The sequence below is a fragment of the Gilliamella sp. Gris3-2 genome, from assembly GCF_001690345.1.
GTDB classification, from domain to species: domain Bacteria; phylum Pseudomonadota; class Gammaproteobacteria; order Enterobacterales; family Orbaceae; genus Gilliamella; species Gilliamella bombi.
In genome coordinates this window covers 57,672-112,831 of record NZ_LZHB01000072.1, presented here as the reverse complement: position 1 = coordinate 112,831, position 55,160 = coordinate 57,672, and the positions used below count along the sequence as shown (strand labels likewise).

General features: G+C 34.5%; 47 protein-coding genes, 10 tRNA genes and 1 other RNA gene (1 of these 58 only partly in view). 16 read left to right on the top strand and 42 right to left on the bottom strand.

Going from position 1 to position 55,160, the window contains the following annotated elements:
* From A9G32_RS10905 to A9G32_RS10885, 5 genes are all read right to left on the bottom strand, one after another.
* Positions 1-1,097 (bottom strand): hypothetical protein (locus A9G32_RS10905; protein WP_141672905.1); only part of this gene is annotated, 1,097 nt, incomplete at its 3' end.
* Between the two features lie 759 nt (positions 1,098-1,856).
* Positions 1,857-1,932: transfer RNA gene (locus A9G32_RS10900), tRNA-Gly, on the bottom strand.
* 72 nt (positions 1,933-2,004) lie between these two features.
* Complete coding sequence (locus A9G32_RS10895; protein WP_065589576.1) at positions 2,005-2,274, bottom strand: DUF1145 domain-containing protein; 270 nt, start codon at positions 2,272-2,274, stop codon at positions 2,005-2,007.
* Positions 2,274-2,837: a 16S rRNA (guanine(966)-N(2))-methyltransferase RsmD gene (gene rsmD / locus A9G32_RS10890; RefSeq protein WP_065589575.1), complete on the bottom strand. Its 564-nt coding sequence runs from the start codon at positions 2,835-2,837 to the stop codon at positions 2,274-2,276. Before rsmD ends, A9G32_RS10895 begins: the two co-directional genes overlap by 1 nt.
* 13 nt (positions 2,838-2,850) lie before the next feature.
* Positions 2,851-5,391 (bottom strand): penicillin-binding protein 1A, encoded by a 2,541-nt coding sequence (locus tag A9G32_RS10885; protein WP_218055893.1) that lies wholly within the window; start codon positions 5,389-5,391, stop codon positions 2,851-2,853.
* Positions 5,392-5,635: 244 nt separating this feature from the next.
* Between A9G32_RS10885 and A9G32_RS13720 the strand changes: the two genes are divergently transcribed.
* Complete coding sequence (locus tag A9G32_RS13720; RefSeq protein ID WP_065589574.1) at positions 5,636-6,040, top strand: protein YgfX; 405 nt, start codon at positions 5,636-5,638, stop codon at positions 6,038-6,040.
* 47 nt (positions 6,041-6,087) lie between these two features.
* Here A9G32_RS13720 and tusA read toward each other — a convergent pair whose 3' ends face one another.
* The 6 genes from tusA to A9G32_RS10850 form a co-directional block, all read right to left on the bottom strand.
* Positions 6,088-6,324 carry a sulfurtransferase TusA gene (tusA, locus tag A9G32_RS10875; protein WP_065589573.1) on the bottom strand — a complete coding sequence of 79 codons (237 nt, stop codon included), beginning with the start codon at positions 6,322-6,324 and terminating at the stop codon, positions 6,088-6,090.
* Positions 6,325-6,333: 9 nt separating this feature from the next.
* Positions 6,334-7,140 carry a Cof-type HAD-IIB family hydrolase gene (locus tag A9G32_RS10870; RefSeq protein ID WP_065589572.1) on the bottom strand — a complete coding sequence of 269 codons (807 nt, stop codon included), beginning with the start codon at positions 7,138-7,140 and terminating at the stop codon, positions 6,334-6,336.
* A 108-nt stretch (positions 7,141-7,248) separates the two neighbouring features.
* Positions 7,249-8,445, bottom strand: a complete 1,197-nt coding sequence (locus A9G32_RS10865) for a secretin N-terminal domain-containing protein (protein ID WP_081296831.1) — start codon at positions 8,443-8,445, stop codon at positions 7,249-7,251.
* A 133-nt stretch (positions 8,446-8,578) separates the two neighbouring features.
* On the bottom strand, positions 8,579-8,950 hold the full coding sequence (locus A9G32_RS10860; protein ID WP_065589571.1) for a hypothetical protein: 372 nt from the start codon (positions 8,948-8,950) through the stop codon (positions 8,579-8,581).
* A gap of 1 nt (position 8,951) precedes the next feature.
* Positions 8,952-9,419, bottom strand: coding sequence for a hypothetical protein (locus tag A9G32_RS10855; RefSeq protein WP_065589570.1), 468 nt, complete (start codon positions 9,417-9,419; stop codon positions 8,952-8,954).
* On the bottom strand, positions 9,409-10,359 hold the full coding sequence (locus A9G32_RS10850) for a PilN domain-containing protein (RefSeq protein ID WP_065589569.1): 951 nt from the start codon (positions 10,357-10,359) through the stop codon (positions 9,409-9,411). The genes A9G32_RS10855 and A9G32_RS10850 overlap by 11 nt, the downstream gene beginning before the upstream one ends.
* 203 nt (positions 10,360-10,562) lie before the next feature.
* Here A9G32_RS10850 and A9G32_RS10845 point away from each other — a divergent pair.
* The 5 genes from A9G32_RS10845 to A9G32_RS10825 all read left to right on the top strand — a co-directional run bounded on the left by A9G32_RS10845 (position 10,563) and on the right by A9G32_RS10825 (position 12,829).
* Positions 10,563-10,638: transfer RNA gene (locus tag A9G32_RS10845), tRNA-Val, on the top strand.
* 35 nt (positions 10,639-10,673) lie between these two features.
* Positions 10,674-10,749 (top strand) — tRNA-Val (locus A9G32_RS10840).
* A gap of 10 nt (positions 10,750-10,759) precedes the next feature.
* A tRNA-Lys gene (locus A9G32_RS10835) sits at positions 10,760-10,835 on the top strand.
* 274 nt (positions 10,836-11,109) lie between these two features.
* Complete coding sequence (locus tag A9G32_RS10830; protein ID WP_065589568.1) at positions 11,110-11,715, top strand: tetratricopeptide repeat protein; 606 nt, start codon at positions 11,110-11,112, stop codon at positions 11,713-11,715.
* A gap of 160 nt (positions 11,716-11,875) precedes the next feature.
* Positions 11,876-12,829 carry a tetratricopeptide repeat protein gene (locus A9G32_RS10825; protein WP_065589567.1) on the top strand — a complete coding sequence of 318 codons (954 nt, stop codon included), beginning with the start codon at positions 11,876-11,878 and terminating at the stop codon, positions 12,827-12,829.
* Positions 12,830-13,006: 177 nt separating this feature from the next.
* Here the strand turns inward: A9G32_RS10825 and A9G32_RS10820 are convergent, their stop codons facing one another.
* The 5 genes from A9G32_RS10820 to A9G32_RS10800 all read right to left on the bottom strand — a co-directional run bounded on the left by A9G32_RS10820 (position 13,007) and on the right by A9G32_RS10800 (position 18,291).
* On the bottom strand, positions 13,007-13,633 hold the full coding sequence (locus A9G32_RS10820) for a LysE/ArgO family amino acid transporter (protein ID WP_065589566.1): 627 nt from the start codon (positions 13,631-13,633) through the stop codon (positions 13,007-13,009).
* A gap of 83 nt (positions 13,634-13,716) precedes the next feature.
* A complete protein-coding gene (locus tag A9G32_RS10815; RefSeq protein WP_065589565.1) occupies positions 13,717-15,045 on the bottom strand; it encodes an APC family permease in 1,329 nt (442 codons plus the stop codon).
* A gap of 132 nt (positions 15,046-15,177) precedes the next feature.
* Complete coding sequence (locus tag A9G32_RS10810; RefSeq protein ID WP_065589564.1) at positions 15,178-15,597, bottom strand: OsmC family protein; 420 nt, start codon at positions 15,595-15,597, stop codon at positions 15,178-15,180.
* A 575-nt stretch (positions 15,598-16,172) separates the two neighbouring features.
* Positions 16,173-17,246 (bottom strand): lytic murein transglycosylase B, encoded by a 1,074-nt coding sequence (gene mltB / locus A9G32_RS10805; protein ID WP_065589563.1) that lies wholly within the window; start codon positions 17,244-17,246, stop codon positions 16,173-16,175.
* A 55-nt stretch (positions 17,247-17,301) separates the two neighbouring features.
* Positions 17,302-18,291: a 2-hydroxyacid dehydrogenase gene (locus tag A9G32_RS10800; RefSeq protein ID WP_065589583.1), complete on the bottom strand. Its 990-nt coding sequence runs from the start codon at positions 18,289-18,291 to the stop codon at positions 17,302-17,304.
* Between the two features lie 282 nt (positions 18,292-18,573).
* On the opposite strand from A9G32_RS10800, the gene A9G32_RS10795 reads away from it, so the two are divergent.
* Together A9G32_RS10795 and A9G32_RS10790 are read left to right on the top strand one after the other, a co-directional pair.
* Positions 18,574-19,836 (top strand): AmpG family muropeptide MFS transporter, encoded by a 1,263-nt coding sequence (locus tag A9G32_RS10795; protein ID WP_065589562.1) that lies wholly within the window; start codon positions 18,574-18,576, stop codon positions 19,834-19,836.
* Between the two features lie 8 nt (positions 19,837-19,844).
* On the top strand, positions 19,845-20,516 hold the full coding sequence (locus A9G32_RS10790; protein ID WP_065589561.1) for an NAD(P)H-dependent oxidoreductase: 672 nt from the start codon (positions 19,845-19,847) through the stop codon (positions 20,514-20,516).
* 64 nt (positions 20,517-20,580) lie between these two features.
* Here the strand turns inward: A9G32_RS10790 and A9G32_RS10785 are convergent, their stop codons facing one another.
* A complete protein-coding gene (locus tag A9G32_RS10785) occupies positions 20,581-20,766 on the bottom strand; it encodes a hypothetical protein (protein ID WP_065589560.1) in 186 nt (61 codons plus the stop codon).
* Positions 20,767-21,121: 355 nt separating this feature from the next.
* On the opposite strand from A9G32_RS10785, the gene trxB reads away from it, so the two are divergent.
* From trxB to cydC, 3 genes are read left to right on the top strand one after another with little or no spacing between them, the layout of a single operon-like run.
* Positions 21,122-22,075 (top strand): thioredoxin-disulfide reductase, encoded by a 954-nt coding sequence (gene trxB / locus A9G32_RS10780; RefSeq protein ID WP_065589559.1) that lies wholly within the window; start codon positions 21,122-21,124, stop codon positions 22,073-22,075.
* A 15-nt stretch (positions 22,076-22,090) separates the two neighbouring features.
* On the top strand, positions 22,091-23,806 hold the full coding sequence (gene cydD, locus A9G32_RS10775; protein WP_065589558.1) for a heme ABC transporter permease/ATP-binding protein CydD: 1,716 nt from the start codon (positions 22,091-22,093) through the stop codon (positions 23,804-23,806).
* Positions 23,800-25,431, top strand: a complete 1,632-nt coding sequence (cydC, locus tag A9G32_RS10770; RefSeq protein WP_218055892.1) for a heme ABC transporter ATP-binding protein/permease CydC — start codon at positions 23,800-23,802, stop codon at positions 25,429-25,431. The genes cydD and cydC overlap by 7 nt, the downstream gene beginning before the upstream one ends.
* A 473-nt stretch (positions 25,432-25,904) precedes the next feature.
* Here the strand turns inward: cydC and A9G32_RS10765 are convergent.
* The 7 genes from A9G32_RS10765 to A9G32_RS10740 all read right to left on the bottom strand — a co-directional run bounded on the left by A9G32_RS10765 (position 25,905) and on the right by A9G32_RS10740 (position 28,292).
* Positions 25,905-25,979: transfer RNA gene (locus A9G32_RS10765), tRNA-Gln, on the bottom strand.
* Positions 25,980-26,005: 26 nt separating this feature from the next.
* Positions 26,006-26,087 (bottom strand) — tRNA-Leu (locus A9G32_RS13100).
* A gap of 77 nt (positions 26,088-26,164) precedes the next feature.
* Positions 26,165-26,239, bottom strand: a tRNA-Gln gene (locus tag A9G32_RS10760).
* A 25-nt stretch (positions 26,240-26,264) separates the two neighbouring features.
* Positions 26,265-26,349, bottom strand: a tRNA-Leu gene (locus A9G32_RS10755).
* A 37-nt stretch (positions 26,350-26,386) separates the two neighbouring features.
* Positions 26,387-26,463: transfer RNA gene (locus A9G32_RS10750), tRNA-Met, on the bottom strand.
* A 116-nt stretch (positions 26,464-26,579) separates the two neighbouring features.
* A complete protein-coding gene (locus A9G32_RS10745; protein WP_065589557.1) occupies positions 26,580-27,677 on the bottom strand; it encodes a multifunctional CCA addition/repair protein in 1,098 nt (365 codons plus the stop codon).
* On the bottom strand, positions 27,678-28,292 hold the full coding sequence (locus A9G32_RS10740; protein ID WP_065589556.1) for a TIGR04211 family SH3 domain-containing protein: 615 nt from the start codon (positions 28,290-28,292) through the stop codon (positions 27,678-27,680). It abuts the gene before it with no gap.
* 230 nt (positions 28,293-28,522) lie between these two features.
* Between A9G32_RS10740 and A9G32_RS10735 the strand changes: the two genes are divergently transcribed.
* Together A9G32_RS10735 and A9G32_RS10730 are read left to right on the top strand one after the other, a co-directional pair.
* The gene (locus A9G32_RS10735) at positions 28,523-30,640 is read left to right on the top strand and encodes an alpha-galactosidase (protein ID WP_065589555.1); all 2,118 of its coding nucleotides are present in this window, start codon (positions 28,523-28,525) and stop codon (positions 30,638-30,640) included.
* Between the two features lie 339 nt (positions 30,641-30,979).
* Positions 30,980-31,987, top strand: coding sequence for a substrate-binding domain-containing protein (locus A9G32_RS10730; RefSeq protein ID WP_065589554.1), 1,008 nt, complete (start codon positions 30,980-30,982; stop codon positions 31,985-31,987).
* 99 nt (positions 31,988-32,086) lie between these two features.
* Here A9G32_RS10730 and A9G32_RS10725 read toward each other — a convergent pair whose 3' ends face one another.
* Positions 32,087-33,805, bottom strand: a complete 1,719-nt coding sequence (locus tag A9G32_RS10725) for a carbohydrate porin (RefSeq protein WP_218055891.1) — start codon at positions 33,803-33,805, stop codon at positions 32,087-32,089.
* Between the two features lie 198 nt (positions 33,806-34,003).
* On the opposite strand from A9G32_RS10725, the gene A9G32_RS10720 reads away from it, so the two are divergent.
* The gene (locus A9G32_RS10720; RefSeq protein ID WP_065589553.1) at positions 34,004-34,477 is read left to right on the top strand and encodes a hypothetical protein; all 474 of its coding nucleotides are present in this window, start codon (positions 34,004-34,006) and stop codon (positions 34,475-34,477) included.
* An 86-nt stretch (positions 34,478-34,563) separates the two neighbouring features.
* Here the strand turns inward: A9G32_RS10720 and recB are convergent, their stop codons facing one another.
* The 15 genes from recB to proQ form a co-directional block, all read right to left on the bottom strand.
* Positions 34,564-38,040 (bottom strand): exodeoxyribonuclease V subunit beta, encoded by a 3,477-nt coding sequence (gene recB / locus A9G32_RS10715; RefSeq protein ID WP_065589552.1) that lies wholly within the window; start codon positions 38,038-38,040, stop codon positions 34,564-34,566.
* The gene (gene sixA, locus A9G32_RS10710; protein ID WP_065589551.1) at positions 38,019-38,477 is read right to left on the bottom strand and encodes a phosphohistidine phosphatase SixA; all 459 of its coding nucleotides are present in this window, start codon (positions 38,475-38,477) and stop codon (positions 38,019-38,021) included. Before sixA ends, recB begins: the two co-directional genes overlap by 22 nt.
* Before the next feature lie 10 nt (positions 38,478-38,487).
* Positions 38,488-38,784 (bottom strand): YfcZ/YiiS family protein, encoded by a 297-nt coding sequence (locus A9G32_RS10705; protein WP_034909671.1) that lies wholly within the window; start codon positions 38,782-38,784, stop codon positions 38,488-38,490.
* A 181-nt stretch (positions 38,785-38,965) separates the two neighbouring features.
* Complete coding sequence (locus A9G32_RS10700) at positions 38,966-40,732, bottom strand: DEAD/DEAH family ATP-dependent RNA helicase (RefSeq protein WP_081296828.1); 1,767 nt, start codon at positions 40,730-40,732, stop codon at positions 38,966-38,968.
* Positions 40,733-41,078: 346 nt separating this feature from the next.
* Positions 41,079-41,939 (bottom strand): lipoprotein NlpI, encoded by an 861-nt coding sequence (nlpI, locus tag A9G32_RS10695; RefSeq protein WP_065589550.1) that lies wholly within the window; start codon positions 41,937-41,939, stop codon positions 41,079-41,081.
* Positions 41,940-41,964: 25 nt separating this feature from the next.
* On the bottom strand, positions 41,965-44,079 hold the full coding sequence (gene pnp, locus A9G32_RS10690) for a polyribonucleotide nucleotidyltransferase (protein ID WP_065589549.1): 2,115 nt from the start codon (positions 44,077-44,079) through the stop codon (positions 41,965-41,967).
* A 307-nt stretch (positions 44,080-44,386) separates the two neighbouring features.
* Positions 44,387-44,656, bottom strand: a complete 270-nt coding sequence (gene rpsO, locus A9G32_RS10685; protein ID WP_034909676.1) for a 30S ribosomal protein S15 — start codon at positions 44,654-44,656, stop codon at positions 44,387-44,389.
* Between the two features lie 149 nt (positions 44,657-44,805).
* Positions 44,806-45,729: a LysR family transcriptional regulator gene (locus tag A9G32_RS10680; protein ID WP_065589548.1), complete on the bottom strand. Its 924-nt coding sequence runs from the start codon at positions 45,727-45,729 to the stop codon at positions 44,806-44,808.
* A gap of 243 nt (positions 45,730-45,972) precedes the next feature.
* Positions 45,973-46,725 (bottom strand): TSUP family transporter, encoded by a 753-nt coding sequence (locus A9G32_RS10675; RefSeq protein WP_065589547.1) that lies wholly within the window; start codon positions 46,723-46,725, stop codon positions 45,973-45,975.
* On the bottom strand, positions 46,722-47,795 hold the full coding sequence (gene aroC / locus A9G32_RS10670) for a chorismate synthase (RefSeq protein ID WP_065589546.1): 1,074 nt from the start codon (positions 47,793-47,795) through the stop codon (positions 46,722-46,724). Before aroC ends, A9G32_RS10675 begins: the two co-directional genes overlap by 4 nt.
* Before the next feature lie 30 nt (positions 47,796-47,825).
* On the bottom strand, positions 47,826-48,719 hold the full coding sequence (prmB, locus tag A9G32_RS10665; protein WP_065589545.1) for a 50S ribosomal protein L3 N(5)-glutamine methyltransferase: 894 nt from the start codon (positions 48,717-48,719) through the stop codon (positions 47,826-47,828).
* 141 nt (positions 48,720-48,860) lie between these two features.
* A tRNA-Ser gene (locus tag A9G32_RS10660) sits at positions 48,861-48,948 on the bottom strand.
* 68 nt (positions 48,949-49,016) lie between these two features.
* Positions 49,017-49,106, bottom strand: a complete 90-nt coding sequence (cydH, locus tag A9G32_RS12860) for a cytochrome bd-I oxidase subunit CydH (protein WP_141672672.1) — start codon at positions 49,104-49,106, stop codon at positions 49,017-49,019.
* 14 nt (positions 49,107-49,120) lie between these two features.
* Positions 49,121-51,205 carry a carboxy terminal-processing peptidase gene (gene prc, locus A9G32_RS10655; protein WP_065589544.1) on the bottom strand — a complete coding sequence of 695 codons (2,085 nt, stop codon included), beginning with the start codon at positions 51,203-51,205 and terminating at the stop codon, positions 49,121-49,123.
* A gap of 9 nt (positions 51,206-51,214) precedes the next feature.
* Positions 51,215-51,763, bottom strand: coding sequence for an RNA chaperone ProQ (gene proQ, locus A9G32_RS10650; protein ID WP_065589543.1), 549 nt, complete (start codon positions 51,761-51,763; stop codon positions 51,215-51,217).
* Positions 51,764-52,242: 479 nt separating this feature from the next.
* On the opposite strand from proQ, the gene bamE reads away from it, so the two are divergent.
* Both bamE and rnpB read left to right on the top strand, forming a co-directional pair.
* Positions 52,243-52,605: an outer membrane protein assembly factor BamE domain-containing protein gene (gene bamE / locus A9G32_RS10645; RefSeq protein ID WP_065589542.1), complete on the top strand. Its 363-nt coding sequence runs from the start codon at positions 52,243-52,245 to the stop codon at positions 52,603-52,605.
* 162 nt (positions 52,606-52,767) lie between these two features.
* Positions 52,768-53,150: RNase P RNA component class A (rnpB, locus tag A9G32_RS10640), an RNA gene on the top strand.
* 1 nt (position 53,151) lies between these two features.
* Here the strand turns inward: rnpB and A9G32_RS10635 are convergent.
* A complete protein-coding gene (locus A9G32_RS10635) occupies positions 53,152-53,847 on the bottom strand; it encodes a DedA family protein (RefSeq protein ID WP_034909688.1) in 696 nt (231 codons plus the stop codon).
* A 30-nt stretch (positions 53,848-53,877) separates the two neighbouring features.
* Positions 53,878-55,160 carry the 3' portion of a metalloprotease TldD gene (gene tldD, locus A9G32_RS10630; RefSeq protein WP_065589541.1) on the bottom strand. It continues 175 nt past the right edge of the window, so only the last 1,283 of its 1,458 coding nucleotides appear in the window; its start codon lies beyond the right edge, outside the window — the gene reads right to left on this strand; its stop codon occupies positions 53,878-53,880.

Here is a 55,160-nt window from a genome sequence, read left to right as displayed (position 1 = left end):
TCTAACACAAATATCTGAGGTAAATTAGGTTTAGCTATTTGACTAGGATTAGAATTTTCCAATTGGTTTTTTGCTTCTGGGCCAGTTAGAGTAACCCGTACACTAGTACTAGTTACATTACTCATCGTAGCAGTTATACCCTCATGAGTAACTGAGGGCCAAGTAAGCGATTGGTCACTTCCACTTATCTCCAAATCAAAATATAAGTTATTGGCCGCTGTGGTCGGAAAATTTAAACCGTAAGATTCGGGTATAATTGATTGAGTAAGAAAACCTTTTTTAGCTTTCCACATGGAATCAGAACTTTCACCAGAGTCATAGCTCAAATTAGGCTTTGCGAATTCTACTTTTACGCAAACATTGTTACTTGATGAGTTAGGATTAAGGTAATATATTTCACTACCTGCTTCAAATGTACTACTACTAGGTAAGCCATAACGAGTACTTATACTACCTCCTGTAGTACTTAATTCCACTTTATAAGGCGCATTACATTTCGTCAATACATCATTACGGCTTACCTTTTGACCATACTTATCCGTAATTTTCAGCAAAATATTTCCTGTAGCCGTTACTTCATTCGACCTCTGTCCATCTCCATCATCATCGCCCCAATTTCCTAGTGCCACTAACTCACTAAAATTCACTGAATTAAATGATGCCGGTACCATCAAGTTAATATCAATAAAACTTTGACCTACCACTGGCAACTCAATCGGACTTGTCAATGATGAAGAGTTGCTTTGAGGTGTGAATATTCGACCGTCCGATAACTTAATACCTAATAAGTCCTCTGTTTTAGTCACTTTAGTGACACCATCATCAAAGGTTAAATACGGTGCAGAGCCTCGAATAGCGTTGATCGTCGTAGCTGTTAATGCCTGCGATTCTAATGAATACGATAAAAACAGCACCAATACCAATTGTATTTTTGGAAATAAATTTGTAGATAATTTCGATGATAATTCGAAAGATAATTTTGAAGGTATAAATGAGGTTCGTGTAAAAACTCGTCGAATAGAATTAATTGATAAATTTAAGACATAGGTTTGCCAGTGCCTTGTGCCTTGTGCCTTGTGCCTTAAATGATAATGCATCACGCTCCCCGTGTCAAGTAATATTTTGTTTTATTTGAATTTTTATAATCAATTGCTCATTTAATGAGCTTTTATTTGAAGATCGATGAAATTATAACTGTTTTAAAAATAATTGGCTAGTTTTTTGGCGGACTTTTTTGTAAAGAAATGTAAAGATAAAACAATTCGACTTTATAGATAGGTTAATTTTATAATTAAAATATGCTGTTAGCTTTATAGCTTTTGAATTTTGTCGGAATAACTGATATTGGTGATAACGTTTAATTTAAGAATTTTGAGCGTAACATCTTACAACTCACATGAGATACAAAATATGAACTACGGTACCCAACGCTCTCGCTCTTAACCATCGGTATGATTTACTCGAATCATTATGATATTCGCCTTTTTTAAGCCTATTTGCTTTGCTAAAAAGTGCCAAGTTGTTCCTGATAAATTGGCATCCCTAACAAAGCACAAACACACCAAACAGTCCTATTTGGCGTGCTGCCCTCAGTCTATCAGCAAAGCACTCCGACACAGTTAAAAGATAGGTAGATTAACCTTGCCGTGTTGTGTGTTTTCTCTAAAATAGCTCAGGTGGACTATTGATTTTATTGAAGTTTTTTATTTTACTTAATTTAAGTAATTATTAGCTAATTTCTGTTTTTATTACAATGTTTTTGCTGTGTTTTTTGTGCCTTGAACACAACTAATCACTTTCGTTAGTTAACACACTATGGGATATAAATTTACTTTTATGCTAAATAGATGTTTTATTGGAGCGGGAAACGAGGTTCGAACTCGCGACCCCGACCTTGGCAAGGTCGTGCTCTACCAACTGAGCTATTCCCGCTTATTGAGGTGCTTCGTAAGAAGTGGTGAGCATTATACAAAAATTTTTGTATCTCGCAACCTCTTTTTATTATTATTTTTTGTCTTTCAAACTATCTTTCCAACTAAGTGATTCAAAAACACCAAATAAAAATAGCCGTAACACTTTAAATTTGTCTTGTTGTTTTTCTTGTTTGGTCATGGTTGAGTTTAACATCCATGCTTGTAAACCATGAGTAACAGTAAAGGCGATTAAGCCAATATTGGCAACAACATTTGCCGGTTTTGGATATGGGTAGATTAAGTTAAATAATAAAAATAACCACATTAATGAATATAAGGTTTTACCAATAAAAATGAACATTAATTATCTTCTCGTATAAATAGATAGCTGTGAACTTGCCCTGCAATTTTTTCACGATGTAGGCGCCAGTTAGTTGGAATATAAGTTGTTAGATCATGCTGTATTTCTATTTCAATATAAATATAAGCTGACGGCTTTAGCCAATTATTATTTTCAAGCTCGCTAACCGTTTTTTCGACTAATGATTGATGAAATGGCGGATCGATAAATACAATATCAAACTGTTTTACTGCTGGCCTGTTTAGCCATTGTAAAGTATCAGTATGATAAATGTCGATTGCGTTGCTAGCAATAATCTGTTTATTTTTGCTAAGTAGCTGTGCTACTTGTTTATCTTTTTCGAGCAAAGTAACACTTTGGGCTCCTCTTGATACTGCTTCAAAACCTAATGAGCCACTACCCGAAAAGCAGTCCAAACAATCACTATCATGTATAACTGGCATTAACCAGTTATATAGAGTTTCTTTGATTCGATCGGTGGTTGGGCGTAATCCTTGTTTGTCTAGTACCGACAATTTACGCCCACGCCATTTTCCGCCAATAATTCTTATTGAACCATTCATGCTAAATCCTTTATTAGAATAGTTCTGAAGTATTACCTTCTGAATCTGTTACTTTCGTGCCTACCTCTTGGGTCGCATAAGTCGTTGGTTCGGTACCTTTTATAAAGTACTCTGACATTGTTTTAGATCCAGATTGAGGTAATAGACCTGTTTTTTGATCAATAGTAACAGAAATAACATTTGCAGGTTTTACATCTTCTATTACTGGTACATCTTTTAGGGCAACTTTCATATAATCAACCCATATTGGATTTGCGGTTACTGCCCCTGCTTCAGCCCGGACTGTTCGCCCCAAGTCACGGCGATGATCATCAAATCCCATCCAAACAGTAGTTACAATATTGCCACCAAATCCAGAAAACCAAACGTCTTTAGATGAGTTAGTTGTCCCAGTTTTACCACCGACATCTTTTCTACCCAATGCTTTTACACGCCATGCAGTACCTTGCCAATCTGAACCACCAAATACGATGGATCGAAGACCATCTTTCATAATAAATGCAATACCACTATTTACCGTATGCGGTGCGTATTTTGGTGTTACATCAGTGACTTTATTTTCAGTATCAATATCAGGTAAAATTATATTATCATCTGCTTTTAGATTTTCTTGCTCTGGCTCTTCATTACCTAATTCGGTTGATTCATTTTCAACATTATCAAGTGATACTGGTGTGGCCCCTACAATGACGTCATCGTCAGTACAATTGTGACAAGCAATTAAAGGTTGATGCTGATAAATTAGACCTTTACCATCATTTTCCTCAATTTTTTCAATTAAATATGGTGATATTAAATAACCGCCATTAGTGATCACCGAATAAGCTCTTGCCACTTGCAATGGCGTAAATGATGCCGAACCTAAAGCTAACGATTCATTATAAGAAATATTTTCTTTAGGAAATCCAAAACGCTCTAAATAAGTCGCAGCATAATCTATACCAACTGCACGCAATGCTCTTACCATCATTACATTTTTAGACATTCCTAAGCCAATTCTTAAACGTAAAGGTCCTGCATAGGTAGGTGGTGAATTTTTAGGACGCCATGTAGCACTACCCGCAGAACGAACAATTGGTGCATCATTAAGAAGCGTAGCCATTGTTAAACCTTGCTCTAATGTTGAGGTATAAATAAATGGTTTAATATTCGATCCTAATTGCCTTAGTGCTTGTGTTGCTCGATTAAATTTACTCAAATTAAAATCATAACCACCAACAATCGCTTTGATTGCACCATTGTCTGAATCAAGTGATACTAGCGCAGCGTTAACAGCAGGAATTTGTGATAATTCCCAATTATCATCAGTTTTTTTGACCCAAATTAACTGTCCTGCCTTGATGGTGTCAGAGACTTTTCTTGGGTAAGCGCCTTGTCTTGTATCGCTAATAAATGGACGCGCCCATTTCATGTTTTGATATGCAATAGTAATATTACTTTTATCAGATAATACCGCTGTTGCTTCTTTATCTGAAGATGTCATGACCACCGCTGGGCATATTCCGCCATAGCACATGTATTTATTAAGAGTTTGCTGGATTTGTTCAGAATTCCATGGTGCTTCGTCTGGTTGCCATAATACTTTTTCAGCACCACGATAACCATGTCTGGTATCATACTCAATAATATGCTTTTGCACTGTTTCTGTTGCAGCTATTTGATCGGTTTTTGAGATAGTTGTATAGACTTTATAGCCATCTGTGTAGGCATTTTCGCCAAATTTGTCGTACATAAATTGACGTGCCATTTCGGCAACATAAGGCGCCGAAAACTCAATTTGTGGTGAGTGGTAGCTAGCGCCTAACGGTTTTTTAATCGCTTCGTCATATTCTGCTTGAGTAATATAGGATTGATCTAGCATTCGTCCTAGTACCCAATTGCGTCTAGTCAATGCTCGTTCTGGATGTGAAATTGGGTTGTAAGCTGATGGTGCATTTGGTAAACCAGCTAATAAAGCCGCTTCATCAACAGTTAACTGTTCAGGTGTTTTACCAAAAAAAGTATAAGATGCAGCAGCAACACCATATGCCCTCGATCCGAAGTTAATCATGTTAAGGTATAGTGCCATGATTTCTTCTTTTGATAACTCTTTTTCCATACGGATAGCCAAAATCATTTCTTTGACTTTACGCGCTATACTTTTTTCAGGTGTTAAGAAAAAGTTCTTAGCGACTTGTTGCGTAATTGTACTGCCACCTTGAGAAAATCCTTTCTGCTTTAAACCAATATACATCGCTCGAGCAATACCAACTGGATCGATGCCAAAATGTTCATAAAAACGAGCATCTTCAGTTGCAATGACCGCATTAATAACTATTGGAGGAATTTCATCGTATTTCAAAGGGGTTCTATGACGCTCACCAAAAATGGCAATTAACTCACCATCTTTACTCAATACTTGCATTGGTGTTTGCAATTTAACATTTTTTAATGTTGCAACGTCGGGAAGATCTTTCGAATAATGAGCATAACCTGCAATACCAATAACCAAGCCGCAAAGAAATAAGCCAATGAATAATTTTAGAATAATTTTTAACACTCTAATTAATATCACAAATCTTTCCTATCTGAATTTTACGGCAAAAAATGATACCAATACTATTGCTGCACCAAATTGAGTAAACCTGTCTTAAGTGAGGATCCTCACTTTGACATTAAAAGGGAAATGCTAATAGTCGATCACTTTATTAAAATAAGTCAAAATTATGCGCATTATCTCCCATATTTATCTTTATTTTAAGTAATTTTTTACAAAATGATGAAAATAATTCTAATTTAACTAAAGTAAAGAAGGAATTATGTGGAGCATAAAACTTAGCATATCAAAAATACAATTACTGATTTCAACTCTTTTCTATTCACTGCTAATTGCGCTTTGTTTGGTTATGTTTGCTAACACATCCTTAAATTGTTATACCTTTGTTATTGTTCTATTATTAATAATAGAATGGTGGCGCAGTCTGTGTTATTTAAAAACCATTAAAGACGAATTTGCGTTATTTCACTGTATCAATCAAATATACTGGCACAAGCAACGTTGGCACTTAATACATAACCCTTTGATATTTCGTTATATCATTATTTTGAATTTAAAATCCCGACATAATGGCAAACGCTGTACGCTATTATTAATGGTTGATAATCTTCAACCTAATGATTGGCGTACATTACGTTTTTACTTAAAGCAAATCGAATTAAATTGACACAAACACCTACTTTCCTGAAACTTTTTGCCATAAAAATCGTTACACTAATGGGATTTTTTGATCCAATACTGATAAGGTTGAGATTCTATTTGCAATGACAGTAATTGATGATCCATATGGCGACAAAAGCTAGGTACATCACGAGTAGTTGCAAAATCATCAGCGATCACATAAAGAACTTGTCCTATAGATAGTTCTCGGATCGCTTTTCTAATTAACATAATAGGTTCAGGACAACGCAATCCAAGCGTGTTGAGTTCTTTATCAATAGTTATATTCATATTTAATAATTATAAAAACAGTTTACTTAGATAATGTGGTACAGCATCTTGAGCGTTAGAGCCAATAACCTCTAACTCAGGCAATAATGATTTTAATTCCGAGCTTCCGTTTTGCATTATACAACCTTTACCTGCGGCTTTTAACATTTCGTAGTCATTCATGCCATCACCAAAAGCGATACTATCTTTTAAACTGTAACCTAATTTTTCTACCACTTTTTTTAGTGCACTACCCTTAGACACATTTTCGGCCATCACTTCAAGGCAATTTAAGGTTGAAAAAGCAATGCTAAGTTTGTCACCAAATTTTGCATCAAGTCGATTCTTTAATTGGACTAAATGCGGGTAAAGTGCATTATCCGTTGTCGTAAAATAAATTTTAGCAACATCGCTAGTGTCAAAATTAAGTGGATTAAATAATTGATAAGTAAAATCTGTGTCTCGAAAGAATTCTAATGAATATGTATCTTCCTTATTAATTAACCAATGATCACCACGATATACATGAGTATAAATTAAAGGATCATCCATACTCATTTTAGCTATTTCACTAGCAAGCGATGGGGAAATACTTTGGCTAAAAACTAGATTACCTTCGCTATCATGCACCCTAGCACCATTTGCTGTTATCATAAAGGCGTCAATTTCCATGTTTTCACGCATTTGAGCGACATCAATGTGGTGTCTGCCAGTTGCAAAAACAAAGTGAATGCCTTTTTTACGTAACGCTTGAAGGACTTGCTTGGTATAAGGTGATAAGCTATGTTCAGGAGTTAATAAAGTACCGTCTAAATCAGAAGCAACAACATGCATAATATTCTCTACTTTTATAATTAATGGTAATAATAATATACTTTAAAACAATATTTACTTATCAAAGCAACTGCTAAAACAAGTTAAAGTATGATACAACTCCGTTAACATTTACTCAACCAATTGCGGTGTAATAAAAATAACCAACTCTCGTTTTTGCTGTTTTTTTCTATTATATTTAAATATATTTCCAATAATGGGCACATCGCCCGCACCAGGTACTTTTTGTTGCCCATTGGTGTTAAGCTGTTGAAAAATACCACCTAAAACTACTGTTTCGCCATTTTTTATTTGAACTTGTGTTTTGATCTCTTGTGTATCAATAGCTATTGCCTCACCACCATCACTACGTTTTATTGAGCGACCAGCCGTATTTTGCGTAATGTATAAGTCTAAAATCATCCTATCATCTGTTAGTACTTTCGGTGTGACCTCTAGCCCTAACACCGCAGGCTTAAATTCAATAGATGTTGCACCATTACTACCACTAGAAACCTCGTAAGGAATTTCAGTACCTTGTTTTATCGACGCCATATTTTGATTGGCTGTTAACAAATTTGGGCTGGCTATAATTTCAAGTTGATTTTCAGATTCGAGCGCTGATAACTCTAAATTAAGTAAATGACCAGATATTTTAGCCAAATTAAAACCTACAGTTGTGGTGGGATAACTAGCTCCAAGCCCCACATCGAACTTATCTAATAATTGCGATGATTTTCCTGAATATCCCCATTTTATACCCAGCTCTGACATGCTCTCCTCATTCATAGTAACAATATGCGCTGAAATATGAACTTGAGGCATTGGTTTATCCAGTGTTTTAACTAATTTTTGGATATTAGCAAATTGTTTAGCTAAATCGGTAATGATAAGCGAATTTGTCCGCTTATCGAGCGTAATCTTGCCCCGTTCTGATAATAATCCTTGTTGTTGAATTGTTTCAATTAAGGTGGCTGGGTCTGCATGATTAACAGCTATAGGCAAAGAATTAAGTGGTTGGTTTAATTCTTTTTCTCTTTGTTCAGATTGCTGTTTTTTCAATAAAACTTCTGGTTCTATCGCTTTAGATACGAACAAAATATTATCGTCAATTTCGGCTTGTAAATTTGCCGAATCTAATATGATCTTTAGCGCTTTGTGCCAATCAACGTTGTTGAGTTTAATGGTTTGCTTAATTGGTATATCTTCGGTCATGACTAAATTCATCTGCTGATTATCGGCTAAAGCTTGTAAGATAATTGCAATGTCGGTTTGGTAGAATGTCATTGAGATATTTTGTTGCGAATCGACATTTACTGATTGCTTCATATTTGCGTAAGTTGTATTTATGATCATTGTTACAAATATAAAAATTATTACAGCTAACAAACTTATTATTGCTTTAATCAATCTGCAAATACATTGTTCTAGCCATTGATGCTTTTGATTCTTACTATTGTTATTATTCATTTAGCGACATTGTCCATGATACAGTACTATGGCAATAATCAGGCAAATCGGCCTGCCACGTTATTTTATCGTTTAATAAAGATTGCAAACGCCAAGGAAACAAAACGTTAGGCACCACATCATCGGTTATTGCTAACCATTGATTTTCAGATGTTAACCAAATTTGCTGATAATTCTGTTCAATTTGATTCATGCTTCCCCTAAAATGCCAAACTTGAATTTGTTCAAGCAGTAACGCCGTTTGCTCACTACAAGAAACTGAGTAATTTTGTTGAAAAGGATCTCGTTCTAAAGACACATCGGCCTTTAGTTCAAAACAGATAACAATTAATAAACTAATAAATTGATAGATATAACGTTTCACTTTATGACTTTTTAAATAAGAGCGTAAACATGATCTGTAACTGCTGTTCTTGCTTGCTGATTTTTAGATTCTGAAAATCAAGATAATAAAAATCATCCGTTAATGATGAAATTAAAGCCATAAAATCAAAAAATTGCCCTTCTAATTCAATATCCCAATTAACCGTATTGTCAGTTTGATAATGTTTAAAGGAACTTAGTGTTAGATGATTTTGTTCAATAGCCAACGCTAATTCTTTTTCAGATATCAAACTATATAAACTATTTTTACTTGCCTGATAACGCCTTACTTTTGCCTGTAACAATTCAATTTCAGTAATCTTTTGCTGATATAACTCGGCCTTTAGCTCAGCTTGTTGCTGGCCTTCTTTAATAAAAAGTTGATAAACAATAACAAAATATGCTAAACAACATAAAATACACAATGCGTACTGTTGCCAAACTGGGCGATAGAAAAAATCACTGTTCATTAAGTTCCATTTCCATTTCAAAAAATAAATTATTCTTATTGGTCGATACGGTCTTTATTTGACTTTTAGCGATATTTTTTAGCATTAACAAATTTTGGTTAAAATGAGTAAGTTCGACATAACTAAAGCTTTGCCCTTCTATCGCTACTTTTTTAGGTTCATAATAGAAAGAATCAAGCCAAATTACTGAAGGTAACTGCGCTGAAAGCAATAATAAGGATTGCTGAATTTGTTTTTGACTTAATGATGGATTAGGCAAATAATTAACTAATTCTTCAGTTAATTTTTGTACTATCTTTTGCTGGTGTAGTAATTTTTCATCATAAGTTTGTAAATCATTTTTAGCGTGTACCCACAAATAACAGAGCAAACAACTTATTATGCCCATAAATCCAACAACCACGCCTGTCAATTGTCGTTGATGTTTTGTTTGTTTCTCTTGCCGCCAAGGTAAAAAATTAACTTTATTATTTTCAAATCGACAACCTACAAAAGTTAATAGTCGTTGATGCTTTTTAAAAAGATTGATCCAATTTTCAATATAATGACGTTCAACTATCATCACTGTAATTTGTTTTGTATGTTCAGTTGAATAAACAAAATCAAAAAATACACTTTTAGCCGACACTTGGAATAATTTATAAATGTTAGCTTCAACATATAAACTCAATTCATTTAAATTTAGCTTTACATCAGGTAAGGTTAATTGTTGTATTTGAATTAAATTGATATCCAAATTAAGTTCAAATACCGCACGCTCAGAAATTTTTTTTAGTAACTCATCAATAAAAATATCTATATCATTTTCATTTTGATAATTAAATACAATCAGATCTTCGCTAGTGGCTGTTGTAGCATTTCGCTTAACTGAATTTTCAATCCTATAGCGTAAAATTGTAGGTTCGACATAAATAATGACGCTACTTTTATTAAAAATCATGATGGATTATCTTCTTGTTTCTGATAATAGCATCACTTAATCATAATCATCTTTTCCTAAATAAAAACTGACAAAAGCGATTTTTGCGAACTATCACCCAAAAAATGTTTAAAATTAAATCGAACGAAGTAGATTTTAGAGAATTTTAAAAAAAAAGGTTGACTGAAATAAGTCGTGCCTTATAATGCACATCCACACGGTAAGGGTGATTAGCTCAGTTGGGAGAGCACCTCCCTTACAAGGAGGGGGTCACTGGTTCGAACCCGGTATCACCCACCAATCTTTACCGTGATGTTTCAGTAATGAAACACTTGGGGTGATTAGCTCAGTTGGGAGAGCACCTCCCTTACAAGGAGGGGGTCACTGGTTCGAACCCGGTATCACCCACCATCTTTAAGATGGGTCGTTAGCTCAGTCGGTAGAGCAGCGGACTTTTAATCCGTTGGTCGAGCGTTCGAATCGCTCACGACCCACCATTTTATTGAATAATTCCTAAATAAATCCAATCAATCTAATTAAGTAAAAAAAGCAATGAGAACGATAGCGTTCGACAAATTTGTCTGGAACAAATTTGAACAACACGCAGTGTTGGCCCCGAAGGGGTGAGGCACACGATGTGCCGAATAATCGCTCACGACCCACCATTTCATGACATCAATATTTAATTAATAAACAACTTATTTAATTACGCTATACTAAACAGATAAATACGATAGAATAATTAAGTTATTTAATTTATAAGGAAGTTGTATGCTAAAGTTTTTTGCAAAACTATCATTAGTTTTATGTTTTAGTATTGCTGTTAATGCTGATCAACAAACATTATTTGATTTTAATGAAGAATATCAAAAAGCAACAGAACAAAAAGATGCAGAGGCGCAATACCATGTAGGTCTTATGTACGCTGATGGCTCATATACTAAAAAACGGCAATTTAAAGGTTTCGAATATGGTTTTGATGAGCAATTAAAAGCACAACCTGATTATATTAAAGCAAAAGAGTGGTTTGAAAAGGCTGCCAATCAAGGTCATATCGCAGCTCAACACAGTTTAGCCTTATTGTATTATAATGGACAAGGAACAAAACAAAACTATTCTAAGGGAATTGAGTGGGATACAAAAGCAGCTAAAAAAGGAGATGCCGTTGCTCAATATACATTAGCAACACTCTATTACAATGGTACAGGGGTTAAAAAGAACTATTTTAAAGCTAAACAATGGTTTGCTAAGGCCGCTGAACAAAACTATTCCGATGCTAAAGATCATTTAAATGTTGTAACAAAAAAGGTTAATGCCATTGTAGCCAAACAACAGGCCAAGAAAAAGCAAGCTAGTAATAACGATTGCGGTTGTTAATAATTAATCTGTTACACCAAAATGGAAAAATATCAAAAGATATCTATACATTAAATCATTGCTTTCAATAGACTTATCAAAATAAGCACAAATAGGTTTGCAAACAAGTTAAAAACATTCTTTAATAAGAAATTTGGGCCCAAAATAAAGAGGCAGTTAAATGAAAAAAATACTATTAATAATATACTTATTTGTAAATACGCCTATTTTTGCAACACAAAATATAGAATATAACTTTGATGTTGAATATAAAAAAGCAACAGAACAAAATAGTGCCGAAGCACAAAACCGGTTAGGTTATATGTACCAGTACGGTCTTAACGTTAAACAAGATTATGCTAAAGCTATTGAATGGTACCAAAAATCGGCTAATCAAAATTACGCCGATGCACAAGTAAGTTTAGGCTACATGTACAATTATGGTCTCGGCGTGAAGAAAAATTTGCTTAAAGCAAAGCAGTTTTATGCAAAAGCAGCCTCAAGCGGTTATGCTTTAGGTCTATTTAATCTAGGGGCACTTTACGAATTTGCAGAAAAAAAACATTATCTAAAAGGAATTGAACAAAATTCAGATAATAATACTATTAGCCAAAACTATGTTAAGGCAAAATATTTTTACGAAAAAGCTGTACAACTAGGCAACAAAGAGGCTCAAAACAATCTGGGTAGATTTTATTATATTGGAATTGTTGTCAAAAAAAACTATACCAAAGCTAGAGAACTATATGAACAAGCAGCTAAGCAAGGCAATATATATGCTCTGCATAATTTAGCAAATATGTATTACAATGGATTAGGTGGATTAAAAAAAGATTTTGCCAAAGGTGTAGAATTAGACACTCAATCTGCACAAAGAGGAAATCCTGAAGCACAATATAGCTTAGGTTGGTTATATTATAATGGCTCATGGTTTGAAAAAAATTATACAGAAGCTAGAAGATGGTTTCAGTTTGCCGCTGAACAAAATCATGCCGATGCACAATACAATTTAGGTATTATCTATCAACAAGGATTGGGAGTGGCAATAAATACCTATACTGCAAAATATTACTTTCAACAAGCTTGCCAAAACAACCATCAAGAAGCATGTAAACATGTCAAGAAACTTCTTTAATAAAAATATAATATTGGCAATGGGAAATAACTAAATGGCACTATAAAAGGTATTCAAACTGCTAAGCATTACTTTTAAACAATATTGTAAAAATAATATATATCAAGCTTGTCAAGAATAACCTAACACAATTCCCAAATAATAATTATTAGTTCAACGTTTTGGTTATGTATGTGCTTAATGCATATCAAATACATACATAACTAAACAATAGGCAATATAGAACATTACAGCACCAACTATACAGTCCAATATTACCCACATTCTTTTCTTTCTAAATAGCGGTATGAGTAATTTTGCTCCGTAACCAAGACTAAAAAACCATATGAATGAAACACTGACGGCACCAACCAAAAATGCAAATTTTTGTTCATTAGTTAACGTGCCAGCAATTCCACCCACAATAACAACAGTATCCAAATAGACATGAGGATTGAGTAGTGTAACAGCCAAAGTTGCCAATACAACTTTTAATGAGTTGTTATTGTTAAGAGATTGAGATTCTATTTGCATGCTACTTGTGCCTTTAATTGCACTTTTAAACGCACAAAAACCATACCAAATTAAAAAAATCGCCCCAGAGATTGCTAAAATATTAGTAATTAAAGAATTGCTACGAATAAAAGTACCTACCCCAAAAATCCCTATTGACATTAAAGCAAAATCACAAATAAAACAAATTGCCGACACATAAAAGATATGATTTTTTAATAATCCTTGCTTGAGTACAAATAAATTTTGAGCACCAATAGCAATAATTAGACTAGCCGAAATGAAAGCACCACGTAATATTTCTAATAGCATTTAGTTATAACACCAGAATAAAGATAAGAAAATTTATTATATAATCTAAATGCTACAAGTTTATAACAAACGTATTGAATTTGTTATTTGTTATTTTTCTCTAACCACAATAGTTTGGTTTTATTTTTGTTTAAATAGAGAATGATCATTCCAATAGCTAACCAAATAATACCGACCATTTTTGCATCGTTATCAATATGTAATAATACAGGTAATAGCACTACAATACCTATAATAGGCATAAAGACGTCTAGAAACCACGAAAACCATCCTTTTGAGCCTTTTTTAAACTTAAAATAGCCAATTACAGATAAATGTAACATGATAAATGCAGTTAATGCTCCAATATCAACAAATGAAACTAAAGTTGGCAACCCTTTAGCATTATTAGCAGCAATAACAACTAAACATAAATTAAATAGCGCTGCAAATATAATAGCCATTGTCGGTACACCACTTTTTTTTCCTACTTTTGCAAAAAATGAAGGTAAACGTTTGTCACGCCCCATACTGAATAAAAGACGACTTGCTGCGGCTTGTCCAACCATTGCTGCAAATGATGCACCAATAGCTTTCATTAAACCTAGTGCCCACCCTAACCACAGATTAATTTCTTGATTAACAATATGATAGTAAACTTTACCTTGTAGTTCTGGATGACTACGCAAATATTCAGGGTTATAAGGGTTAAGTAAGCTACCGACATAAATTTGTAGCACAAATAAACACCCAGCTAAAATTAAACAACATATAATCGCTTTACTAACTAAATTATGAGGTCCGCCATTTTCTTCTGAAAAAGTAGCAATAGCGTCAAATCCCAAATAAGATAGTACAGCAATAGACACTGCATTAAATAGATTACTCCAACTGAATAAATCACCACCAATAAAAGGTTGTAACCAATCTCTGTTACTACCATTAGTGGCTATTATCCAAATACCAACAGATAACACAGCAAGTAATATAATAATTTCAAATATCAAGATGATTAACGTAATTTTAGTCGATTTTCTAACACCAACTAAATTCAGCGTAGTAGTTAATATAACAGCTAAACATGTCCATACCCATATTGGTACTTCGGGAATCAATGCATTGAACGATATACCGCTAAATAAGTACGCAACCGCAGGGATAAACATATAATCAAGTAACAACAACCAGCCTACTAAAAATCCAGCACTAGGATGAATGCCAATAGAACAATAAGCATAAACAGCTCCCGCATGCGGTAAAGCGTTTGCCATTCTGGCATAAGAAAGCGCGGTAAATGCCATTACAAAAGTTGCTATGATATAAACCAAAGCAACTGCACCATCACTTATCGCATCTAAAACACCAAATAATCCTACAGGTGCTGCTGGACCAATAAAAAGCAATCCCAGAATAACCAAATCCCGGAATCGCATATTTTTATTTAACTATTGCATAATCATTCTCTAGCGCAATTATCAGTAATGATGAAATATTAAATGATTAATGCGCAGCATGCTAAGATCAGCTTGTTATTAGGTTATAATTATTTGTTATAAGAACATACTTTAGTGATATTCTTTAACCTCATAGGTATAAGACATTTTCGCTGTTTTACCAAGCATGATAGAGGCACTGCAATATTTTTCTGATGCAAGTTTTACTGCCGTTTCGACTGCTTCGTTATCGATATTAATACCCGTAATGACAATATGAAAATTAATTGACGTATACACTTTAGGGGAGGATTCTGCTTGAGTTTTATCAATATCTATCCAAAGATCACGAACATCTTTTTTTTTATTTTTTAAAATTGCAATAATATCATAAGCCATACAACCAGCTGCACCATGCAACAAAAGCTCCATAGGACGAGCTCCACGATTACGCCCGCCATGTTCAATACCGCCATCCATCACTAGCGAATGCCCACTTGCAGTTTCACCTAAAAAACCAAATTCATCAATCCACTTTAAACGATCTTTCATAATTATCTCCTTTAAATTTATCTTTAACCTTCTTATTAGTTACAAATTTATTAAATAACATAATCGTTTTTAACCACGCTGTCATCATTTTGATTATTACTTTATTGATCAAATATGACAATGTTAGTAAACTTTTTACTAAGAGAATCATTAAGATCTTTTAAATTATTCAGGTAAAATCACTGTATTATTTGCAATAAAATATTAGCAATATGTAATTAAAATCAATGTTTTCATTTTAATTTTTGCTTAACAAATAATTATATAGATTGGGTTACCCTACTCTAATGATTGAATATGATTTTTAAGTTTATTATCTTCCTTTTGATAGGATCCTTGGCTAGATTATTAGCTAGTATTTTGGTGGTGACGTATTAGTTATTATGCTAGCAAGCATCTCGATGGCTAAAGTAGGTGCACAACTTGCACAAAAATTATCGATTAAAAAATTAATTAAATTCTTTGGTATATTTTATTATTGTTTGCAACGAAATTAATCATTTTTTAAACATCATTAATAAATAAAAAGGCCGCAAAAGCGACCTTATCAGTTTTGATGCAATACCATTAAATGACTATCTTGCTTCTTTAACTGCAAGTCCTAATTGCCAAACGGCCATTGCATAATGAGTGCTGTGGTTATAACGGGTGATAGTATAAAAGTTTGGTAATCCATACCAGTATTGGTAACGATCGCCCATATCAAGACGCAATAAACTTACCTGCGTATGTCCTTCTAATGAGCTTTGTGGTTTTAATCCAGCTTTTGCCAATGTTTCAATTGAATATTTAGTACTAAAACCAGTATCAAGTGATAGTGCTTGGCCATCAGCCATTACAGCCACTTTTTTACCTCGTTGCCAACCGTATGATTTAAAATAGCTTGCCACACTACCAATAGCATCAACAGGATCCCATAAATCAATATGCCCATCATGATTAAAATCAACAGCGTGACGTCTAAATGCTGATGGCATAAATTGACCATATCCCATAGCACCAGCAAATGATCCACTCAAATCAAAGGGATCAACACCCTCATCTCGGCACATAACTAAAAAATCTTCTAATTCGTCAGAAAAATATTTCGCACGTCTTGGATAGTAAAAGGCAAGAGTTGACAAGGCATCAATGATTTTAGTTTTTCCCATCACTCTACCCCAACCTGTTTCGACGCCAATAATGCCAACAATAATTTCGGGTGGCACACCATATTCATTATAAGCACGCTGTAATTCTTTTTGGTATTGATTCCAAAATTCAACACCACGAGGAAGGTTACTTGGTGTAATAAATTTATTTTTATATCGAATCCAAGCACCATTTGGTGCCGTTGGCGAGGTTGCTTTTGGTGCTTGTTTATCCATTAAATTAATTACCCAATCGAGCTTATTAGCTTGAGCAAGCACATTACGGAGTTGTTGACGATTAAAACCATGCTTACTGACCATTCTATCAATAAATTTTTCTTTATCTATGTCTAGTGACGCACTAGCGGTTTTAGATTGATTGTGCTCTTTTTCGAGATAGACACCGCCTTTAACATTTGCATGTCCACGGTGTTCTTTCATGGGAGATGTTGAAGATTTATTACTACTACAAGCTACAAGCAATAAAATTGTACTAATAAAAATGGCAATACGCTGCATAAAAAATCCATATTTTAAGTAATTAAAAATCGACAACATCATAAAATATTTATTGTTATTTAACAATATTTGGGCATGATTCTCCTGCCGAAACTTGTTTAATATTGTTTAACGTCGTATCAGAAATATTTAACAATGCTTCTTGTGTTAAAAAGGCTTGGTGCCCCGTAAAAATAACATTATGGCAGGAAGATAAACGACGGAACACATCATCTAAAATAACATCATTAGATTTGTCTTCAAAAAAGAGATCACGTTCGTTTTCATAAACATCCATGCCTAAAGCACCAATTTTTGTTTTCTTTAATGCATCAATAGCTGCGGTTGCATCAAGTAATGCGCCACGACTTGTATTGATAATCATCACGCCGTCTTTCATTTTTTGGAAAGAATCTTTATTCAATAAATGATAATTTTCAGGGGTCATAGGGCAATGTAACGTAATCACATCAGATTTTGCATATAACTCATCTAACTCAACATATTGCGCTCCTAATTCAACTGCAACATCATTAGGATAAGGATCATAGGCAAGAATATGCATACCAAAACCTTTCAAAATGCGGATAATCGCTTGACCAATTTTGCCCGTACCAATAACACCAGCAGTACGATTGTGCATATTAAATCCAGTTAATCCATCTAACGAAAAGTTAGCATCACGAGTACGCTGATAGGCTTTATGCGTTCTTCTATTTAACGTCATCATTAAAGCCACTGCATGTTCTGCAACTGCTTCTGGTGAATAAGCTGGCACACGAACCACCGTGATACCTAACTTTTCAGCTTCAGTTAAATCAACATTATCAAACCCAGCGCAACGAAGCGCTAAAATCTTAATGCCATAACTTGCTAATTTTTTTAGTACTTTTCTATCTACTTCGTCATTAACAAATGCACAAACTGCGTCATAACCTTGGGCGGTAACCACTGTTTTACAGCTAAGTTTATGTTCATAATATTCGATATCAAAGCCATATTTTTTATTAGCGATTTCTAAATGTTCTTTATCATAATGTTTACTACTAAAAACAGCCACTTTAATTGAACTTTTCATATTACTACACCCCTTTTAAATGGTAGTTTGTTAATCTCTTAATTAATTATTGACATTAATTTTATACTGAAACACATAGTTACCTGAAACTTTTTAACAAAAAATAGCTAAAATAATGAATCTCTAACTTTCAAAAAGTCATTGCGCATAACTTTCTTATATTGAAAACATGACTTTGGATAAAACGGTCAATCTTGGCTTGCTGAATTATTTTTTATATGTTGTGTGCTATGATAACACTTTGCCAAAAACTAACAATAAAGTTAAATAATGAATAGCTCGCAGAATTCACTTTTAAAAACCATTTTTACGACCAAGATGCTAATCTGCATTTTTACAGGTTTTGCTTCTGGTCTTCCTTTTTATTTATTATTACAACTGTTACCTGCATGGTTAGAAAGTGATGGTATTAATATCAAAACAATTGGAGCCTTTTCATTAACGCAAATTCCCTATATTTTTAAATTTATCTGGTCACCATTGATGGATAACATTTCGCTCTTTAATTTAGGGAGACGACGTGGTTGGATGCTTGGGTCCCAAATAATACTTATATTTTCTATCGCAATATTAGGATTTTTTTCACCTTCATTGAATATTTGGTTAATAGCAACCATTTGCTTTATTATTGCACTATTTTCAGCTACACAAGATATTGCTCTTGATGCCTTTAGACAAGAGTTATTGCTTGATAAAGAATTAGGACTTGGTAATAGTATTCATACCAATGCTTATCGCATTGCAGGTTTAGTGCCAGGTTCATTATCACTAATATTATCAAATACCTTGCCTTGGAATAGTGTTTTTATCATCACTGCATTATTTATGCTGCCTGCTATCATTATGACGTTACTAGTAAAAGAACCAATTAACCAATCGCCCCAAAATCATACTTTTGAAGATATCATCATTAAGCCATTTAGTGAATTTATTACTCGAAATGGACTTAAAACAGCCATATGGGTTTTAACATTTATCTTTTTATATAAATTAGGCGATAGCATGGCTACATCCTTAGCCACGCCTTTCTACTTACAAATGGGCTATAGTCGCCCCGACATTGGTTGGATTGCCAAAAATGCTTCTTTATGGCCAAGTGTGTTTGGAGCATTAATGGGTGGCATTTTGATGATCAAAATAGGCATAAACCGAGCATTATGGTCTTTTGGTGTTGTCCAAGTTATATCAATTTTAGGATTTATTTGGCTTTCGATAGAAGGACCTTTTACTACAATAGGAATATTTCAAAAAACGTTATTAGCCATAGTGATAGGGATTGAATCACTTGGTGTCGGTCTTGGTTCGGCTGCTTTTGTAGCGTTTATTGCTAAAACAACCAATCCACTTTATACCGCTACACAATTTGCTTTATTTACCAGCATTGCTTCAGTGCCAAGAACTCTAATTAATGCATCTACCGGTTTTATGGTTGAACACTTAGGATGGACAAACTTTTTTTGGTTATGTTTTATTCTTGCTTTTCCTGGTATGTTATTATTGTTAAAAGTTGCCCCGTGGAATAGCCAATCTTAGGAGAAAATATGGACAAACTAACCCAAGCATTCGACTTTAGACATGCATGTAAAAAATTTGATAATACCAAAAAAATCAGTGATGATGATATTAAATACATTTTAGAAGCGGGTCGTCAATCTCCTTCATCATTTGGCATGGAGCCATGGCATTTTGTGGTTGTTGATAGTCACAAGATAAAAGTTGAATTACGTAATGTTTGCTATAACCAAGAACAAGTTACCAGCTGTTCACATTTTGTCATTGTACTTTACCGCAAAGCCAATAATTTTACGTTGCAAAGTGATTATTTACGACGATCAATTGCACGCACTTTACCTGATCCAAATAATCAAACTTCTATTGACATAGCCTGCCAAGCATTTATCAATTTTTGTGAACAAGGACTCGCTGACGGTTTAACAATTAATCATTGGGCAGAAATGCAAGATTATATTGCTTGCGCCAACATGATGACTGCAGCGGCATTTCGTGATATTGATTCATGTGCTATTGGAGGATTCGATCATGATAAAGTCATCAAGATTCTAGAAAAATATATTCCACAATTTGGTGGCGACTCATTCGGGATAGGACTTTGCTTAGCTTTTGGTTATCGAATTAATGAACCAACAGCGCATATTCGTTGGCCACTTTCAGACTTAACTACATATCTAACTGATAGCAGCGAAACGAATTAAACAATAGTCACCTTCAATCACAAAATGGTAATTGAAGGTGTTGATAAAAATAGATAACTTATTATTATTCAATTAATTGATAAAGCGCTTCGGCTTCAGATGAAGCTGAATCCATAATAAAGGCAATTCCAGATAAAATATTACCAATCTGAGGATCGGTAATATTTTGTTGTACTGAATTTAAAATCTCTTGAGCCCAATTAATTTTTGTAAGTACAGCTTCGACACTTTCTTTTGAAGGATTACTCATCTTCTCTCCTACTGTTAGGATGTTAACTAAACCAATAATCAAAAATATCTTATTAAATAATAAAAAATTTGAGATAACGGATATAAGAATAAGAAAATCGCATATTCTAAACAGTAAAAACAAAAACAAAAATTAATGTAGTTTAAATAAAGAATAAATGTATTTAAAATAATTGAAAATAAAAAGATAAACTTTTAGTTTAATAAAAATTGGCGCAATACAAAAAAGCCTATTATGATTACCTATTGCTATAATAAACAATTCTTTTACATTATAACGATTGATAATGTTAGACTTATTAGCAATAAATTGCGTTAATTTTGCCCAAAATTTTAAAATTAAGTAAGGATTTAAAATGAAAACCAAACATGCTCGTTTATTAATACTTGGCTCTGGTCCTGCCGGTTACACTGCTGCTGTTTATGCCGCACGAGCTAACCTTTCCCCCGTGTTAATTACAGGGATGCAAGAAGGTGGGCAACTAACTACCACAACCGATATTGAAAACTGGCCAGCCGGTGCTCCTGATTTAACAGGACCAGAATTAATGGTTAAGATGAAAGAACATGCAGAAAGGTTTAATACTGAAATTATTTTAGATCAAATTGATCGCGTTGATTTTAGCACAAAGCCATTTAAGCTTTATGGTAGCGAAACGCAATACAGTTGTGATGCGCTTATTATTGCAACTGGCGCATCAGCGCAATACCTTGGTTTACCGTCAGAAGAAGCATTCAAAAGTAAAGGTGTGTCGGCTTGTGCTACCTGTGATGGATTTTTCTATCGCAACCAAAAAGTTGCCGTAGTGGGTGGTGGCAATACCGCAGTTGAAGAAACGCTTTATTTAGCCAATATCGCAAGTGAAGTACATTTAATTCACCGTCGAGATACCTTTAGAGCAGAAAAAATCTTAATGGATCGTTTAGATCAAAAAATTAAAGAAGGCAAAGTTATCTTACATACTCATCGTGTAGTTGATGAAATTTTAGGGGATAACATGGGAGTAACTGGAGTTAGAATCCGTAGCTCACAAGATCCTAATATTACCGAAGAATTATCGGTTTTAGGGGTGTTTATCGCTATTGGCCACAAACCAAACACCGCTATATTTGAAGGTCAACTTGAACTAAATGGCGGTTATATCAAAGTACAATCAGGCACGCAAGGCAACGCTACTCAAACCAGTGTCGAAGGTATTTTTGCTGCTGGTGATGTAATGGATCATGTCTATCGTCAAGCAATTACTTCAGCAGGTACAGGCTGTATGGCTGCTTTAGATGCAGAACATTATTTGGATAATTTAAAATAAGCAGTAAAGATCTTTATGTCATTAGATAAAAAACGCCAGACCTATCTACTTGGCTGGTTAAAACAGCAAGCAAAAATGCATAAAACTAATTTGCGTGCTTCAATTTTAACCGGCTTGGTTTTAACTATATTAGTTATTATTCAATCTGCATTACTCGCTGTAATTTTGCAAAAAATTATTATTGAACAACACTATTTTGTGGATATTCTGCCTTTTTTTGGCGCACTAATTGCAGTGTTACTTGGTCGAGCAGGCTTAATTTATCTACGCGAAAAGATCAACTTTGCCATAGGCAAAAAAGTTCGTCAGCAAATTCGACAGCAATTAATTGTTCAACTTGAGTTGCATGGGCCTGCTTATTTAAATCAAAGCACGATCGGCGCATGGAGTACGTTGCTTATTGAACAAGTTGATAAATTGCATGACTTTTTTGCCCGTTATCTTCCTCAAATGAGATTGGCAGGCATGGCACCGATTTTAATTTGTATTGCTATCTTCCCATTTAACTGGGCTGCTGCTACAATTTTGCTTTGCACCGCCCCCCTGATTCCTATTTTTATGATTTTAGTGGGAATGGGAGCCGCTGATATTAATCGTCGTCATTTTAAAGCGCTCGCATATTTAAGCGGTCATTTTTTAGATCGTTTAAAAGGACTCAATACCATTCGATTATTCAACCAAGGCGAAAAACAAACTAACGAAATAGCCATTGCCTCTGAAGATTTTCGTATTAAAACTATGCAAGTGCTCAAAATAGCCTTTTTATCTTCAGCCGTATTGGAGTTTTTTACTTCTATTTCAATCGCCATTGTGGCGGTTTATTTTGGATTTTCGTATTTAGGCGAATTCGATTTTGGTGCATATAATGGAACTGTTACTTTATTTGCTGGTTTTTTTGCGCTAATGCTAGCCCCTGAATACTTTCAACCTTTACGTGATTTGGGCACTTACTATCATGCCAAAGCTGAAGCAATCGCAGCAGCAGATAATATCGAAAGTTTTTTAAGTAAAAAAATCGCACCAAAACAATACAATGATAATATAACAAACATAAAATTGACTGAACCATTAAAAACAATTGAAGCAGATAATTTAATTGTATTATCTAACGAACAACAACCTATCGTTGGTCCATTATCGTTTAGTTTGCAAGCACCATTTAAATTAGCTCTAATAGGAACTAGTGGCGAGGGTAAAACTTCGTTAATGCAAGTACTACTCGGTTTTTTACCTTATCAAGGCTCACTAAAGATTAATGGTATTGAATTTAATCAATTAGATATTAATGATTGGCAACTGCAAGTAAGCTGGATTGGTCAAAATCCTTACTTGATTAATGGTACTATCCGTGAAAATATTTTATTGGGTAAACAAAATGCAACCAACCATGAACTGGATAACGTGATAGCCAAAACCCAATTGACCGAAGTTATTGCTAAATTACCACAAGGCATTAAAACCCAAGTTGGCGAAGATGCGGTACGTTTATCAGTTGGACAAGCACAGCGGATCGCCTTAGCCAGAGCAATGCTAAAACCCTGTCAATTATTGATTCTTGATGAACCAACTGCTAGTTTAGATAAACAAACCATCCAAAATTTGGATCAGCAGCACATTGCCCCGAATAGCATTACAATTACTCATCAAACAGATGACATGGAAGATTTTAAACAAATCTGGCAATTGGCTAATGGTAAGCTACACTGTGATATCAAGGGGGATTTATGCTAGCTATATTACGCCCTTATATCGCACTATATAAACACTATTTTGGGCAAATTTTATTGGGATTATTTTTGTCAATTCTTACCCTATTTGCCAGCGTATTTTTGCTATCATTATCAGGGTGGTTTTTGGCTTCTACCGCTTTTGTTGGCGTTGCAGGTTTGTATACTTTCAATTATATGTTGCCTGCTGCTGGTGTTCGTGCTGCGGCAATTATTCGAACCGCCGCTCGCTATATGGAGCGTTTAGTTGATCATAATACTACATTTAAAATCTTAGCTTATTTAAGAACGTTAGCTTTTCGTAAGATTTTGCCCTTAAGTGCCAATCAATTAGCCCACTACCAACGGGCTGACTTGCTTAATCGCTTTATTGTCGATATTGACGCACTTGATCACTTATACCTAAAACTTTTTTCACCTATTGTAACCGCACTTGTTACCATTGTTGTTTTGTTTGTTGGGTTAGCAAATATAAACTTACCTATTGCGTTAATTATTACTATTATCCTTACAACCACCTTACTTGTGGTTCCGGTCATTTTTTATCAAGCAGGAAAACAACTCGGCAAAACACTAGCTAAACAACAAAGTGAATATCGTTTATTATTAATTAATTATCTACAAGGACAAGCTGAACTTATCCTATTTAATGCACAACCACGCTATCGTGCTAAACTTGATGAGCTTGAATCAAACTGGCTTTATAACCAGCAACGTCAATCAACATTAATGGCACTATCAAGCGCATTGATTGTGCTGATTGCTGGTTTTTTAACGTTGCTTGTTCTGTGGCTAATTACCCAATACACCCTATCCCCTTTAGTGGCACTATTTGTATTTGTTAGTCTTGCAAGTGCTGAAATACTCATGCCAATTCCTGGCGCATTTATCTTTTTAGGGCAAGTACTTACTTCTGCCACACGCACAACGGCTATTTTTAATCAAACGCCCGACATTCAATTTGTTTCTAAAGGTAAAGCGATAGATTTAACTACAGCAAAATTAAAATTTGAACAAATTAATTTCAGCTACCCAAATCAACCTTTTGCGATATTAACTGATTTTTCCTTAACGGTTGAACAAGGTGAACATATTGGAATAATTGGTAAAACAGGTTGTGGTAAATCAACTTTATTAAGCCTAGTAAATCGGACTTGGGAGGCAAGCTCCGGCAATATTTATTTTAATGATACTCCAATAAATCAACTGGATGAAAAAACTTTGCGACAAGCCATTGCAATGGTTCCGCAAGTTATTACTATTTTTAGTGAGACTTTACGGCAAAATTTACTCATTGGTAATCCTAATGCAACTGATCAACAGCTTATTGAGGTTCTACATCAAGTTGAATTGGACAAATTACTAACTACAGAACAAGGTTTAAATATGCTAATTGGACAAGGTGGGCGTACTTTATCTGGCGGTGAAATTCGTCGTATAGGCATTGCAAGAGCATTACTGCATAATTCCCCTTTAATTTTAATGGACGAACCAACAGAAAGCCTTGATCAACGAACAGAACAACAAATTATCCAATTGATAAAGCAGACATGTAAAGGCAAAACACTAATCGTGGTTACGCATCGTTTGACTGATAATCCGCTGTTTGATCGAATTATTTCACTTTGATTAATGGTTTAATTTATATTTCATTCATTGCTGATAAAGGGCAATATTAGCTTTCCGTAATTGTAAAAATTCGAAAGTTTTGCTTATAAAAACGTTCAGATAGACTATTGATTTTATTTGTTTTTAAATTAGATAGTTATAAGAAAGTAGTTTGAATGTGGTCTCTTTTTGGGGTTAAGTTATGATATTTAAAGTAGTTACACGAAACCTTCCCAAAATTCGAGTAATCTATTAAAAAGACAATCAAAATTTTTCCTTTTTAAATCTAGCTATTTAAATTGACTTAAAAAATAGTATTTCAATATAGTAAATAGCTCAATTTTTCTTGTTTAAATCTACTTTAGTACTCATTACATGTAGGAAAACACAGAGCTGAACTATTTATAAGATGAACTACTATTCTACCGCCATCAAGCTAATAACAAGGGATATCTTCAAATAGTTTTAAATCATAATTAATTGTTTTATTTTATTGGCTGGGGTACCAGGATTCGAACCTGGGCGTGGCGGGATCAAAACCCGCTGCCTTACCGCTTGGCTATACCCCACTATAGAAAGTGAAAATCACTTTTGATACGAGCAGTGAGATTTGAACTCGCACATATTTCCAAGCTAGACCTTGAATCTAGCACATCTACCAATTCCATTATGCTCACATGAAAATAGTGAATAATTAACACATCAAACATTGATATAAATCAAGAATGAAATACCAAAATTATGCATATTGGAATGGCTGGGGTACCAGGATTCGAACCTGGGCGTGGCGGGATCAAAACCCGCTGCCTTACCGCTTGGCTATACCCCAATAAAGGATAGTTATTAAGATTAAATGGTGCGGGTGGAGAGACTTGAACTCACACGCCTTGCGGCGCCAGAACCTAAATCTGGTGCGTCTACCAATTTCGCCACACCCGCACTGAACACTTTCGGTAAAAGTACTACCTAATCCTAATGGTGGCTACGACGGGATTCGAACCTGTGACCCCATCATTATGAGTGATGTGCTCTAACCAGCTGAGCTACGTAGCCATTCATTCGCAACGTCGTAACCAACACTGCGAGGCGCATTATGCTAGGGTTACGCCAAATCGTCAACTATTTTTTTAAGATATTTTGAAAAAAAATGACGATTGATTAAGATGCAATCAAATCCAGTTTAATAACGCTTCAATTCGCCTTTTTTGTAACTCATAATGGATTTGTTTTCCTGTATAACCTTCAGAAATAATTTGCTGCACATTAACGTCATTAGCAATTTTATAAGCTTCTTTTATATAATTTGCTTGTGAAAACGATGTTGTTTTAGTAAAAGCTTGGCTTGCAATAATTAATTGTTCAAGGTGCGAAGGGTTGCGCCATACATCAATGCTATTTAGCAAAGAAATAATTTGTTCAGCTGTCAGGGTTTGCACTTGTTCAAGATTATTTCGATTCTGCTGAACCATGACGGCAACTTTAATATAGTTGTTAGGTACTTTAATTTTTGCACATAATGCTTCGACCGCTAATTTATTAGATAGCTGTGCACACAGTACAGCAAAACGGATTGTTAAATCATCAGTTAATATAGCAGATTTTTTTAGTGCATCACTAATATTGTCTGTTAAGTCTAATGATGAAAATAATAATGGAAGCGCTCCACATTGTTCTAGTACTTGAAAATAGACCTGTGGATTTGATGTCAACAATGCTTTTTCAGTTTCTTTCCACACACGTTCTGGTGTTAAGTAACTAACCTCACCGGCTAATACCATTTGTTTCATTAGATCTAGAGTTTGAGGAGCTACAGTAAAACCGAATTGATGAAAACGAGCTGCAAAACGAGCTACGCGCAAAATACGTAGAGGATCTTCTCGGAAGGCTGGCGATACATGGCGTAAGATTTTATGTTTGATGTCATCAACGCCATGATATGGATCAATTATATTGCCATCTTCGTCCATTGCAATGGCGTTAATGGTTAAATCACGGCGAATCAGATCTTGTTCTAATGTAATCTCTTTACCAAAATCACAGATAAATCCAGTATAACCTCTACCGGATTTACGCTCAGTGCGAGCCAACGCATATTCTTCTTTCGTATGAGGGTGTAAAAAAACTGGAAAGTCTTTACCGACTTGTTGATAACCTAATGCTAAAAGCTCGTCTGGCGTAGCGCCAACAACAACCCAGTCATGATCAGCAACAGGTTGGTGCAACAATTTATCGCGCACACTCCCTCCTACAAGATAGATTTTACTCATCTATCTCATCCAACGATCTTTTTTGCGTCGGCTTGGTATAATTCTTGGTAATATAAGCCCTAAAATAAGACCGCCTCCAGCAACAAGACCACCATAGGTAAACCAAGTTACAATAAGGTCACGGCGTTTATCATCAACTTGATTTAGCATTGATTCAATTCGTGAATTTTGCTCCTTAACTTGTTGTTCTAGTGCTTCATTTTTATTTTGAAGTGTTTCTATAGATTTTTCAGCCGTCTGCAACTTTTGGATATAGTCACTTAACAATTTTTGTTGATTTGCCTCAGCATTATCAACTTTATCTTGATATTCTGCTAGTTTTGCTTCTAGCGCTGGAAAGCGTTCTTTATAACTAGGTTGTTCATTTAGTTTGCTTGTTTCAATCCAAGCGGTGCTACCATTATTAAGTTGAATGCGAGTAAATTTGCCATCTGCACTTTTTTCAAGCTCAACAACTTTTTCTCCAGCTTTAACTGCATTAGAAAACGCATATTGCGAACCAGGACCTCTACGCAAATAAATATCGACATTATCAGTCACATATTTGTCTATAGCGTAACCATTAAAAGAAATCGCAAAAAACGAAAGTAGTGCAATAATATTCTGTTTTTTCATATATTTCCAATAAGCATCTATAAATAGTTTCATGATAACATAAAATAATAGCAAGTCGCATATTCATTTTATAATAAATAGTTTTAAAAACTAAAATAAATATAACCTCCAATAATGAAATCGTTTACATTTTTATGAGATCTTAATCACAAAATATGAAATTAAAAATATTATTTTATATAAATAGCTATTATTTTATATAAGTGACATATTACAAACTTGGAGCCATTATGAATTATCGTCTTAGCAATAATAATATAGATATCCTTTTTCGCACTGAACCGTATGCCGAATTGTGTTATTTTGGTAAACGATTACAAAACTTTCAACCTGAAATGATTGACATGCTTTACCCTGCTGTACCAAATTCCCGTATAGATGTCAACGTTCCATTTACTCTATGTCCAGAGGAAGGTTTAGGTAATTTTAGTACACCAGGACTTGAAGGACACCGAAATAGTAAAGATTGGTCTCCCGTTTTTACAACTAAAGAAGTTAATAAAACTGACAATAGCATTACCATTATTAGTGAAGATAACATTGCTAAACTTCGTTTAACCAGTTTTTTTATTTTAGATAAAAGTGGGGTTTTGCAGTGTCAAAATACGTTAACCAATTTAGGTGATGAACCATATCAAGTTAATCGTTTTTCTATTACGTTACCTATTCCTGAACGGGCACAAGAATTAATGGCTTTTAGTGGTCGTTGGATTAAAGAATTTTTCCCTCATCGAACTAAAATATCACATTGTGGTTATTTACAAGAAAATCGACGAGGACGAACATCACACGAATATTTCCCTGGGATGATGGTTGGTACCGAAGGTTTTAAAGAACAAACTGGCGAAGTTTGGGGGATCCACTTGGGATGGAGTGGTAATCATCGCATTCAAGTTGCAGTTAAAAGTAACGGTAAACGTTTTATTCAAGCTGAAGCTCTGTATTATGCAGGAGAAATATCACTAGCTAAAGGTGAATCTTTAAGTACGCCTTGGTTATATGCTACCTATAGCAATGAAGGCTTAAATAAAATGAGTCAACATTTCCACCAGTTTCTACGCAGTAATATTATTAAATTCGCCAAAAATAAAGCTCGTCCTGTTCATCTTAATACGTGGGAAGGTATCTTTTTTGACCATAACCCTGATTACATTATGAAAATGGCGACTAAGGCAGCTCAAATTGGTGTTGAACGCTTTATCATTGATGACGGTTGGTTTGGTAAACGTGATGATGATTACCAAGGATTAGGTGATTGGTATTTAGATGAGCGAAAATATCCCAATGGTTTAGAACCAGTTATTAAACATGTTAAAGATCTTGGTATGGAGTTTGGTATTTGGGTTGAACCAGAAATGATTAATAAAAACTCAGATCTTTATCGTGCCCATCCAGATTGGTTACTTGAACTACCAGGTTATCAACAACCAGAAGGTCGTCATCAGTATTTACTTGATTTACAAAATCCAGCTGTTTTTGAATATCTACTTGAAAGACTAACTTGGTTACTCAGTAGTTATGACGTTGATTATATAAAATGGGATATGAATCGTGAAATTGTTCAACCTGGTCATGAAGGTAATCCTGCTATTGTTGGTCAAACTAAAGCGCTTTACCGATTGCTTGATATTTTGCAAGAAAAATTCCCTACCGTTGAAATAGAATCTTGTTCATCAGGTGGAGGTCGAATTGATTATGAGATTTTAAAGCGTACACAACGTTTTTGGACTTCAGATTCTAACGATGCATTAGATAGACAAATAATTCAACGCGGAATGAGTTATTTCTTCCCTCCAGAAGTCATGGGTGCTCATATTGGCGGTGCATTATGTCATACTACATTCCGTGAGCTACATATGAATTTACGCGGTCTAACTGCTTTATTTGGTCATATGGGAGTTGAACTCGATCCAGTAAAAGTATCTGAGCAAGAACAGAACGGTTTTGCATATTATATTAATTTACATAAACAATTGCGTCCTTTATTACATAGTGGTAACTCTGTAAGATTGGATGTTGATGATAACCTAGCTATGCAAAGTTATGGTGTTGTTAGCCAAAACCAAAAAGAAGCTGTGTTTATTATCGCTCAACTAACATTACCAACTTACGCGTTAAGCGGTAATTTACGATTGACAGGCTTGTTGGCCGATAAACAATACCAAATTGAAGTGCTAGATATGCCTGATAACATTGATCCTAAAATAAATGGTCATGTTATGAAAGCATTACCTCAATGGATGAAGAACAAAACGACTCTATCTGGTGATTGGTTAATGGATGTCGGATTACCTTTACCAGTACTTGACCCAGCAACGGCTATGTTAATAAAAGTAACCGCTAAATAATATTATTGATACTTTTAAATTAATTATTTAGCGACTATCAGGGGATTTGCTAATTGCTGTCCCCTTAATATTTAGTCTTTAATGAAACAATTCTAGTTTTTAATTCGCCAATAATATCATTGGCAAAGTTTTTATTTTACCTTATTATGATCAATTAATTCAGTCATATATCAAGAGTATTGCAAATAAATTAACTTCAAGACAGTAAAAAAGATAACCCTTTCACTTTCAGTACTTTTTGTCTTATATTATTGTTAATCTACAGAACTCTATATTGATAAGCATTAAATATTATAATTATCGATATTTTATGGATAGTAATTAATTAAAAGGTTTTTTATGGCGACAATAAAAGATGTTGCGCGTTTAGCTAAAGTTTCAGTTGCAACTGTATCTCGCGTAATTAATAACGCAAATAACGTTCGAGATAATACTAGAGATACCGTAAAAGAAGCTATGGAAAAATTAAACTACTATCCTGATGCTAATGCACGCGCTTTATCACAACAAAATTCGAATACTATTGGTATTGTTGTAGCTGATGTATCGGATCCATTTTTTGGTGCCATGGTTAGTACCGTTGAAAAAGTTGCCTCACGAACAGGTCATTTTTTGTTGATCGGTAATGGCTATCATAATGAGCAACAAGAATATAATGCAATTACTCAATTAATTGAACATCGCTGTTCGTCGTTAGTTGTACATGCCAAAATGCTCTCTGATAGCGATCTAGAAAAATTGATGCTACAAGTACCAGGTATGGTTCTAATTAATCGTATCGTAAAAGGATTTGAAAAACGCTGTATTGCTCTTGATGATCGTTACGGCTCTTATCTTGCAGTCAAACATTTAATTCAACATGGACATACTAGAATTGGTTATTTATGTTCAAATCATAATATTTCTGATTCATCTGATCGTTTACAAGGCTATAAAGACGCATTGTTAGAACATGGTATTGATGTTAATGAAAACCTTATTGCGATTGGTTTACCTAATGAAATAGGTGGCGAACAAGCAATGATGTCATTACTTGAACGCAACTGCCATATCACCGCAATTGCTTGTTATAACGATTCAATGGCTGCCGGTGCAATGTCTGTGCTTTATGATAATGATATTAAAATTCCAAACGATATTTCGATCATTGGTTTTGATGATCTTGTTTTATCACGTTATTTACATCCTAAATTAACTACCATTCGTTATCCTTTACAGACAATGGCTGAACAAGCTGCTGAATTAGCACTAAAGCTTGCAAAAGGAGAAAGTATTCCAACAAATTTGATTAACGTCTATATACCAACCTTAACTAAGCGTTATTCAGTAACTTTTATTAATATTTAAAAATATCAACAAAGTATCCATTTTTCATCTGAACCATATATTTTACATCTATAATATAGTTCAGATGATAATTCTTATTTTATATCTATAACCTTACACTTAAAACCAAACTTCTGTTTGTACACCGAAGCTAATTTGATGATCTTTACCATTAAAATCAAATTTACTAATATCATTTTGTAGTGCTTCTATATAAGAAACATAAAAACGAATATCAGGTCGTGAAGATAAAATACTTTTTCCGACTTTAAATGAATGGTAAAGCGTTGTTTTATATCCGGCTTCAACATAAGTTTTACTTTTAACTTTGTCTTTCTGACGAAAGTAACCTAGTTCAACACCGCTTTGATTATAAGTATCCCAGATATAAGCTGGTCTTATTGCTGATTTAAAACTTGTAAAATCGGTATGTGGAAGATTAAGATCATAAGAATAAACATCATTTCCTGAAGTTAAAGCCAAAGCATGAGCAACAATGATATTATCGCTTAAATAAGCTTCACCTTCCGATACAAAACGATAAGCTTTACCACCAGTATGTGTACCTATATAGTCATTATCCGAATTACTGGCAAACTCTGGGTTATTAGTATTAATGTTAGCCAGCTGTGATGCAACAGAATTGGTTGCTGTCTGTAATGTAAACTGATTAAATCCGCCAAAAAATTCATTTTGACGCAAAACAAGGCTACCAAGCCAAGCATTTTTAACAGATATACTATTTTGAATTTTAGATTTATTTGGTGCTGAATAACGAACATTCAAACCAAGCGTTGCATTTTGCCATAATGGGATATCACGATAGCGAATTTCTAGTTCGTTTAAATCAACTTCTTCCTTTTTGTATTGATCAATTTTATTTACTTTACTATCATCAGTACTAATTATTTCTTTTTTATTTTTCACATTTACATCTGCTCTAACTAATGATAAATCAAGAGCACCGACACCGACTTTAAGATTTTCAATACCAATACCTCCACCTGCTGGCGTTTTTTGTGTTTTCCAATCAAGCATTTGTATTTCATTGTAAGGCAAAGAATGTTTACCCACCCATAATTTCGCATCAGGGAAACGTGGCACAAATCCTTTTGTTTCTAAATATATATCTGAAAATTGCATAATATTGTCATCTTGCGTATTAAATAAACCCGCAGCTTTATTTGTTGCCACGTTTCCATCAATCATAACAATTGCATCAACTCGCCTTCCATCTTGATCATAGACTTTTTGCTTAAAGATAAGATCATACCAACCACCATATTCATTACCAAATCGACCTAATGCACCTTCAGCATAATTTTTAGGTTTACCATTGCTTGAAGTTGACCAACCACCACGGAAGTAACCATTATAAGAAAATCCTATTTCTTCTTTAATATAATCTTTAAATTCAGCTAAAGTAAATGAAGTCTTTTCTGGATGATTGCTGTCTTGCATAGTATCGGTTTTTGGTGTACTAACTAGTAAAATTTGATTATTATTTGCTTGTACAGGATTAACTGGAGGCTGTTGCTTTGTAATTGCTACATTTTGACTATTTTTAAGCGCTTTTTTCTGATTATTTATAATAATTTGTTGTTTTTGAAGATTATTATTTAATTTAGCAAGTTGCTTATTAGAATCAATCACTTGCTTTTTCAAATCATTAGACTCTTGACTAAGAACTAATAACTTTTGCTCTAATAACGCAATTCTTGCTTCTAGCTCATCTTGAGTCGCTGCCATCGCATTGGGTAAATAACACAAACCTAGCATAGTCATTAAAACAACTCGTTTTGGTTTGATTTTATATACTATTTTTTTTGAAAATTTCATTTCTTTTCCCCCCCTTAAACTTATTATTAAAAAATAATTAAAAATCTTTTAAATTTCAGACAAAAAAAAACCTAAAAAATAGTCATAACTATTTTTTAGGTTTTGCCCGCTATAAATCGGTAACAATCCAATACCTTTTACTAGGTAGTTTAAATATAACCAATAAAAGCGACTATTCAAAAACTAAACACTAATATTGTGATAGATATCACATTAAAAATTATCATTTTATATACAGTATTAATCGGTTTATGTTATCAAATGAAACAGATTCCTAAAAAAGTAAAATGGCTTGGCTTAGGACCTCATGAAAATTATCCTGATCGAAAAACATCAGCTATTTTTGGTGATTGGTCGTTACCTTTTGCAGAACTTTATACACCTTATATTTATCCATGTGAAAATGGATTGCGTTGCGAGGTTAAAAGATTGCAACTTAATGAGATGATCATAACTGGACATCAGTTTAAATTTAACGTTAATCAATATGGGACAGAGCAATTAATAGAAAAAACTCATCGTCATTTATTGGAACCTAGGTCATGCGCTTATATAAGTATTGATGCTTATCATATGGGAATTGGTGGAGATGATTCTTGGACACCAAATGTACATCATAAATTTTTAGTGACAGATAAACACTATAGCTATCAGCTTATGTTTAAATGTTAAATAAGCCATCTAAAAATAAGGCACCGTTTTGGGTGCCTTATTTTTATTCAATTGTATTTTTCGATATGGTTATTTCTTAATAATTGTTATATTCCATTTAACATTTCACCATCAAACAGCTTATCAAGTTCTTCGATAAATTCTTGCTGAGGTAGGTGATAAAAGATGCCTTGCTCGGGCATTCCTCGTAAAAAGAGATAATATACCCCTCCAAAATGCGTTTGGTATTGGTAATTAGACAAACGTCCTTTTAAAAAACGATGCAATGCTAAACAGTAAAGTTGATATTGTAGGTCATAGCGATGATCGCACATCACTTTTTCAAGTGCTTCTTGGCTATAAGCATCAACACATTCACCTAACCAATTAGATTTATAATCAACCACATAATATTTCCCTTCAAATTTGAAGACTAAATCGATAAAGCCTCTTAGCATACCTTGTACCGACTCAAAATCTAATTCGGGACATAATCTTGATAAATGATCATATTGTTTACACAAACTATCTAATTGCTGACTAGTGACTGTTTTGCGTATAGGGAGATAGAATTGCAATTCGTTAATATGTTGCCCCATTAACACTTGCGATAATATTAAATTTGGATCATGCAGTTTTGTAGTCAATATCTGTTGCATCCAATTTGTTACTACGCTATTCCACTCTGTTTCTAAATTGAGCTTTTTTACCATCTGATTACATAATTCAACAAGATTATCTGATGTGATATCTTCCATAATGCTGTGCATTAATGTACCAACATATGCTCCTTTAGGAAAATGGTGGATATCATATAATGTGTCGTTTGATTGTACTCTATCGGATTCGTATGGGGATTCGTCCCAGTCATTAATAAGATCAGGCTTATAAGCCAATACATTATGATTATGCCTTTGTAATTCAGTATAACTTGTAACCCGCCAACTGTTTGAAATATTACGCGAAAATACGTTAGCCGATAATGATTGGTCTGGCAAAATTGCCGGAATATACTGTTCGCTCTCTATTGGTAATTGGACATCAATTAAATTAGCTATATTGGCAATTGATCTTAATTCACTTTTTAATAAATGATTAATAGCCGATTGGCTTTTTTTCAATGAAGCAAGTCCAATACTACAATGATAAACCGAGCGAGTCATTGCAACATATAATAGCCGCAAATCTTCAGCAAGTCGCTCTTTTTCTATCTGCTCTTTAATCTCATCAGACAGTAACCATGCATAAGTTGGCTGATAGTCATTATCTTTATCATGATAAAATTGGCTATCGGATGCACGATATATTGAAATAAATGGTAACCAAACAATTGGAAACTCTAATCCCTTTGATTTATGAATAGTAATAATCTTGACAAGGTTTTCATCACTTTCAAGGCGTTGTTGATGATTTTCTAAATTTGGATCTGGGTTAACAATTTGTTTTGTCAACCACCGAATTAAGGCGTGTGGACCATCTAACTCATTTGATGTTTCTTGAAGTAATTCACCTAAATGCATTAAGTTAGTTAATGTTCGTTCACCACCTTGGCGAGCTAAGATGTTTTCAGCTAGATGCCGTTTTTTCATCATTCGGCGTAACATAACCAATACACCATAATATTGCCAAATTGCTTGATATTGTTTGAATTCTTCGACCAAACTTTCCCATTTATCTTGATCGTCAGTGATTTGTTCAAGGTCTGTCATGGTTTGACCTAATAGCGATGTCATTAATGCTAGCTTGAGCATTGTTTCGTTTTCTGGCATTAAAACAGCTTGCAATAGGCTCAATACATCTTTTGCTTCATTTGAAGAAAACACACTACTATTGTTTGACAAGTAGACACTCTTAACACCGCAATGAGTCAATTTTTGTTGGATAACTTTGGCCTCACGTCCATTACGCACTAAGATTGCAATGTCAGCTGTAGTCACTGGACGTTGTTCGTTTTCGCTATCAATTAACATTGACGAATTAGACAGTAAAGTCACTATTTGGGTAGCACAACAACTAGCCATGTGTTCTTGATAATCTGAATTGGTTGCAATATCATCAGGCAGTAAGTAAGCAGCTAATGCCGATACTTCTTGGTTGTTAACTTGCAAAGACTTTTGCTGATTCCGTTTTGCCGCTTCCATGGGTAAAAAAGGAATATCATTAAATATAAATGGATTATCGCAATTAGAAAATAATTGGTTAACAGCTTTGACCATCGAAGCAGATGAACGATGGTTTACATCCATGGTAAAAGAATTTTCCCCTGTCGATTGTTTAGCTTTTAAGTAAGTGAATATATCTGCACCTCGAAAGCTGTAAATTGCTTGTTTTGGATCACCAATAAATAATAGACCTCGATCTAACTTGTTCCTGTCATAAATACGATCAAAAATTTGATACTGAGCAGGATCAGTATCCTGGAACTCATCAATTAAAGCAACACAATATTTTGAGGCTATACTTTGCGCCAATCGATCACCTGCTTTTGCTTTTAATGCACGATTTAGTTGCCAAATAAGATCGTCAAAGCTCATCTCGCCATTTTTGAGTTTTTCGTTATAGATCCCTTTCTGAATTACACTGACAATATCCATTAAGATTTGGCTTCGTAGATCAAAAGGTTGTTTATATAGATCGTCAATTTGTTCAAAAAACGAATGACATGGAACACTTTTTCCTTCTTTCGTCTTTTCGATTAAAACTGATTGCTTAAATTTTTCAAGTTCGTTGGGTAATTCAAATGTTCGAGTTTTGCTGTTAGCCCATGCCGATACTTTAATTACCCAATTGGGTAGATTTCGACTACTATATGATTGTTTGCTGACACCTGATTGTATAATGATTTCAACTAATTTTTCAGACAAAGCTAACCAAGATTTTTTAATATTTTCAATTTTTTCATAACTTTGTTGGTAAAACAACTTTATTGTTGTACTTATATCTAGGTTTACCTTGCCAGCATTGTTGAAATCTAACCCTAAATAAGGGGTGATGTCTTTTAGCAATGCCGTTGGATCTTGCCATGTAGCAAGCACTAAATAAGCAAGTGGTTTATCAAGCTGTGTAAAATAGTGACGCCAAAAATCTTGAGTTACTCTTAATTTTAACTCATATTCATCTGAGATTAGCTTTTGCTCAAATAAAACACCCGATTCAAATGCATGGCTAGTTAGTATTCGTTGGCAAAAACTATGTATAGTATAAATAGCCGCATCATCCATTGACTGTTGTGCAATAGTAAGTTGCTGTACTGCAAATTTTCTATCATCAATTAATTCAATTAGTTGTTGATAAATAGGATCTTTATGATGTCCTTGTAATAGCCCTATTCGCAGTTCTTGAATATTTTGCCTTATCCTCGATCGAAGTTCTTGAGTTGCCGCTTTGGTAAAAGTCACAACCAGAATTTCGTTAACATTTAAAGGCCTTGGGTAACTATTTTGACCAATGCCCAATAATAATCTTAAGTAAATAAAGGCAAGAGAATAAGTTTTACCAGTTCCAGCCGATGCTTCAATTAAAGTTCGACCAGTTAGAGGTAAATCAAAAAGATTAAGTTTTTTTACTCCGCTTGATGAAACCATTCAAGATTTCCTGCAGAGTTTGGTAATAAACTAATACAAGCAATTGCGGCAGTAGAAAACATAGGAGGAGCAACTTGCGGACATAGTTCATTAACTAAATATCCCACCAATGGCAAATGAGATACAATAATCACATTTTCAACCCCATCATTTAACAATATTGCTAATACGTCAGCAATATGAGATGGGCTACCACCAGGCACTAAAAATTGATTAGTTTCAACTTTTGCAACACTAACGTGTGATGATAATTCTGTTAATGTTTGTTTAGCTCGCAAATAAGGGCTAACCAAACCAATTTCAAATTGAAAATTTTGCTGTTTAAGCCATTTGCCAGCTTGATTTGACTGATTAATGCCATAATTTGTTAAGATTCTACTGGAATCCGATGAAGCAGAAAACCCTGCTTCACCATGTCTCATAATACAAACTTTCATCAATATTCAATTAACGTAATTTTAATTGGAAAATCATGCATTCTGCACCACAACAAAAGGTAAATTTTGCTGATAATTTAAAGCCATCGCTTATTTTATCAATATTGCTATTAATTTCACACGGCTCTGTTGCGACATCATTTGCTGCTTGGGTTAAAGATGCTAATTTAGCTTGAGCTTCTGATTCTGTCGCAAAGATGTGTTCATACTCAGCGCTACAGTCTTCGTTATCAATTATTGTACCAACATCCACACAACAACATGCTGGAGTTTCGTTTGCTTTGCATTTGTTTAAAGAATCTGCCATGCTTACCTCTAATTAACTGTTAATATTTGTATTAGTATACTCTTAATCATAACTTAGGGCAAAGCGCTAACTCTGTTTTGTTTTCTATCTGAATATAATGCAGTATATGACTACTAAACTGTGTTATTAGTTGAGATAAAAGAATTAAAGATACCTCTGCCAAATGACAGAGGTCAATACATTAGAATTTAGGTGCTGTTGGGCGACCACGCTTTTTTGCAAACGGTTTATCAGATGTATCTGATTTACTGTTTTTACGAGCTCGTTTAGTATCAGACGCTGCTCCACTGATTAAGCTCATTTTCATTGGTTGATTAAGTACTCTTACTTTTTCAAAATGTTTTAATATGTCTTTTGGCATACCTTTTGGTAATTCAACTGTCGAATAAGTATCATAAAGCTTGATATTACCAATGTAACGACTGCTAATATCAGCTTCATTAGCAATTGCCCCCACAATATGACGAACTTCAATACCGTTCTCTTTACCAACTTCAATACGATACATATCCATATCACCAACATCGCGTCGTTCTCGACGTTTTGGGGATTCACGATTATCACCTCGTAAACGGCGTTCACCGCCACGATTATCCCGATCTCGCATTTCACGCGATGGCTTAAACACTGGGTCTGGTGGTAAAATTAAAGGGCGTTCCCCTTGTGCTAATTTTAATAAAGCGGTTGCAATCGTTTCAAGATCGGCTCCACTATCCGCTTGTATTTTTGCTAATAACTTTTGGTACTCATCTAAATCACTACTCTCAAGTTGTTTCTGGACTTGCGCAGTAAATTTAGCTAAACGACGCTGTTCAAGTAGCTCTTTTGATGGCAACCCAACTTCTGGAATTGGTTTTTTGATAGTTTGCTCGATATTCTTAAGTAAACGACGTTCACGGCTATCAACAAATAAAATAGCACGGCCAGCACGACCAGCGCGACCTGTTCGTCCAATACGGTGAACATAAGATTCAGAATCTAACGTGATATCATAATTGATAACTAAGCTAATACGCTCAACATCTAAACCACGAGCAGCAACATCGGTTGCAATTAATATATCTAAACGACCATTACGTAAACGATCTAATGTTTGTTCACGCAATTGTTGTGTCATATCACCATTTAATGCAGCACAACTATAACCGTGCTTTTCAAGCACTTCCGCCACATCTAAAGTAGCTGATTTTGTTCGAACAAAAATAATAGCCGCATCAAAATCTTCTGCTTCTAGAAAGCGAACGATAGCTTCGTTTTTACGCATACCTCTAACAAGCCAATAACTTTGGTCAATATCAGGGGCAGTTTGATTGGTACCTTTGATCTGAACTTCTTTAGGATTTTGCATAAATCGTTTAGTAATACGACGAATTGGTGCTGGCATTGTTGCCGAAAATAAAGCTGTTTGATGATCATCTGGAATCGTTGTCATAATGCTTTCAACATCATCAATAAAGCCCATTCTTAACATTTCATCTGCTTCATCAAGTACTAATCCCTTAAGATTAGAGAGATCTAAGGTTTTACGATTTAAGTGATCAAGCAAACGTCCTGGTGTACCAACTACAATTTGAGGACCTTGTTTTAAGGCTCGTAATTGAACGTCATAACGCTGTCCACCATATAAAGCGAGTACTTTTACCCCTTTCATATATTTTGAATATTCAGAGCAAGCATCAGCAACTTGTATAGCCAATTCCCGTGTAGGAGCTAATACTAAAAGTTGTGGTGCTTTTAAGTTTGCGTCAATATTCATTAAGAAAGGAATTGAAAATGCAGCGGTTTTGCCACTACCTGTCTGTGCCATACCCAATACATCATTACCCTCTAATAATAGAGGAATACATTCAGATTGGATTGGTGATGGTTTGCTAAAACCAAGATCATTTAATGCGTTAAGAATATCCTCGGATAAACCAAGATCAATAAAAGAAACTTCTTTTGTCATGTAAACTCGCTTATAAATTTTGAATATATAAACTTACTTATTTAGTAAAAATCCTGATAATTATTAACTAATATCATATAAGTTTTATCTTATTTTTTTAAACCAAATAAAGAAAGCAGATATAAATTTATGCCAGCTCACTAAATTGAAAATTTACAACTCACCCCAATAACTAACTGCCTATGTTAACTCAACAAATCGAATCTAAAAAATAAACTAAGGTTGATTGATATTGATATATCTAAGATAAAGCTAACCGCATTATCTAATGTTAAGAACATATTATTTGGCAAATCAGAACTACGCTATAACAATATTTTCACTTTTAAAACTGGCATGACCCTTGTTACTCTTCTTTTTCTTCAAGTAACTTCATTTCATAAAGTGCCTGTTGATGTTCAACATAGTTATAAATATTATTGGCTAAAGCATATTTAAATAACATTTTGGCACGTTCGTTGTCACCTTTACTTTGATAATATTTACCTAAGTAAAAGTAGGCTTCACAAAGGCGTTCGGCTAATTGTCGATTATTCTCTACACCTTGTTGAAGGTTCTGCATTAATTTAGTTTCGCTAATTTTACCTAAATAAAATGCAATAATATTGCCACTATAACTCGTTTTATCATTAATCAGATCATAACGTTTTTGTAGCTCAATTTTGGCGGCTTTATTATCATTTTCCTTTTCAATCAAATAAAGCCATAGAATTCTAATAGGTTCATTCATATCATATTGATAAAACCTTAATGCATCACGCTCTGCGGCTTGATAATGGCCTGTACGATACAACGTAATAGCACGATTTAAATACGCATAAGTATAAGCGGGATCAAGCTCTAATGTAGTATTAAACGACATTAAAGCTGTATCAAAATCGCCATCTCTTAATGCATAGGTTCCTAGAAAGTTGTAAATGTCAGGAACTTCAGGATTTAAGCTCAACAAATAGGAAAAATCGCTTTGAGCAAAGGCTTTAAAACCCAATGAATCATAGGCAATACCTCGCTCAAATATGAGTTGCATTCGCGTTCCAGTATCAAGGCCTTTTTGAGACAGCTGTTGGCTGAGCTGAGCAATTTTTAACTCATCATCATATGAAACTTGCTCAGGAACAGCTAACAAAGGCTGAGAATTAGAACAACCTGACAAAAGAATAACAGCTAGCAAAATGCAGCATACAGTTCTCAGGTTGAATAATCCCATTTTTATCCCCTAATGAATAATAATTTTATTCTGCTGTTGAAACAACGTCTGCTGTCGGTTCGACAGCATCTTTCATACTCAAACGGATTCTGCCTTGGCGGTCAATTTCTAGTACTTTAACATTCACTTCTTGACCAACTTTTAGATAATCAGCCACTTTTTCTACTCGATGATCGGCAATTTGAGATACATGAACAAGTCCCTCTTTACCACCAATAACCGATACAAAAGCACCAAAATCAACGATTCTTGTTACTTTACCTGTATAAATTTTACCAATTTCGACATCAGCAACTAAGTTAGTAATACGTGCCATGGCATCTTTGGCTTTATTACCATCTGAAGCGGCAATCTTAACGGTACCATCATCAGTGATTTCAATAGTTGTTCCTGTTTCTTCAGTTAAAGCCCGAATTGTTGCGCCACCTTTACCGATAATATCGCGAATTTTGTCAGGATTTACATTCATTGTATAAATACGTGGTGCAAACTCTGAAATTTCTTGGCGAGGCTTATTAATTGCTTGTTCCATTACACTTAAAATGTGTAAACGAGCACCTTTAGCTTGATTAAGTGCTACTTGCATAATTTCTTTGGTTATACCTTCAATTTTGATATCCATTTGCAATGCACTTACACCTTCGCGTGTACCTGCTACTTTAAAGTCCATATCACCAAGGTGGTCTTCGTCACCAAGAATATCTGACAATACGACAAACTGATCACCTTCTTTTACTAATCCCATTGCAATACCAGCAACAGATGATTTGATAGGTACCCCTGCATCCATAAGAGCAAGTGAAGCACCACAAACAGAAGCCATTGAAGATGAACCATTTGACTCAGTAATTTCAGACACTACTCGAACAGTATATGGAAATTCTTCACGGCTTGGCATTACAGCCGCAACACCTCGTTTAGCTAGGCGACCATGACCAATTTCTCGGCGTTTTGGTGAGCCAACCATACCTGTTTCGCCAACAGAGTATGGAGGAAAATTGTAATGAAGTAAGAACCGTTCGGTATATTCACCAGTTAACTCATCAATAATTTGTGCGTCACGCTCTGTACCTAATGTTGCAGTAACTAGTGCCTGAGTTTCACCACGTGTAAACAGTGCACTACCATGAGTTCTTGGTAAGACATTAGTACGGATATCAAGTGCACGAATCATATCTTTTTCACGACCATCAATACGCGGTTCACCAGCAATAACACGCTTACGAACAATTTGACTTTCCAACTCAACAATAATATTAATCACTTCGTTTTCATCAAGCTCGTCATTTTGTTCTTTTAGTACAGCTAAAACTTCTTCTTTAATTAAATCGATTTGTGCATAACGTGCTTGTTTTTCAGTAATACGATAAGCTTCGCCCAAACGATCTTTAGCTAATTCAACAATGGCATTATATAGCACCTCATTTTTAGCCGGTGCTACCCAATCCCATTTTTCACAATTGGCTTTTTCTACAAATTCGTTAATATTATCAATAACAACTTGTTGTTGTTCATGACCAAATACTACCGCTGCTAACATTTGATCTTCAGTGAGTAAATCAGCTTCAGATTCAACCATTAATACTGCACTTTTTGTACCCGCAACAACTAAATCTAGACGACTAGCTGCAAGCTCTTTTACTGATGGATTTAATACAAATTCATCATTAATAAAGCCAACACGTGCAGCACCAATAGGGCCGTGGAATGGAACACCAGATAAGCAAAGTGCAGCAGAAGCACCAATCATTGCAACTAGGTCAGGGCTCACCTCGGGATTAACCGAAACAACGGTTGCAATAATTTGGATTTCATTAACAAATCCTTCAGGAAATAATGGACGAAGCGGGCGGTCGATTAAACGTGCAATTAGAGTTTCACCTTCACTTGGACGACCTTCACGTTTAAAAAATCCACCAGGAATACGCCCTGCAGCATAGGTACGTTCTTGGTAATTAACTGTTAATGGGAAGAAGTCTTGACCTTCTTTTACTTTTTTATTTGCAACAACCGTGACAAATACAGCAGTATCATCCATATTAACCATAACAGCTGCGGTTGCTTGACGAGCCATAATACCAGTTTCTAAAGTCACGGTATGACGACCATATTGAAATTTTTGACATGTCGGATTAAACAAAATAGTGTCCTCTTGTTATTTGTTATGTTGAAGTTTGATATTTCGACAGGACGCAACATTACGCTACGCTTATTGATACTCTCTTCAACAATGTGGGGATATATACAACAAAAAGATTATTTCACTGTCACGACTAATGACAAATCTATAAATTATAGAGCTCTCATTAGTCGCGCGAAACATGAGATATAACCTTTACTTTGTTGGCTTACATAAAATAATAATTTTTAACGCCCGATATTATATCAGAGCACCGATTTTTCACAACGAAAAAGAGGCCTAAGCCTCTTTTCAAGTAGATTGTCAATTAGCGACGTAAACCTAGTTTTTTAATCAATTGGTTATAACGTTCAATATCTTTACGACGTAAATAATCTAATAATTTACGACGGCTAGACACCATACGTAATAGACCACGACGGCTGTGGTGATCTTTTTTATGCTCAGAAAAATGACCTTGTAAATCATTAATACGTGCAGTTAAAAGAGCAACTTGAACCTCTGTTGAACCAGTGTCGTTAGTGCCACGACCATATTCGGCAACGATTTTCGCTTTAGCTTCTACAGTTAGAGACATAATAAACCTCTTAAAATAAATATAAAAAATGGAATGACCGATCTCTAATTCAGACATTCCTCGGTATCCATATAGTGAATATATGAGTTACGTAATTATACTGAAATTTATAAAAATAGCAATTTGATTTATTTAGTTAGCAGCAGTATTTACTTAAGCTCGAAACCATACTCTTCTTGAATTAGTTTTTTTAGCGCCTCAATATAATTTTGAGCTGATAAGCTTAGTTGAGCCTTTTGTGATGTGATCCAGCCAATTAGGATTTTTTCTTCTACATCTAACGGTATTGATAAAATATCAGATCCGTTTAAGTCAGCACTTAAAACCCCTGTGCTAATGGTATAACCATTGAGTCCATGCAATAAGTTAAATAAGGTTGCTCTATCACTGACGTGTATACTCTTTTTATGATAAACCGTACTTAAAATTTCTTCGGAAAAATAAAATGAGTTATATTCGCCCTGCTCAAAAGAGAGATAAGGGTAATCCTCTAAATCATCTAAAGTTAATAACTTCATGGATGATAATGGATGATGAGTACTAATAAATACATGAGGATTAGCTTCAAAAAGTGGATTAAAGGTTAATCTATGTTCTTTCAGTAACCGTAAAATCACTTTTTGATTAAAATCATTCAAATACAAAATACCAACTTCACTACGTAAATTAGCTACATCGGTGATAATATCATATGTTTTTGTTTCCCTAAGCGTAAACTCATACTCATCTGTTTGATTTTTTTTAATTAAGTTAACAAAGGCATTAACCGCAAAAGCGTAATGCTGAGTGGATATACTACATAACTGCTTAGAGGGTTCTTTTTTTGAGTAGTGCTGTTCCAATAGCTCAGCTTGATCTAGAACTTGTTTGGCATAACCTAAAAACTCAACGCCATCAGGTGAAAGTGAAACTCCTTTAGAACTGCGCACAAAAATCTCAATACCAAATTCAGCTTCTAGATCTTTCACCGCTGTTGATAAGCTTGGCTGAGTAATATATAAATTCTTAGCTGCTTCATTTATTGAACCAGAACGTGCTATTTCTAAAATATAGCGTAATTGTTGAAGTTTCATAATATTGGGACATGTTAACACAAACTATCTTATATAACACAAATATATACTAAATAATATTTAAGTGAAATAAATACTTGTTGCTATTTTATACTCAAACACATACTTTCCTGAAAGTTTTTGACAAAAATTTTAATATAAATTAATTATGAAAAGTAAAAATGAGAAGCAGTAGAATTGATAATAAAATTACTTTAGATATTTTAGATAGAATAAAATATAAATTATTTAACTTATAAGCAATTAAAAAAAGTTTTCGTAAATTAATTTTATACTCATAAGAATCGAAACTGTAATTAACATTGGTCGAATTAATTTACGACCTTTGGCAATGACCATTTTAGCACCAAGCCTTGCTCCTATAAATTGACCAACTAACATAACCAATCCAATTGACCAGATTACTTCTCCCCCTATAATAAAAAACAGCAAGCCGGCCAAATTTGAGGTGAAGTTTAGTACTTTGGTATGTGCAGTCGCTTTGGTTAAATTAAAACCAGCTAACGTGATATAAGCTAACGCATAAAATGAACCAGCACCAGGGCCAAAAAATCCATCATAAAAACCTATACCAAAGGCAGGAATTAATGCGAATTGAATAAGTGAAAGGCGACTGTTACGGTCGTTTTCTCCAATAGTTGGAGAAAGTAAAAAATAGAGCCCAACGCTAATAGTTAAAATTGGTAATAATAATTTTAAAAAATCAGCTTGGATACGCATCACAGATAATGTTCCAATTGCTGAACCAACAAAAGCAAAAACGATTGCCCATTTTTGTTGTTTCAAATCCACCATATGCTGCCGGATAAAATATAGGCTAGCAGAAAACGAACCACCGCAACTTTGCAATTTATTGGTTGCCAATGCACTAGCTGGTGGCAGTCCAACAGCAAGTAATGCAGGGACAGTTAATAAACCACCTCCGCCAGCAATAGAATCAATAAAACCGGCCAAAGCAGCAATCAGAAAAAGTAAAATAAGCAGATCATAACTCATAATTTATTTACATCACCACATTGAGCCCGATAACGAAGGTAGTGATCCATCAGCACAATAGCAACCATTGCTTCAGCAATTGGTACAGCTCGAATGCCAACACATGGATCATGTCGACCATGTGTAGATACTTCAACGCTTTCACCCAAAATATTAACTGATTTACCTGGAATTTCTATACTAGGCGTGGGTTTAAGTGCTATGCTGGCTGATATGGTTTGTCCTGAACTAATACCACCTAAAATCCCACCGGCATGATTAGATAAAAAGCCTTTAGGTGTTATTTCATCACGATTTTCGCTACCACGTTTATTCACAACAGCAAAACCATCGCCAATTTCTACACCTTTCACGGCATTAATACTCATTAGTGCATGCGCAAGATCAGCATCTAGTTTATCAAATACAGGTTCGCCAAGTCCTACTGGAATATTTTCAGCAACAATGCAAACTTTCGCACCTATTGAGTCACCCTCTTTTTTTAATGACCGAAGCAGCTGTTCAAGTGCATCTAATTTACTCTCATCTGCGCAAAAAAATGGATTGTGTTCAACTTGTTGCCAGTCTTTCAATTCACATTTTACATCACCCATCTGAGCCAAATAACCACGAATAGTAATGCCAAGCTTTTCTTGTAGATATTTTTTTGCAATAGCGCCGGCAGCAACTCTCATAGCCGTTTCACGAGCAGAGGAGCGACCGCCACCACGATAATCTCGTATGCCATATTTATTTTGATAAGTGTAATCTGCATGGCTTGGTCTGAAGATATCTTTAATTTTACTATAATCTTGAGAACGTTGATCGGTATTTTCAATAAGTAAACCAATACTCGTTCCAGTTGTAACACCTTCAAATACGCCTGACAAAATTTTGACTTGATCTGCTTCTCGGCGTTGAGTTGTATAACGAGATGAGCCAGGTCTACGACGATCAAGATCATTTTGCATGTCTGATTCTGTTAACGCAAGTCCAGGAGGAACACCATCGACAACACACCCTAATGCTACACCGTGCGATTCACCAAATGTGGTTACTTTGAATAATTTTCCGATTGAGTTTCCAGCCATAATAAATTTATTCCAATGATTAATAACAGTTTATTTAAAACAGTAATGATATTGAATCAGTTCTTCACGTGTGATAGAAAATACACCCAACCCACCACGTTCAAATTCTATCCAATTAAAAGGGACATCGGGATATTGTTGTTGTAAGCTAACCCAACTATTGCCGACTTCACAAACTAATACACCTGCTGGTGTTAAATAATTTATCGCATCTCGTAAAATTTTTTTTACCAGATCTAAACCATCAAAGCCCGCTTCTAATGCTAATTTAGGTTCATATAAAAACTCATCTGGCAAATCACTCATATCTTCACTATCAACATAAGGCGGATTAGTGACAATCAGATCGTATTGTTTTTCTGGCACATCATCAAATAGATCTGACAAAATAGGAGTAACTTGAAAATCCATTTCGTGCATCTCAATATTTGTTTGGGCGATATCTAATGCTTCTAATGAAATATCAGTTATATCAACTTGAGCATCAGCAAACTCATAAGCGCAAGCAATCCCTATACAGCCACTACCAGTACATAGATCTAAAATATTTTTAGGTTCAGTTAATATTATTTGCTCAAAATGGTTATCAATTAGTTCACCAATAGGAGAACGAGGAATTAATACACGCTCATCCACATAAAAAGCATGTCCACAAAACCAAGCTTGGTTAGTTAAATAAGGGGTTGGTACACGATCTTTTATTCGCTTTTGAATAATGTCAATAATTTGATTTTTTTCATCATTAGTTAGATTAGCGGAATAAAATTCTTCAGGAATAAACAACGATAATCCTAACGTTGCTAAAATTAATTGTTTAGACTCATCAATAGGATTATCTGTACCATGACCTAAAAAGACATCTGATAGACTAAGTTGTGATGCAGCCCAACGTATAAAGTCTTGAACTGTGCGTAAGTTTTCCATAATAACTCCAAATGATTTAGGAGAGGAAGGTATTGTTTGTCATTTTAAATAACAACTATAAACTACGAACTATTAAAATAATCTAGATAGCTAGTTTTATAGCGTTATGAACTAATGGTTCCATCTTTTAATGACTCAATATGGCGGTGAGGAAGGGATTCGAACCCTTGATACGTTGCCGTATACACACTTTCCAGGCGTGCTCCTTCAACCACTCGGACACCTCACCTCATTAGAACCTGCTTTTCAAAAGCAGGTTGCATACTATAATGATCACCAACTAATTAATCAAGCTTTTTAATTCATACAAACAATAAAACCAAATGTTGCCAAAACAGCTAACACAGCAATAGTTGTGATTAAAGCATATTTTAAATTTGAATCCATTATGTTATCTCCAATTATTTATTAGCTTTCTCGATTGGTAAATCAAACGTAATAACCTCTTTAATAGAGTTATTGCCTTTAATTTTGGGATACTTAGGTGCAAAATCAAGAAGTATCTCGATAGATTCATCTAAGTAAGCATCAGGTTTTTTATAATTTTTTGGTAAATCATCTAATTTAGTAATTGATGGTAAACCTACCTTATTTAAACGTGCATTAGTTCTTTTTAAATCACGTTCCTCATTATTTTTTTGTTCTACTTCTCGTTTTTTCTTATTAAGTGAAACAATATATTGACGATCTTTTTTATCATTAAATCGTTTGATATCTTCATCAATATACATAAATTCAGGATTATGTGAAATTCTAGACAAATGTTGTGATTCTAAATCAGGCAACAATGGCTTAATATTGGCAAGAGTCAAATAATCAGCGGATGGTATTTTATCCCACGGTAGTGCGTTATCTAAAAAACGCTCTCCCGTTTCATCAACATACTTAACTTTATTCATTTCAATATCTGGCTCAACGCCTTTTAATTGTGTGCTACCACCATTGATACGATAAAACTTCTGAATAGTATATTGAGCCCCGCCAAGTTCAGGCCAACTTGGATGTAGTCTTGCATCAACTGGATAAGAGATGTTACGAGAAGTTTGGACGGTTCCCTTACCATAAGTGGTTTCACCAACTATTAATGCTCGCCCATAATCTTGCATAGCCGCAGAAAATATTTCTGATGCTGATGCACTATAACGATTAATCATAACAACAAGTGGCCCGGTGTATTCGATACCTTTATTCTTATCATTGTAAGTGATGACTTTTTGTAAATTATCACGTACCTGAACAACTGGTCCAGTATCAATGAATAAGCCAGTTAAATTGATAACTTCGGTTAACGAACCACCGCCATTATCACGTAAATCAATAACTAAACCTTGCAAATTTTCTTTATTTGCTTTTGATAAGAGTCCTTCAACTTTTTCCGTTAATCCCATATAGAAACTTGGTATTTCAATAACGCCAACTTTACCACGTGGATTATCGATAATATTTAATTTCGCTTCTCTATCTTCAAAATGAATCTTATCACGAGTGAGCTCAATTACTTTTGCCTTACTATTATTACCAGCAGGTAAAATTTCCAATCTTACAACAGTACCTTTAGGTCCACGAATTTTATCGACAATATCATCCAAGCGCCACCCAATAACATCTTCAATCGCTGAATTACTTTGACCTACTCCAATAATCCTATCCCCGATGGTAAGTAACTTACTCTTTTCAGCAGGTCCGCCTGTTACAAAAGACATAATCACCGTATAGTCATCTTGCTGGCTCAATGTTGCACCGATACCTTCAAATGATAAACTCATTTCGGAATCAAAATCTCGTTTTTTACGTGGTGCCAAATAACTAGTGTGAGGATCAATTTCTCTGGCAAATGCATTCATAAATACTTGAAAGGCATCTTCATTATTTGATTGCATTATCGTTTTTAAAACGCGATTGTAACGTTTACTTAAAACTTTACGGATCTCTTTTTCATTTTTTCCCGATAAGGATAAACTCAATTCATCATATTTAACACGCTTATCCCAATAAACATTAAGTTCGTTTTCTGAAGTCGGCCAAGCAATTTCTTCACGATTAAAATCAATTTCATCATTGGCAGAAAAATCCATAGGCCGTTGTAAAACTTCAAGAGCATATTGATAACGGTCATAACGTTTTTTCAAAAAAAGATTGTAAATATCATAAGCTGTCTTTAAATTACCATCGATTAATTCTTGACCTAAAGACTCTTGTCTATTTCGAAAACCATCAACATCACTTTGAATAAAAATGGATTTACTACCATCCAATAATTTGAAATAGCGATCAAAAATCTGAGCTGAAAAAGCACCATCCAAGGAAAAATTACGATAATGTGATTGAGTAAAAAAATTCGTTACACGCTTAGCAACAACTTGGTGGATATCATCTTGCTTTAGAACTGGTATTTGTTCATTAGCTTGCGGTTTTGCCTGAACATTTTGGCTAAAAATACCCAAAATAAGGCTAAGTGTAATAATACCATTGAGTAATTTATTCATTCAAACTCTCTACTTATTGATAATATGTTCAGGTTTGACCGTTAACTCCATACCTGCACCAACCTTTACCTTAATATGCTCTTTTTCAATATTAATGACTTGTACTTTTATAGGTTTATTACCTACTATAACTTTAACAAAATCACCAATTTTTAAAGCTTTAGCTTTTTTAGGAAGCATCCGAGTAGCTTTACGTTTTTCTTTTTCACGTTCTTTAAAACGCTCTTTAGCTTTTTCTTTGCTCTCTTTCAACTGTTGTAGCGCATGATCTATCTGTTCTTGGCTAATAACCTCAGTAGGATTACCATCTAAATCAACACGATTGGCTCCTTCTTTTATACTATATAAGTAACGCCAACTCATTGTGTATGAGCGCAGTGCGGCACGGAGTTTAGTTTTACTAAGTTCGTCATTACCATCTAAACGAGAAATAATATCTTGAAAAATTCCAATCTTTAATGGCTTTGCCTCACCTTCAAGGGTAAAACAATTTGGGAATTGTTGAGCTAAATAAGCAATAATCTCTTTACTATTTGTTAATTGAAACTGTTTTTCCATTGGTTATTCCATAGCAACTAAATTTTACTAGCGTTAAAGTATATCGCAGCTTATATAATAACACTAACTATCTTTTTCGGTTTATTAATAAATTGTTATAAAATCTTTAATATCTGTATGTATTTGGCATAAAAGCCAAACAGCTTATTCATGAGTTGATAGCTAATTAAATGCTACCACTCAAAATCGATTAAAATAAATACTAAAACAAATTAAACTATCAAATTTTCTCTTGTATTGGGTAGAAAAGAATAACATAGATACTTATGGTTATAAACTAAGATAAATTAAAAAATGGAAATAAAATTTAGTGAATGATATAGAGAAGAAAATCTAATTACATTAAAAAAGTGCAGCACTAAAGAATTAAATTTTTTAATTATACCTTCAGTTGCTCTATCTTGAACGTTATAAAACATATGCTATTATCAATTCACATTTCATATCAACTACAAATTAACACAATAGGCAACTATATCATGAAAAATATTAAAAAATTTCTGCTCATCCTTTGTTCTATACTTGCTTTATCAGCATGTTCACAAAAAAATTTTGTTGAGCAAGGCACACCGCTTAATAACGCAAAAGTAAGCAAAATTGTTGAAGGGTCATCAACTGAAGCTCAGATTCTGTCCCTATTTGGTGAGCCAACAACAAAAACCGCTATCAATAGCAACGAAACACAGTGGACATATCAATACACTAAAAAGAGCTCAACAAGTCATATGTTAATTGGCGAAACGCAATACAATATTTTTGAAGGAAAGCTTGATATTATTATGTCTAAAGGGGTAGTAACATGGTTCAATTATGATGAAAACCAACGACAGAAAAAATGGTAATAAATTATCTTGTTTTATAGCACATCAACAAGATGTGCTAAGAATTTGTTATTTCAATCCTATGGAATTACATTACTTTACTCATGTTTAAATTTCAGTCATCTATTTCCTAAAGAAAAGACATCTCTGGACAATATTGCGCTTTAGGTTATACTCATTAACGAAATTAACCAGACAATCGCTGCTTTGTTGTTTTTATAAAGAAATAAACAAAGGGGAGGAAAGTCCGGGCTCCATAGGGCAGAGTGCCAGGTAACGCCTGGGGGATTTTTGCGAGAGTGAAAATTCACGACAAGTGCAACAGAGAGAAAACCGCCGATGGCTTATTTTATAAGATCAGGTAAGGGTGAAAGGGTGTGGTAAGAGCACACCGCGCAACTGGTAACAGTTGTGGCACGGTAAACTCCACTCGGAGCAAGGTCAAATAGGGATTCATTGGCGTGGCCCGCGTTGAATCCGGGTAGACTGCTTGAGCTAATGCGTGAGTATTAGCCTAGAGGAATGATTGTCCACGACAGAACCCGGCTTATCGGTTAATTTCACTTTCTACTTCTTGTTATCGTTTAATCCAATTTTAGATTGCTTTTTATTGCTTAAAGAGCGCTTAACAGCGAGAAAAATTGAAAAAATTAACCCTAACACCAACAACAAAACAGGTATTAGCATTAATAAAGACATGATCTGCTTTTCATACTCTTTGAAAACTGGTGATAATCCAAATAGGTAACCTAATGTCACAATCAAGAAAATCCATAATGTAGCACTGATTATATTATAAATATGGAATTTTCGACTGTGTAGTCCTGATAATCCAGCCATCATCGGTAATAATGTACGTACAAAAGCAATAAATCTCCCAATAAATAGCGCTTGTAATCCGTACTTATGGAATAATACTTCAGATTTATGATGATATTTTTCAGGTATATGTGCCATCCAACCTTGGACAAGCTTAGTATTACCAAGCCAAAGTCCTTGAGCATAACCTAACCAAGTACCTAAAGCAGCGCCAGCAATTAAAATAAAATTAATTAAACCAAAATGGAATACATTTTGGCTAATTAACACACCAGTTAAAAATAATAGACTGTCTCCAGGTAAAAAAGCCGCTGGTAAAACACCATTTTCTAAAAGAATAATGACAAACAACATCCCATATAGTGTCCATAGCACATTAGGGTTTGAAAGCGTTGCAATGTCCAAATTAACAAACGCATGATAAAGTGTAATTATTGTTTCCATCTATTTTTAAATCCCATTGATGTATTATTATTAGTGGTTAATGGTACCACCAACGGTTAAATTATCCACTTTTAAAGTGGGTTGCCCAACCCCAACAGGTACGCTCTGCCCTGCTTTACCACAAACACCTACACCAGAATCTAATGCTAAATCATTACCTACCATAGATATTTGCTGCATAGTTTCTATACCTGAACCGATTAATGTGGCACCTTTAACTGGAGTTGTTATTTTTCCCTTTTCAATTAAGTAAGCTTCTGAAGTTGAAAACACAAACTTACCAGAGGTGATATCTACTTGTCCACCAGCAAAATTAGGGGCATAAAGACCATAATCGACGCTACTAATGATATCGTCAAAAGAAGAATTTCCTGCCAACATATAGGTATTGGTCATTCTTGGCATAGGTAAGTATGCATATCCTTCACGACGACCATTACCAGTTGAACATGTATTCATCAATTTTGCGTTAAGCTTATCAAACATATAGCCTTTTAAAATACCATTTTCAATAAGCACTGTTTTTTGGCTTGGAGTACCTTCGTCATCAATAGATAGTGAGCCTCGGCGGTTCTCAATTGTACCATCATCAACAATAGTGCAAACTTCTGAGGTGACTTGTTCACCAATTTTCCCAGAAAAAACTGAACTATTTTTACGATTGAAATCGCCTTCTAAGCCATGACCTACAGCCTCATGTAACAAAACGCCAGGCCAACCAGCACCTAAAACAACAGGCATTGTTCCTGCTGGTGCGGCTTTAGCAGAAAGAGAAACAAGTGCTTGACGCACGGCTTCTCGGGCATAGCTGTCAGCATAACTTTCTGATGTTTTTGGGTTGATTGTTAAAAAATATTCATACCCAAATCGACCACCGCCACCACTACTTCCTCGCTCACGTCTACCCTCTTTTTCAACCAAAACTGAAACGGATAAACGCACCAAAGGACGAATGTCAGCTTTTAATGTACCATCAGTTGCTGCTATTAAAATATCTTCATAACTTCCAGTCAAACTGGCTGAAACTTCAATAACTCTAGGATCGATTGAGCGTGCTAAGTGGTCAATTTGTTGCAACAATTCAATTTTCTGTTCTTTAGAAAAAGAATTGATCGGGTTGATTGACGAGTATATAGATACTGTTTGAGCAGATTTAAATGGCGTCACTTTGATAGGTGTTTGTATTTTAGTGATTGAATTTGCTGCGAATATGCTTTGTTCTAACCGCGCTAATGAAAGCTGATCAGTATAAGCAAACCCTGTTTTTTCGCCAACAACGGCTCTAACACCAACTCCTTGGTCACGATGAAATG

Bases quoted from the DNA above. Each gene is read 5' to 3' on its own strand.
- A9G32_RS10895 (WP_065589576.1), bottom strand. From the start codon at position 2,274: ATGTTCATTTTTATTGGTAAAACCTTATATTCATTAATGTGGTTATTT.
- rsmD (WP_065589575.1), bottom strand. From the start codon at position 2,837: ATGAATGGTTCAATAAGAATTATTGGCGGAAAATGGCGTGGGCGTAAA.
- A9G32_RS13720 (WP_065589574.1), top strand. From the start codon at position 5,636: ATGTGGAGCATAAAACTTAGCATATCAAAAATACAATTACTGATTTCA.
- tusA (WP_065589573.1), bottom strand. From the start codon at position 6,324: ATGAATATAACTATTGATAAAGAACTCAACACGCTTGGATTGCGTTGT.
- A9G32_RS10865 (WP_081296831.1), bottom strand. From the start codon at position 8,445: ATGAAGCAATCAGTAAATGTCGATTCGCAACAAAATATCTCAATGACA.
- A9G32_RS10855 (WP_065589570.1), bottom strand. From the start codon at position 9,419: ATGAACAGTGATTTTTTCTATCGCCCAGTTTGGCAACAGTACGCATTG.
- A9G32_RS10850 (WP_065589569.1), bottom strand. From the start codon at position 10,359: ATGATTTTTAATAAAAGTAGCGTCATTATTTATGTCGAACCTACAATT.
- A9G32_RS10830 (WP_065589568.1), top strand. From the start codon at position 11,110: ATGCTAAAGTTTTTTGCAAAACTATCATTAGTTTTATGTTTTAGTATT.
- A9G32_RS10825 (WP_065589567.1), top strand. From the start codon at position 11,876: ATGAAAAAAATACTATTAATAATATACTTATTTGTAAATACGCCTATT.
- A9G32_RS10820 (WP_065589566.1), bottom strand. From the start codon at position 13,633: ATGCTATTAGAAATATTACGTGGTGCTTTCATTTCGGCTAGTCTAATT.
- A9G32_RS10815 (WP_065589565.1), bottom strand. From the start codon at position 15,045: ATGCGATTCCGGGATTTGGTTATTCTGGGATTGCTTTTTATTGGTCCA.
- A9G32_RS10810 (WP_065589564.1), bottom strand. From the start codon at position 15,597: ATGAAAGATCGTTTAAAGTGGATTGATGAATTTGGTTTTTTAGGTGAA.
- mltB (WP_065589563.1), bottom strand. From the start codon at position 17,246: ATGCAGCGTATTGCCATTTTTATTAGTACAATTTTATTGCTTGTAGCT.
- A9G32_RS10795 (WP_065589562.1), top strand. From the start codon at position 18,574: ATGAATAGCTCGCAGAATTCACTTTTAAAAACCATTTTTACGACCAAG.
- A9G32_RS10790 (WP_065589561.1), top strand. From the start codon at position 19,845: ATGGACAAACTAACCCAAGCATTCGACTTTAGACATGCATGTAAAAAA.
- A9G32_RS10785 (WP_065589560.1), bottom strand. From the start codon at position 20,766: ATGAGTAATCCTTCAAAAGAAAGTGTCGAAGCTGTACTTACAAAAATT.
- trxB (WP_065589559.1), top strand. From the start codon at position 21,122: ATGAAAACCAAACATGCTCGTTTATTAATACTTGGCTCTGGTCCTGCC.
- cydD (WP_065589558.1), top strand. From the start codon at position 22,091: ATGTCATTAGATAAAAAACGCCAGACCTATCTACTTGGCTGGTTAAAA.
- cydC (WP_218055892.1), top strand. From the start codon at position 23,800: ATGCTAGCTATATTACGCCCTTATATCGCACTATATAAACACTATTTT.
- A9G32_RS10745 (WP_065589557.1), bottom strand. From the start codon at position 27,677: ATGAGTAAAATCTATCTTGTAGGAGGGAGTGTGCGCGATAAATTGTTG.
- A9G32_RS10740 (WP_065589556.1), bottom strand. From the start codon at position 28,292: ATGAAAAAACAGAATATTATTGCACTACTTTCGTTTTTTGCGATTTCT.
- A9G32_RS10735 (WP_065589555.1), top strand. From the start codon at position 28,523: ATGAATTATCGTCTTAGCAATAATAATATAGATATCCTTTTTCGCACT.
- A9G32_RS10730 (WP_065589554.1), top strand. From the start codon at position 30,980: ATGGCGACAATAAAAGATGTTGCGCGTTTAGCTAAAGTTTCAGTTGCA.
- A9G32_RS10725 (WP_218055891.1), bottom strand. From the start codon at position 33,805: ATGAAATTTTCAAAAAAAATAGTATATAAAATCAAACCAAAACGAGTT.
- recB (WP_065589552.1), bottom strand. From the start codon at position 38,040: ATGGTTTCATCAAGCGGAGTAAAAAAACTTAATCTTTTTGATTTACCT.
- sixA (WP_065589551.1), bottom strand. From the start codon at position 38,477: ATGAAAGTTTGTATTATGAGACATGGTGAAGCAGGGTTTTCTGCTTCA.
- A9G32_RS10705 (WP_034909671.1), bottom strand. From the start codon at position 38,784: ATGGCAGATTCTTTAAACAAATGCAAAGCAAACGAAACTCCAGCATGT.
- A9G32_RS10700 (WP_081296828.1), bottom strand. From the start codon at position 40,732: ATGACAAAAGAAGTTTCTTTTATTGATCTTGGTTTATCCGAGGATATT.
- nlpI (WP_065589550.1), bottom strand. From the start codon at position 41,939: ATGGGATTATTCAACCTGAGAACTGTATGCTGCATTTTGCTAGCTGTT.
- rpsO (WP_034909676.1), bottom strand. From the start codon at position 44,656: ATGTCTCTAACTGTAGAAGCTAAAGCGAAAATCGTTGCCGAATATGGT.
- A9G32_RS10680 (WP_065589548.1), bottom strand. From the start codon at position 45,729: ATGAAACTTCAACAATTACGCTATATTTTAGAAATAGCACGTTCTGGT.
- A9G32_RS10675 (WP_065589547.1), bottom strand. From the start codon at position 46,725: ATGAGTTATGATCTGCTTATTTTACTTTTTCTGATTGCTGCTTTGGCC.
- aroC (WP_065589546.1), bottom strand. From the start codon at position 47,795: ATGGCTGGAAACTCAATCGGAAAATTATTCAAAGTAACCACATTTGGT.
- prmB (WP_065589545.1), bottom strand. From the start codon at position 48,719: ATGGAAAACTTACGCACAGTTCAAGACTTTATACGTTGGGCTGCATCA.
- cydH (WP_141672672.1), bottom strand. From the start codon at position 49,106: ATGGATTCAAATTTAAAATATGCTTTAATCACAACTATTGCTGTGTTA.
- prc (WP_065589544.1), bottom strand. From the start codon at position 51,205: ATGAATAAATTACTCAATGGTATTATTACACTTAGCCTTATTTTGGGT.
- proQ (WP_065589543.1), bottom strand. From the start codon at position 51,763: ATGGAAAAACAGTTTCAATTAACAAATAGTAAAGAGATTATTGCTTAT.
- bamE (WP_065589542.1), top strand. From the start codon at position 52,243: ATGAAAAATATTAAAAAATTTCTGCTCATCCTTTGTTCTATACTTGCT.
- A9G32_RS10635 (WP_034909688.1), bottom strand. From the start codon at position 53,847: ATGGAAACAATAATTACACTTTATCATGCGTTTGTTAATTTGGACATT.